The following is a 57,671-nucleotide window of genomic DNA, read 5'->3' as shown; positions in this document are numbered from 1 at the left end:
CTGGTACTAGCGCTCAAGATTGGTAGCGTTTAAGACCGATAGTTTTAGAGCAATGAATAACAGACTATATCTTAGATCCTACGTACATTTTAGATCCCACTTGGATTTCACATTTTTTGAATTGATTAGCACTGGATATATGACCCATGCCAAAAATTACTGTACTACCCCATCATGATGTTTGCCCTGAAGGCGTCGAAGTTGAGCTTGAAGCTGGCGAAAATTTATGTAAAGCACTGTTAGAAAAAGGTATTAAGATTGAGCATGCTTGCGAGATGTCAAAAGCCTGTACCACCTGCCATGTTGTCGTCCGTAAAGGCTTTAACGGCTTAGAAGAAATGGACGATATCGAAGCAGATTTGCTAGATCGCGCTTGGGGTCTAGAACCTGATTCGCGGCTGTCCTGCCAAGTGATGCTCGACGATGAAGATTTAACCATCGAGATACCCAAATATACCTTGAACCACGCCAAAGAAAACCACTAAATAGTAGTAGTGCTGAAGACTACTGCATTTATATGTATCAAAAAGCCAGCTTTCATCATAATAGCTGGCTTTTTTGTGGCTAAATTTAGGCTATATAGACTTGAGTTTTGTGTCACATTTTACTGTTTATCATTGTCCTAGTTCTTATTTTCATTAGAATCGAATACAGCTGCCTGCTTTTCTTGTTCAATACGTTCAAGCGCAAAATTCAAGCGGTCTCTAATCTCTTTATAATCATTTTCCTTCATATCTTTAAAATTTAGATGCAAGTTAAAGCCAGGTAACGTGTGATCAACCCATTTTGAAAAATGCCCTTTATTGGCATCAGGATCCAGCACTTGCCATGCGTCAACCTTCTTTTCGAACCCTTTAAGTTGATAGCCACCCCCATACTCACACTCATAATCATGGCAAATATAATCGTAGGTGCTTTCGCTAATTAGTATCTCACCTTTAGTAGCGGCAGATTCAAGCCTTGCTGCCAAATTGGCTTCTTTGCCAATAAGCGTATAACTAAGACGGCTATTACTGCCAAAATTACCGACATGGCAGTAGCCGGTAGTGATACCGATGCGCAAATGTAACCCTTCAAAGCCCATCAACCGCCATTTTTGCCGTAAGCTGCGCATCTCACGGCGCATATCAATCGCCATGGCCACACAATCTAGTGCATCTTGACGCGCGCCGCGGCTATCAGGTTCGCCAAAAAAACATACCATCCCATCGCCAATGAACTTATCGAGTACCGCGCCATGTTTATTGGCAATTACCGTCATGCAGTGCATATAAGTGTTGAGAATATCAGCTAAATTATCAGCACTCAAGCTATCAGACAGCTCAGTAAAACCTACAATATCTGAGAACATAATCGATAGTTTAGCGCGTTTATTAGAAACGCTAACGGGATTATCTGTTTTTACAATCGGCTGCCAAACTTGTAGCGGTACAAAGCGAGTCAGTTTGTTAATGACTGAAGCCATAATGTTTATCCGCCCTGCTGCTTGCTGCGCGATTTCATCGTAGTTGATATACTTATGGTAAATACCCCAAAACTGCCACAAAAAGGCAGTAATACTTGCCAGCAACACCGTTGATGGTAGCCATCCGCCCTCGCACTCTATACCCGTACCATACAGGATGACACTGACATAATAGAACATTGCGCTAGTGACCACGGATACCGTAATAAGTTTGACACGATTTTCGGGTTCGTTAACAATAATCCGGATACCCAACAATAGTACCAAACTTAACGATAACACACTGCAGAACTGCATTGAGCCAATCACTGTGGACAGTAAAAAGACTACGATATTGGACGTCCAAAAATTGGCAGATCGCCGATAATTGTAAATTAAAATCATTAAGCTTGGTAAACAGACCGCAACGAACAACGCCATTGAGGTTGAATTAAAATCGAACTTTATGGTGATGAGCGTTACAGTAAGCAGCAAAACAAAAACTTCTGGATAGTCGAAACGACGGACTTCCTTATCTTTTGATAAGGCATACAGTCTCAATCTATCTGAAGATGCCATGTTCGATACTCGCTTAAGCAAGAAAAATCAGAAGAAAAAAAGATAAGAAGTAGCAATGAGGAATAAGGCAGTCAATTGTTATTATGGCAGGTTGAATGCCAGAAAATCTGACATCCATATTTATCGTTAAAGCACCTTAAAAACGCGACGGTACTGCTGGTATGAGCTTTTTGCAGCCTCTGTCTGCGTAGGCACAGCAAGCAAGAACAACTTATGCCAGCAGTAGGTTATGTATCGATATTACTTTTCATTGACTATATTATACCGTCTTAACAGTATGGAACCTATGTAACTGACAACCAAAAAGACACCACTTATCGTATATTGCGCTTTGTTTATAACAGCAATAACAAATAAGTGATGTCTGATAATCGAAATGATTGCACAAAAAATTTATACAACTAGTGCCACTGCTAATTCAGAGACTAAAAGCTAAGATAGTAGATCTAACTACATTTGCCAGTCAAATGGCATCTGGTGATGACCTCGTAGCGCCATCATCAAGGTTTGTTGCATTTGCGCCAATATTTCTTGGCTATAAGGTATAGCAGGAATGCCCCACACAGGGTTCGGCCACTGCATATCATTTTGATAACGCACGATATGATGAAAATGTAGCTGGGGAACTTGGTTACCAAGAGCTGCGACGTTCATTTTATCTGCCTGAAACGTTTTGGCAAGCTGACTTGATAACCAGCTCGACTCACGTAAAAACTGGGTCTGATCGGTCTCGGATAACTCATATAACTCTTTAATACCTGATACGCGTGGTACCAGAATTAACCAAGGAAACTGACAGTCATTAATCAAACGACAGGTTGATAGTGGAAAATCACCCACTAAAAAACTATCGGCGGCAAGCTTAGGATGCAGTTGGAACATAATGACGGCTTCTCTTGTTATAAAGTATTAATAAAAGTAAATAAAAAGTACGTAAAAACTTATACTGCCGCTATTTTATCAGGTATCTACAGGATAAAATAGCGGCAGCAGCATTTAGGTTGGGGCGATAACATTCACCCTATGTCGTTGGTCGCTATTAAGCTTCGACTACCATATGTTCACTAAAATAGCGTAGCAGTTCTTGTACTGCATTGACTCGTTGTGGACCAGTCGCAAGTTTATCGGCATCGCTATAGCGAATACCAGACGCGCCATTCATACGATAACGCTGACCATTCGACTGAATCAATTTAATAATCGCCAAAGCATCAACCGGGGTGTCTGGTGCAAACTCTAGCGTCATGCTATTACTATTGGCATCAACTTTGTTAATCTTTAGAGGCTCAGCTTGTATACGCAAGCCATGAACGGCAAATAGCTGCTTGGTTTGATCTGGTAAAATGCCAAAACGGTCAATCATTTCGGTACGGATGTCGGTTAACGCCTCTTTATCATCAGCCTTACCGATACGCTTATAAAATAATAAGCGCTGATGCACATCGTGCACATATTCTTCAGGTACCAGTGCCGAACTGTGCAAGTTGATCTCACTGGTTAGTGATAATGGCGTATTTAGGTCAGGCTCTTTACCCGCTTTGATGGCTTTGGTCGCACGCTCAAGCATATCCATATATAAACTAAAACCAATCGCTTGCATATTACCACTTTGCTGCTTGCCTAATAGTTCACCTGCACCGCGAATCTCTAAATCTTCACTGGCCAACATAAATCCTGCCCCCAGTGTATTAGCACGCTCAATCGCATGTAGCCTACGCTTGGCATCACCTTTAAGTCCCTTGATGGAAGGTACTAGCAGATAACAATACGCTTGATGATGACTACGTCCCACCCGTCCACGCAGCTGATGCAACTGGGCTAAACCAAATTTATCGGCACGTTCAATAATAATGGTATTGGCATTAGGGACATCAATACCCGTTTCAATAATTGTTGAGCAAATTAAGACATTGAATTTTTTATGGTAATACTGCTGCATAATTTGTTCAAGTTGGCGCTCTTGCATTTGTCCATGCGCGACCCCTACCCGGGCTTCGGGCACCAGTTCGCGGATAGTTTCTGCCATACGCTCAATACTGGCAACATCATTATGTAGCAAATACACCTGTCCACCGCGTAGCAGCTCACGTAAAATAGCTTCTTTCATCAGGGCATCAGTCTTTTGCATGACGAAAGTTTTGATGGCCAGACGACGCGCCGGTGGGGTGGCAATGATTGACATATCACGCATGCCTGATAACGCCATATTGAGCGTTCGCGGTATCGGAGTCGCCGTCATCGACATGCTATCAACATCGGTCTGAATCGCTTTGATTCGTTCTTTATGGCGAACGCCAAAGCGATGTTCTTCATCGACGATCATCAAGCCTAGATTGGCAAATTTAACATCTTTTTGTAGCAGCTTATGCGTGCCAATGACGATATCGACTTTGCCTGCAGCTAGGTCTGTGAGAACAGTCTCTTGATGTTTTTTACCGCCAAAACGTGACAAGGTCTCAATACGTACTGGCCAATCAGCAAAACGATCTAAAAAGTTATCTTCATGCTGTCCTGCCAGCAAGGTGGTCGGTACCAATATAGCGACCTGATAGCCAGCACTTACTGCAATGAACGCCGCACGCATCGCTACTTCTGTCTTGCCAAAACCAACATCACCGCAGATGAGACGATCCATCGGCTGATTTTGTTTCATATCTTCCATTACGGCATGGATAGCATTGGCCTGATCTGGGGTCTCTTCAAACTCAAACTGACTGGCAAACAACTCATATTGCGAGTGATCTATTTTGAAATGAATACCAACCTTGGCTTCACGCCGTGCTTGTATATTCAGCAGCTCAGCCGCGACATCATGAATTTGTTCCAAGGCTTTTTGTTTGGCTTTATCCCACTTACCGCTACCAATCTTGTGTAGAGGTGCCAGTGCAGGATCACCGCCGCTATAACGGCTGATCATCTGTAGGTTGGCGACCGGCACATAAATGCTAGCATCATCAGCATACTTAAGATGAATAAACTCTTGCTCACCATCGCCCACATCTAAGGTAATCAAGCCGCTATAACGACCGATACCATGCTCGATATGGACGATTGGGCTACCTTGGGTCATCTCAGTGACACTTTTGACTAAGAACTCTTCTGACACCCCACTTTGCCGACGACGGCGCGTTTGTAGCACTTGTCTACCGAACAGTTGAGTCTCACTAATAATCACTAAGCGTTCAGGAACATACACCCCGCGCTCAATAGGGGCAACAGTCAAACCAACAGAGGGTCGATCGTGGTTGTTATTCACTGCCCCAGTAAGGTCGGCTGCTAAAAAATCTTTAAAACTATCATATGCCTGTAGCTCAATTTTGCCTCTAAATAGCTCAATCAAAATCTCGCGGCGCCCAGCAGTTTCGGCAACGATTAACACAGGCGTCGCTGTTTGCGCTTGTAGATACAAAAATTCTAGCAGCTCAGCTAACGGCTCTGCTTTTTGATGATTGACCGATAACTGCGGTGGTATGAGGGCGCTAAGCGTGACAACACCTTGCTGCTTGTTTGGCGCTGATATGTCATGGTCAATAGCGGCCACATCGGTCATTGTGGCCAGCTCATTACGCGCACTTAATATGACTCTGGGATAGTGATTGAGGTGTTCATTCAAGGTGTTGGATAATAAGTATAATAGCTCAGGAGCCACTACCGGCTTGTCGATATCATGCCGGCGCTCTTCATAGCGGCGCTGAATTTGTGACCAGTAATCTACCTGTCGCTCACTAATCAATTCATCAGTAATAAATAATGCATTACTGGGAAAATAAGCAAATAGACTGCTTTCTTGTTGCCACTCTTTTAGAGTAAAAAATAAAGGCTGATAATATTCAAGACCACTACTAGCAATGCCTGCCATCACATCCTTATGCAGCTCAAATTTACGACTGCTGGCATTAGGGAACATGGCCGCAAAGTTCATGCGAAAGGTTTCTTTGCCTTCTTCTAAAGGAAACTCTTTGGCGGGTAAAATCTGAAACTGTTGAATAGGTTTGGATATATCTGGCAGCTTATGTAGTAGTGACAGGGGCTCTTGGCCCATACTGGTATCATTGCCTGAGGCCATCGCTTTCAGATCATCAGTCGTTAATGTGCGCTGAGTTTGCGGATGGAAAAAGCGAATGGTTTCAATTTCATCATCGAACAAATCTAGGCGCAGCGGAAATGGCTGTCCCATCGCAAAGATATCGATAATGCTACCGCGCACTGCGAATTCACCTGGCTCAAATACATTGTCAACGGCTCGGTAACCAGCCCTTGTCAGTAGTTCACGCTGAGTATTAATATCGAAACGGTCACCAACGCTTAAATCAAAATGCTGACCAATAAGCCAGCTTGGTGGCGCAACGCGATGCATTAAGGCCTGTACCGAGATCAGTAGTACCCCCGATGTTGGCATATCAGTCAATATATTAATGCGCTCACTGACAATATCTTGATGCGGTGACAACTCATCATAGGTCAAAGTCTCCCAATCGGGAAACACATAGGCATCAATACCGCAAAATGCCAACTCGGTTTCTATTTGATTGAGCTGGTTTTGATCGCGCGCCACCACGATCTTTAGTCGCTCTGCCACGTTCCATATAGACGCACTGGCCAAACTAGCCAGCCACAGACTGCTGACAGCACCATGAACAGGTGCCAGCCAGCGCCGCTGCGTGTTTTGGATAGGAAATAGCTGTTGGTTGATAGGAGCAAACGCGTCGGTCAAAGCAGTGATAGGCATAGCAGTACAGGATCAAGGTTAGAAGTCAGAATACCATTATACGAACATTTTGGCCATTGACCAAAATTTATGCCGTAACGGTTTGTCACCCAGTTGGTTACTTAGTCCCCTAACTTTCGTTTATAGCCGTTGTTACAGGTTTACGTGCCCATTTGACAATACCAAGCATTTTGTTAACATGGTGTGCTTTTGTTGATAATCACATTTATGTCTTATTACTGACAACCCACGACTTATCATAAATAAGTCGTGGGTTTAGTCGTTCTCTCTGCCTATTTGGCAGTTTCAGATAATCGCTTAAAATCCTTATCCTGGTTATAACTTTTACCTTGGTTACTACCATGACATTAAGCGCTTTAATTATTTCTGACTGCCTTATATCGTGCATCTTATTATGTGGCAAGCTAAAAATATATGTGGCGTAGCATCAAATGATGTAATGACTATGCATAAAAGTAAGCCCCTTGGCATAAAAGTAAGCCACTTGCCACACTCATTAGGAAATTCATTACCTATGAAAGAGCCAAAAAAAATCCCTCAAGTATTACTTGATAAATTTCAACGCAGGCTTTATAGCACTAAACACAAGGTTGGAGAGGATAATGTCAATATTCTCGGTTTAGAACTCCACAACCCTGTATTTTTTGTCACCGCTCTCGCGGTTATTGCTTTTGTATTATTCGCTCTGCTGCTCCCTGATATTGCTAACTTATGGCTCAATGGTACCAAAAATTGGGTAGTCAACAGTTTCGATTGGCTGTTTATCAGCGTGGCCAACATCATGGTGGTATTCTGCCTACTGCTTATTGTCTCACCCTATGGCAATATTCGCATTGGCGGTATCAATGCCACGCCCGACTTTAAGCGGGGCTCTTGGCTGGCGATGCTATTCGCTGCCGGAATGGGCATTGGCTTGATGTTCTGGAGTGTCGCTGAGCCTTTAGCGTATGCTAGCGGTTGGGCAGGTACACCACTGGGTATCGAAGCCGACAGTCCCGAAGCCTTTAGGGCAGCAATGGGCGCGACCATGTATCATTGGGGACTACACCCATGGGCTATCTATGCAGTAGTAGGCTTGTCGTTGGCAATATTTGCCTATAATTTTCGCTTTCCCTTGACTATGCGTTCGGTATTTTATCCCCTATTAAAAGAAAAAACCTGGGGATGGCCCGGGCATGTGATTGATGTATTGGCCGTATTGGCCACTATCTTTGGTTTAGCGACTTCCCTCGGTCTTGGTGCCCAACAAGCGGCAAGTGGACTAAACTACTTGTTTGGTTGGGACTTTGCAGGTAATACTCTTGAGATAATTATTATCGTATTAGTCACAGGGCTGGCAACTATTTCGGTGGCACGTGGTATTGATGGCGGGGTAAAGTTTTTAAGTAATGTCAATATGCTGGCAGCCGGATTGCTATTATTATTTGTCTTTTTTGCAGGAAATTCTCTAGGTCTTATCGGTAAAATAGCTGAAACAACCGTTGATTATGTCACTTATATTATTCCCTTATCTAATCCGATAGGGCGTACTGATAGTAACTTCTTCCATACTTGGACTGTATTTTATTGGGCGTGGTGGATCAGCTGGTCACCTTTCGTTGGGATGTTTATCGCCCGAATCTCTAAAGGCCGTACCGTACGTGAATTCATCATTTCTGTCATGCTAGCACCAACCCTAGTGACTATTGTGTGGATGACTGTATTTGGACAAACGGGTCTCAGTCAATATGCTAACCAAGTTGGAGAGTTATCAGGTGGTGTTAGTAACGCCTCTCTGACCTTATTTCAGATGCTCGATAACTTGCCATGGGCGATGATTACTTCGTTAATTGCTATTATCTTGGTAATGGTGTTTTTTGTGACGTCATCAGATTCGGGCTCACTAGTCATTGATACGATTACTTCCGGGGGCAAGCTTGAATCTCCTATGTCGCAGCGCGTATTTTGGGCAATTGCCGAAGGCTGTATCGCTATTGCCTTACTCTATGGCGGTGGTACTGAAGCGCTAAGAACCATCCAAGCAGGCTCTGTTAGTACCGGCCTGCCATTCACTATTCTTTTACTGGTGATGTGTGTCAGTTTATGGCTAGGGTTACGACGTATTTATAAGGCGCGTGAGCAGATGCTGTCTGAATTAGAAAAGTACTAATATGTCTGTTTAAAGATTATTGCCTGACAGGCTATACGATAAAAGGTTTTAACCTATTTAAACGTAAAAATCCCAGCCTCTAGTGAGCTGGGATTTTTTTGTAGCGATACGTTTCATATTGGCCAACAAAGATTTTACTCAATTGTTAGTCTTGGTCGGTATTGTTTTCAATGAGCCTTAACCGCAAGCTTCTATAGTCAATGAAAAGTAATGTCGATACATAACCTACTGCTGGCATACGTTTTTCTTGCTTGCTGTGCTTACGCAGACAGAGGCTGCAAAAAGCTTATACCAGCAGTATCGTCGCGTTTTTAAGGTATTGTAACTGTACATATCGACTTCTATTATATAAGCACCTATGTATCAGTTTCTAAAGCCCTTATATGAGAGGCTTCTCGCTAGCAATCATGCCATTGTTGTCGGCATAAATAAACATACCTGAATTTAAGGTCAAATCACCAAAGCTAATCTCAATATCAGTCTGGCCTTCATCACGGCGGGTTGATTTGCGCGGGACGCAGCCGAGTGCCATGACCCCAATCTCCATCTGTGCCATGTCATCGACATCACGGACACAGCCATAGACTACTACCCCAGCCCAACCGTGATCGATTGCCGCTTGTGCGATCATATCGCCCAGCAATGCGCAGCGCATTGAGCCGCCGCCATCAACCACCAATACCTTGCCGTCGCCATTTTTGTCTTTGCCATTACTATTTAGTAGCTCTTTAACACGGCTGTTATCCTCAAAACATTTTACAGTCACAATCTCGCCACAAAACTTATCTTTGGCACCGAAGCTATAAAATGATTTGCTTTCTATATTCGGCAAGCATACTTGCGACTCAGGATTGGCATCCAATAAATCACAGGTTACAAAATTTTCTTTATCCATTGCTGTCGACTCCGACATAGTCACGCTCCTTGTTGATTATTAAGTGTTGATTAGTAGGTATTAATTATTAGGTATTGTACTTTTGAATAGTCACTTTTTTATTTGATCTGAATATTTTTTCTTCAGGCTAATCATTGTTTCAAGCCTTGTGCTGCGATTTATGCCATTGACCAGCCTAACGTTTTACCCGGGTCATTGCCAGCATCTGCTTATTTTCAATAATATCAGTGTTAGTAGGTGCCGTTTCAGTACGATACTTACGGCGCTCATAGATATCATGCGCGGTCATAGCAATGAAACTTGCTACCCGTTTGGCAGAAATAGGATGCAGTGGTAGCGATTCTGAAATTAAAGGCGAAATTAGCTTAAAAGCCTTTTGGCTGATACTTTCAAGTGGGCGACCCTTGTGCTTACCTAACAGTAAAGAAGGGCGGAAAATAACCAGCCTGGTGAAACCTAGCGCTATAATAGACTGCTCAGTCTCTGCTTTTACACGATTATATAAAAATCGGCTGTCGCTATCAGCATTCATTGATGATAACAAAAAAAAGTTTTCAATCTTTTTATCTCGGCATAACTTAGCGAAAGTGACATTATGATCATGATCCACTTTTCGGAACGCTTCATCGCTACCAGCCTGCTTTTTGGTGGTACCAAGACAAGTGAAAGCATCGGTCGTCTGATCTGCGCCAACACTTGCAAACACTTCAGCTAGGTTATCAAAATCATTGATCTGATAAAAGCGCATGCAGGCATTAATATAACGCGGTGGACGCCTCGCAATCACAATTAAGGTGTCATAAATTTCGCTGAGCTGATTGACAAGATGCTGCCCTACTAATCCTGTTGCGCCTATTACAATTGCTTTTCGCTGCATAATTTATCCATCTTTTATATTTATAAAACGATATCTCTATAAAGTCGCACTGGTTAATACATTGTCGGTTCATTGACAGTCATCAGGGCGTGATGAGCATTCGTACTACCTTAGCAGCACTATAGTCGATCCAATTTAAAAAGGACATACTACTACTGGTACGGATTTTTTGTAGCTTCTGTCATACTTACGAACAGCAAGCAAAAAAATCATACCAGCCGCACGTTACTATGGACAACACTCTTTCATTTTGAACTGACGATATCAACAAGACGGGTTTGGAAAGGTTATGGTTATAGATAAAGCTATAAGTTACGTTATAAATCACGCAATTGCCCACATTTATTGTAAGAGATTTTGTCAGGTTATTGGTTGCTAATGAACGAACCAGTCAAAAAGTACAGATTAACACAACTTCTTTGCGCTTTAACCGTCAAATATATTGTTCTAGGCACAATAATTTGTTAAGATAACCGCCTTTACACGTCGAGGCTGTTTAATTATTCCAAATAGCCTCAGCGTATGCGATGACTTACTTATATTTGGCATCGATATTATATTTGACGAGACGGCTACTCATCAAATATGATTGTTAAACATATTATTACAATCAACATTCATATTTTTATCTGTCTTTTATCAAGGAGATACGCGTGGCTAACACTGCACAAGCTCGTAAACGCGCCCGTCAAAATACCAAACGTCGTCAGAATTCTGCATCACAACGTTCAATGGTTCGTACATATTTAAAGCGTATTGATGCGGCAATCGCAGCTAAAGATTATGACGCGGCTACCGAAGCTTACAAAAGAGCGGTACCAGTTATTGATCGCATGGCTGACAAAGGTATTATTCATAAGAATAAAGCGGCTCGTCGTAAGAGCCGCCTGAACAAGACAATCAAAGGCCTACAAGCTTAAGATTTACTCTGTTTAGATCGTATCGCGACTTACCTATTAATACTGCGTCTTGTGATATTAATTCGAATAACGCGATAACTAAAACCTTGCCCTAGTGGCAAGGTTTTTTTATGTGTCTTTAAAAATTATGTATGTACGAAAATATATATGTATGAAAATAGGGGTCTACAGAAATTGGCGCTATAGTCAATGAAAAGTAATATCGATACATAACCTACTGCTGGCATACGTTTTTCTTGCTTGCTGTACCTACGCAGACAGAGGCTGCAAAAAACTTATACCAGCAGTACCGTCGCGTTTTTAAGGTATTTTAACTATAGATAGATGGCAGCAGGTCAAAATGTAAAATGATCTGAAAAGACAACCTTCTAGCTAACTCAAATGATTTTACTTTAGCCAGTGGCTTAGTGTGCCTGTGCAACTCTACAAAGTAAGTGGTCTTGATGGTAAGCGAAAGGAATGTGTTTTTATGGCTATAACAATCACACTAATTTGTGTGGCGTTTATTTATGCTAAGCTTGTTCGCATATAGATACTTAGGAGAGACTCAGTGAAATCAATAGATAAGCGTGCCATTGTGATCGGTGGTTCGTTAGCCGGCTTATTCTCAGGGACCCTATTACGTTCTATAGGCTGGCAGGTAGATATTTATGAGCGCTCGGCTCATGATTTAGACAGTCGAGGCGGTGGTGTTGTTTTGCAAGCTGATGTGGTTACCGCTCTCAAAAAAGCGGGAATTGCGACCGATAAGCTAGGCGTTGATGCCACTGAACGCTACTACTTACAAAAAGATGGCCGTATCGAAAAAATGGCCATGCGTCAGACACTCACCTCTTGGAATATTCTTTATCGCTCAATGCGAAGACACTTTCCAGACGAACATTATCACCAAGGTAAGGTTTTAGAGCAGGTACAGTCAGAAGGCGCCAAGGTCACGGCTATTTTTAACGATGGTTCTTGTGAAACTGGGGATTTATTGATTGGCGCTGACGGGCCAACTTCGACGGTGCGGCAGCAGCTTTTACCTACTTATGTGCCTCAGTATACTGGTTATGTGGCTTATCGAGGCTTAATTGACGAAGTGGACTTGGCGCCAGCAGCGGCCACGATATTTACTGAGCGGTTCGTGTTTTACGACTTCCCAAACTCACATATTTTGGCCTATGTTATCCCTGGTGAAAACGAGTCACTGGTCCCTGGAAGACGTCGGTTTAACTGGGTTTGGTACGTTAATTACGATGAGGAAACAGAGTTACCTCATGTACTCACTGACAAAGATGGTAGACAAAGAGCCAACTCCGTTCCGCCAGGGAGGATGTCCGCTAATGTTGAGCAAGCAATGCGCAGCTACGCAGATCTTGTGCTCGCTACTCCCTTTAAAGCGCTAATAGCCGCGACTAAAGAGCCTTTTGTCCAGTCAATATTGGACTTGGCTGTGCCGCAAATGGCATTCGATAGAATTGCGCTAATGGGAGACGCCGCTTTTATTCCTCGACCTCATACAGCCGCGGGAACAGCAAAAGCGGCGGCAAATGCTATCGCGCTGACAGAGGCACTGGTCGACCATGAGCATGATATTCCTAAAGCCTTACAGGAATGGGAAGCCAACCAGCTGCCACAAGGAATGCATTTATGTGAACACGGTCGCAACTTAGGCAATAACTCTCAGTTTTCTTATGGTAAAGGCCGAACAGCAGGATAGGAGCTTAATAGGCTTGGATAAGGATCGGTAAGCAAACCAGGTCTGTGCTACCCCATAAATTTAGGTCCACGTCACATCTGGCGGTAGCAGTAATTTACTAGGATGAAACCCACTAGCACGGCAACCTTCTAACAGGGCGGTAACTGGGCGAATATAAATTTCACCACGCCAGACAAAATAAGCGTTGGCCTGATCGAAGGGCTGGTCATCAAACCATAAAAACACCCCTTCCATCATTTTTGGCCAATCATTCCAGTCAATTTCAAGTACATCTAGCATCACTGCTAAAAACGCCGATAATAAAGTATCATGACTCACCGCCAACATTAAATGGCCTTGCTGTGGTTGGTGCTGATAGAACAGTGACAAAATATCTAGCCCACCTTGATAAGCATTTTTAGTGCCTTCAAGGTTGCCCTGTAAAAATCGATTGATAAAGTTAAGCACACCAATCTCTTTGAATATCGCATTGGCAATCTCAGGCTCAGTAACTAGGCTACCCGGTTCAACCAATAATGATTGATGGGTAATATTGCGCCGCAGCCCCGCACCCTCTTGCATTAGCTGTGCCGTATCAATACAACGCCCAATCGGGCTTGAGATACTATCAACATCAAGCGAATATGGTAAATGGCCTGCCAACCAACGTCCCCAAGATTTCGCTAACACGCGACCTTTGGGGGTTAATGGCAACTGATAACTGGCAAAGCCATTACCGTCAGAACGCTCACGTAAAGAGTGCCTAGTAAACAATATCAGACGCTTATCATGAGGCAACAAGCTGACTGAGGACATCATGCTGTCAGGCAGATGTGCAGGTGCCGGCATGCTTGAACTAGGAGTCGCAAGCTTATCATTCGCTATTTCAGGCTGGGGGGAATCGGTGAATTTACTCATAGGTGATAGCGTAGCAGATTTTTTGTCTAGAGTGAAAAAAATACAAGTTTCGTAGCAATAAAACAACCCATTGAACTATATGTGATAATTTTAATTTATTAAGCCATACTTTTAGCATACATCCTTGCTTGGGCGTCCTCATATTGTTTTCAATAAGTTGAGACACCGAAGCCGTTCATTGTAAATATTACGATCACAAGTATTGTAATAAATAGGCCTAAGGAATCTGGCAATGTTGGACTACTGTGTGATTAATATAATCACCCAATATCAACCACCTTGTCCCAGGCAAACTCTAATGCTGTACTGCTTACTTCATTCGGATAAGCGCGTGGATTGACGATTACTCGAGTATTATGAATACGGTAATCAAACGCCTCGTGGGTATGTCCATGTATCCATAACGTAGGTGCCCATGACTCATGCATCCACGCAGTAAAATCACTGACAAAGGCGGCGTTACTTGGCAGAGTGTCATACTTTTCAGAGACCGATAACGGGCTGATGCTATGATGGCTCATAACGACTGTTTTTTTGCCCAGCTGTTTGGCCGTTATCAACGCTTGCTTCAACCATTGCCGTTGCTCGGTATGCAGTTGTATTGATAGTTCAGGGGAAAACAGCTCGCTACCAGCATAGATCTGCTTATAGTCGCGCATAAATCGCCTAGCAACCACCATGGTGTCTTCATTGGCTTGGTATTGATAGTCAGTCCACAGCGTACACCCTAAGATGCGTACCTCGCCGATATCGATATGTTGACACTGTAGTACCCGAACACCTTGACCGGACGAGACACTATAGTTATCCCAAGTCGCCAGCTTGTGGTCGAAGTGCAGGACATCCTCACCAAAGTATTCATGATTACCAGAAATAGTAATAATAGGCACTTTTAGATGGGCAGCTTGCTGTTGCAGCCACGGCATACCACTATCACTATTAGCGGTATCGCCAGCGACCAAGACCAAGTCTGCATCAGTCTTTGGAATATGCCCTATCGGATGTGATTGTCTGGCATAGCTGTCAATGTGTAAGTCACTTAAAATCTGTAATTTCATATTGTCCAATATTAATAAAAATGCAAATTAATTAGAACATCTAGTGTAGCACTTATATAAAATACTGCTATTTTTGAATGCTTTGCAGGATCTTTTGTAATTTAGCGGCGGGGTCTACAGCTTGAGTAATTGAACGGCCAATGACCAGATAGTCTGCCCCATCGCTTAATGCTTGCTTGGGTGTACAGATCCGCTTTTGGTCATCTACACTATCTTCTGGTAAACGAATACCTGGCGTTATCAGTTTAAAGTCAGCGCCACAAAGCGCTTTGATTACTTTTGCTTCTTGTGCTGAACATACCACACCATCTAGACCTGCTTGTTTGGTCAGTTGCGCCAATCGGCTGACTTGACCTTCTAAATCATCAGTAACGCCAATTTGAGGCAGCACATCATTACCCATAGAGGTCAGTACAGTCACCGCTATTAATAGAGTTTCATAATGACCATCTAACAGCCGCTGTTTGGCCAGTGACATAGCAGCACTGCCGGTACTGGCATGCACATTGACCATCCACACACCAAGCTCTGCAGCAGCCAATACGGCTTGTGCAGTAGTGTTAGGAATATCATGAAACTTTAGATCTAGAAACACCTCAAATTTTCGCTGATGTAACGCTTCGACGATCGCAGGGCCACAGCGAGTAAAGAGTTCTTTGCCTACTTTTAGACGGCACAAGCTAGGATCTAAATGATCGGCTAATGTTAGAGCAGCGGCCATTGTGAGGTTATCTAGCGCAACAATAACAGGGGAAGTTATTACGTTATTATTCATGTGTAAGCCATTTTATATAAAATATTATGGTAAGACGGTCGAAAATATATGCGTTAAGTATCATCGTTGTTAGCGCTATAGAATTAATCACGCTTACGCTTGGTTAATCACGCTTACGCTTGGTTAATGACGCATGAGCGCTGTCATTAAGATGGGGGTCACCTGTACTATCTTGGACATTAGTTGCAGTTGCACCGTAGACCGCCTCTTCTACAGTAGGCGCGCTTGCTTGTCGGTCAATGACCACATTAGCCTGTGCCAACTGCTCTTGCAAGCTAGTAGTTAGCTTGGTTAAGCGCGATATTTCCCACTTATTTTGTAATACTCGGAATATTAATAGAGCCAATAATAGTCCAATTACGATACCTAATATGAGGCAAAGTATCAGGAGCAGCCCTAAATTCATAGTAGGTGATTGCGAGAACAGCAAATTCACTCCTACTTCGGTGTTGTTCGCTAATACCAAACCAAGCGCATAAGCAAAGCTTAAAAATAGTAACACAAACAGTAAAAAGCGCATCATGCAGTTGTCTCAGTTATGAATAGACGTGACCAATTATGGATAAAGGGTAATAGTGTTAATGATAGTACAAAACCAATCGTAATCGTAAAAAACGGTCTGATGGTCAGTTCAGTAAAAACAACCCAGATAAATAAAAATCTATTAGCAATCCAGCTGTTAGATGCCAAGCTGCTCTTTATGCACCAATATTTATACGTACTTTTATCACGGTTACTTTTATCACGGTTACTTTTATCACAGTTACTTTTATTACAGGTACCTTTATTACGAGCACTTTATTAATTATCCCGACACTTTGTCATTTACAGCTTCGCGTAATGCTTTACCCGGCTTAAAATGCGGAATAGCCTTAGCAGGCACAGGTACACTTTCGCCTGTTTTAGGATTGCGTCCCATGCGTGCACGCCGATGGTGCAAACAAAAGCTGCCAAATCCGCGAACTTCAACTCGGCCATCATTGGCTAGAGTATCCACCATTAAGGTTAATATTTCGCGTACGGCATCATCAACGACCATATCGGTCATAGTGTCACAGTTAGCACTCAAATTATTAATAAATTCAGACTTATTGATCGTTTGCTCCATTATTACGCTTGCCTTATTAATTGGTGGTAATGATACGGCTAGATACTATAGTAAATCTACTCTCGTAGCGATACTTAAGTACTAGTTTATATTTTGTTACTCAACGTTGCAAATGATAGTGGATATTATTATGGCTGAGAATAAAAGTTCAAATATTCTAATAAAAAATCTATATAGTTAAAATACCTTAAAAACGCGACGGTACTGCTGGTATAAGCTTTTTGCAGCCTCTGTCTGCATAGGCACAGCAAGCAAGAAAAGCTGATGCCAGCAGTAGGTTATGTGTCGATATTACTTTTCATTGACTATATGTGTATGTTGTTATTTTTATCTAGGGAAACAACAAAAATTAATCACAAAAAAAGCGACCGAGGTCGCTTTTTTATTATATTACTATTTATTGAAAACAGCTAGTTAGTCAACATACACAACTTACTGCATTTGCTCTTTGATCAAATCACCAATTGTTTTTGGCTGTGCATCAGATGACGATGCTTGCGGAGCAGCAGCACTAGTGCTGTTACTACCCAGTTCTTTAATCGCTTGGCGTTCTTCAGCTTCGTCTTTTGATTTGATTGACAAGCTGATGTTACGAGTTTTGCGATCAACGCTGATGATTTTAGCTTCTACATCATCACCAACAGTCAGATGCTTAGTAGCATCTTCGACACGGTCACGCTGGATTTCAGAGGCACGTAAGTAAGCTTCAACTTCTTCAGCAAGCACAATCGTTGCACCTTTAGCGTCAACTTCTTTTACTTTACCATTAACGATGGCACCACGGTCATTATTGACTAGGTATTCGTTGAATGGATCTGAAGTGAGTTGCTTAACGCCTAAACTAATGCGATTGGCTTCTGAATCTACAGACAATACCATAGCTTCTACAGTGTCGCCTTTGTTGTAGTTACGGATAGCATCTTCACCAGTTTCATTCCAAGAAATGTCTGATAAGTGAACTAAACCATCAATGCCGCCGTCTAGACCGATAAAGATACCAAAGTCAGTGATTGATTTGATCGTACCAGTGATTTTATCACCGCGCTCATGTTTTTTATCAAACTCATCCCATGGATTGGCTAGAGTCTGTTTGATACCTAAGCTAATGCGACGACGTTCTTCATCGATATCAAGAATCATCACTTCAACATCATCACCCACTTGAACAACTTTCGATGGATGAATGTTTTTGTTGGTGTGATCCATTTCAGATACGTGAACTAGACCTTCAATACCTTCAGAGATTTCAGCGAAGCAACCGTAATCAGTCAAGTTGGTTACGCGAGCTTTAACCACACTACCCACTGGGTAAGTGGCGCCAACGTTATCCCAAGGATCAGTACCAAGTTGTTTTAGACCTAGACTAACGCGGTTGCGTTCACGGTCAAATTTCAATACTTTGACTTTTAGGTCTTGACCCACTTCAACGACTTCAGATGGATGCTTGATACGGCGCCATGCCATGTCAGTGATGTGCAATAGACCATCAATACCACCAAGATCAACGAATGCGCCGTAATCAGTTAGGTTCTTAACGATACCTTCGATCTCGATACCTTCTTCAAGCTTATTCAATAGCTCTTCGCGCTCAGCTGAGTTTTCAGCTTCCATAACTGCGCGACGGCTGACCACAACGTTGTTACGTTTTTGATCAAGCTTGATAACTTTGAATTCTAACTCTTTGCCTTCTAGGTGCGTCGTATCGCGGATAGGACGAACGTCTACCAATGAACCTGGTAGGAATGCGCGTACGGTACCAATATCTACCGTGAAGCCACCTTTTACTTTGCTAGAAATAATACCTTTTACAATCTCATTGTTGTCATAGATTTTTTCAAGGATATTCCACGTTTCGACGCGTTTGGCTTTTTCGCGTGACAGTAAGGTGTTACCCATACCGTTATCAACCGCTTCAACCACGACATCAACGCTATCGCCAACTTCTACTTCAAGCTCGCCTTCTTCGCTTAAGAACTCTTCACGAGCAACGATGCCTTCAGATTTCAAACCAGTGTCTACTGTGATCCAATCGCTGTCGATGGCCACAACAGTACCTGTAATAACCGAGCCACGCTCGATGTCCAGACCCTGATTTTCAATACTCGCTTCAAATAGTTCAGCAAATGATTCCATTATGTCTACCTTTGTATAGCCGTAGCCTGTCCAGCACAGTACGGATCAAATTTATGAAGATGTAAAACGAGATACTGGTTTTATATCTTATATCTTCATATAAAAAAACATTTGTTGTTAATAAGCGCATGATTGATAAAGCTCATTAGCAACAACTGTCTTTATTTTACAAAACTATCGTTATATCGATTGTTTACTAACAATTCCCATAGCCTTGCTATCTTATTCTAATTACTGCAATTTTATACTAAAACTGAGGGTTATAGGAAATTTTTTGTCGATTATCTTTTTAGTAAGTCCTCTTGCGCTTTGCTGATTCATAATAATTACCAGCGTATTTTAACACTTGAAAAAACATATTAGAAGCAAATACCCTGTGCTTGGCAATGGGTCTTTATCTGCTGATAAACCGCATCAGCATCAAGGCTTGAGCTGTCTATTAATAACGCATCCTCTGCTGGCTTAGACGGCGCTGCAGCACGATTTTCGTCGCGATAATCACGTGCTTTGATCGTCGTCAGAATCGCTTCAAAATCTGCTGTTTGTCCCGTATTAATAAGCTGAGTCGCACGGCGCTCAGCGCGCGCACTGGCACTAGCGGTCAAAAAAATCTTGACATCGGCATTGGGAAATACCACGGTTCCCATATCACGACCGTCTGCTACTAGTCCCGAACGACTGGCCATAGCTTGTTGCAATTGAAGCAAAGCTTGGCGTACCTGTGGAAATACCGCTACTTGCGACGCATAGCCACCAACAGTCTCATTGCGTACTTGCTCACCTACAGCGACGCCATTAACAACAATATCAACGCGACCTGATTCTTCATTAGGCTTAAAGGCAATCTGCAAACTTTGCGTCAACTCTAACAGCGCTGCAGCATCGATTGGCGATTTAGCATCATCACCAAGCAATCCTGCTGCAAACGCCTTTAGTCCCACAATACGATACAGTGCCCCTGAGTCTAATAATTGATAGCCTAAGGTCTGTGCCAAACGCCAAGCTGCAGTGCCTTTACCAGCACCACTTGGACCATCAATACAAATAACCGGATAGCGTAACACTGGGCTATATTGGTCAGTAGGTTTATTCGGCGACGCTAAGGCAGTCATATTAGAGGCTTATATTTAAATGGCTATATTTAGGTGCTTATGCAGTGATACTAAATTATTTATCGGGCAGCGTATTTTTGCATGGCCAAATAGGGCAACATTATAGCAAATAATCTATGCAATCACTAGCGTTGTGGTTGATATCTTCTTTATCAGTGAATAATAAATATGCTCTGAATAGATTATGTAGGACTGCTTTTATTTTCTTTCGCCAGTTGTCGGCGCTGACGAAAAAAGACTTTGAGCATTTGACTGCTGTGTTCTGCACACAAACCTTGATAAGTCCTAATTTGATGGTTATAAAACGGCTCTGCGGGTAGATTCATCTGGCTACCAACCATACCGGCACGAGGTTCACTGGTAGCATACACTAGCCTATCGACGCGCGCATGAATAAGTGCACCCACACACATAGTGCATGGCTCTAAGGTAACATATAGCGTGGTCTGTAGCGGTAATCGGTAGTTGTTTAAGCGTTGACAAGCGTCTCTTAACGCGACTATCTCGGCATGGGCAGTCGCATCATTACGACCGATTGGCTCATTAAAGCCATTACCGATCATCACCTGATCATGTACTAATACCGCCCCTACCGGCACCTCACCACAGGCAGCTCCTTGCTTTGCCAATGCTAACGCAAAATTCATCCACTGGGCATCTTCAATTGACCAAAAAGTGCTAGCAGTGATTAGCTGATGACCTACTGGTTGGCATGGCTGTAAACTTATAGTCTGCATATAGTTTGTCTACTTTGAAACGAACACAGTGAGCCTGGCTGTGGAAAAATTTTGCAGCCTCTTGAGTTTAGATACCAAATCTGCTTTATTTAGCAGTCACTCTGTTGAGCACTTATTGCGGCAGCTGCCAATCTATGGGAGTTTGACCGTATTGCTTCAAATAATCATTGGTTTTAGAAAACGGCTTTGAACCAAAAAATCCACCGCGATTAGCGGCAAGTGGTGAAGGATGTACAGCGGTTAAAATAAGGTGTTTGTCAGTGTTGATATACTTGCCTTTTTTTTGCGCCTTGCTACCCCACAAAATAAATACAGTATGTTCTGTTTGCTCATTAATAATATCAATAACGGCATCGGTAAACTGCTCCCAACCTTTGTTTTGATGGCTGTTGGGCTCGCCCTCACTCACGGTGAGCGAGCTATTTAATAGCAATACCCCTTGTTGCGCCCAATAAGTCAAATCCCCATGGGCTGAATAGCTGGTACCAATATCATCGGCCATTTCTTTTAGCACGTTATTGAGTGATGGCGGTTTAGGAATGGTCTTGGGTACCGAAAATGATAGCCCCATTGCTTGCCCTGGACGATGGTAAGGGTCTTGACCTAAAATAACCACTTTAACATGTGCTAAAGGGGTTAGGTTAAAGGCGTTGAACATCAAGGGTGCTGGTGGATAAATACTGTCATTTGACTGATAGGCCTGCTTTAAAAAAGCACGAAGACTGTCCATATTATCAGAAGTCAACTCATCAGTTAATGCCAGTTTCCAGTCTTCTGGCAGACGCACATTATTTAAAATAGCTTGTTTTTGCTCAACTGTTTTGGTTGCGGTTTTGCTCTCTAGGTGGTCATCATCAAATAATTGCATGGGTATATCGCCTCTTTGTAGTTATTTTATAGCTGGTTCAATGCTTATTAGGGCATCATATTAATAAGATTCTCATTCGATATAGTGATGGTAGCAAAAAAGGATGTCACGTTTCATTATAAAAGTTAATAATCATAATATCATCAATCAAAAATTAGCGAAAAAAAACGGCTGCCGTAGCAACCGTCTTGTATTTTTACCGCTATCTAGTCCAAAACCAGTCGTCCAACTGATGAGATCACTTCAATTAGCTGGCTAATGATTCAGAGTCTGGACGCGGCTCGTAGGTTTCAACGACCGTCAATATGATTCGACTATCGGCCGAGCCTTTATCGCTTTGTCTATTGCCACCCTGTGCGGTAGCAGCCGTTTTATCGATAGAAATCTGGTTAGAGGTGCTGTCAGATTTGATATCAGAGTCTGACTCTTTCGGCTCCAAGGCAAGATGCACTACCCCACCATTGACTAGGTCACCAAATAAAATCATACCTGCCAACGGCTTTTTAATCTCGTCTTGGATCAAGCGCTGCATCGGACGTGCGCCCATCAGACGGTCATAACCCTTCTCAGCTAAATAGTCACGTACCTCATCATCAATCTCTAAGGTCACTCGCTTGTCATCAAGCTGGACTTGTAGCTCGACCAAGAACTTGTCGACCACTGAAATAACGATTGACGTGTCAAGCGGATTGAATTGAATAATCGCATCCAAACGGTTACGAAATTCAGGACTAAATACCCGTTTGAGTGATTCATTGTTATCACGGCTATGATCTTGTTGGGTGAAGCCCATAGAAGAGCGGCTAATACTATCAGCACCAACGTTGGTGGTCATGATAACGACGACTTGTTTGAAACTAGCCACGCGACCATTATTATCAGTCAAGGTGCCATGGTCCATTACTTGTAATAATAAGTTAAAGACATCTGGATGCGCTTTTTCAATCTCATCAAATAACAATACACAGTGCGGGTGCTGATTGATTTTTTCAGTGAGCAAGCCACCTTGATCAAAACCAACATAGCCTGGAGGCGCGCCAATCAAGCGTGAGGCAGTATGTGCTTCCATATACTCTGACATATCAAAACGTACCAGCTCAACGCCTAATAAGCTGGCTAGCTGACGTGATACCTCTGTTTTACCAACCCCTGTTGGACCGGCAAACATGAAGGAACCAATTGGTTTTTCTGGCTCTTTAAGACCGGCACGTGACAACTTAATGGCATCGGCTAAGGTCGCGATCGCTTGATCTTGACCAAAGACTAGGCGTTTTAAGTCGCGATCTAGGTGCTCAAGAACACTTTTGTCATCACTTGAAATGGACTTGGGTGGAATACGCGCTAGTTTGGCGACGATAGCTTCAATATCTGCTACGCCAATCTTCATTGGTGGCTTTTTCTTTTTGGGCTTTTGTAAATTATCAGCCTTAGACTTATCCTTGGCTTTAGCAGCGGCGGCTTCATCTTGCATTTCGTTATCGATATCCGTGTCATCAATATCCATAGCGGTTTGCTCGTCAAAATCCTGCTCTAAATCAGCGATAAAGCTGTCTTCAGCATTGATATCGTCCGCATCAGGAATCACACCTAAGCGTTTATACGCACCGGCTTCATCGATAACATCAATAGCTTTATCAGGTAAGAAACGCTCATGTATATGCTTAGATGATAACTGTACTGCGCTAATTAATGCCTCATCAGTGTATTCGACATTATGAAACTCTTCATAGCGAGGTTTAAGACCGCGTAAGATATCGATGCTTTCTTCGACACTTGGCTCTTTAACATCAATTTTTTGAAAACGACGTGATAACGCGTGATCTTTTTCAAACACCTGACGATATTCTGTAAATGTGGTTGAACCCACACAGCGTAACTCACCATTGGCAAGGGCTGGCTTGATAAGGTTAGATACGTCCATGTTGCTACTCATGGACGAGCCTGCACCGATAATCATATGAATCTCATCGATAAACAAGATAGCATTGGGTTTATTTTTCAGTGCATCAAGTAACGCCTTCATGCGTTTTTCAAAGTCACCACGATATTTCGTACCTGCAATCAGGGCACCAATATCAAGACTGTATATCACACAGCCATTGAGTGGTTTTGGGGCTTTATTATTAATAATTAACCATGCCAAACCTTCAGCAATTGAAGTTTTACCAACGCCGGGTTCACCAACTAATAGCGGGTTATTTTTGCGGCGGCGGCACAAGACTTGTGCGGCACGCTCAATCTCAGGACCACGGCCAATGAGTGGATCAGTCTTACCTTCGGCTGCCCGCTGGTTGAGGTTACTGGCAAATTCTACTAATGGATCTTTACTGGTCTTTTCAGAGGCACTGCGACGCTCGCCAGTCATAGAAGCACGCGGCTCTGATGGTTCGTTTTTGTCCTGCCCATGGGATAGATATTGGGTTAGCTCAAGACGGCTAATGCCTTGTTTTTTCAGTAGATAAACCGCATAGGTATCATGTTCTGAAAACATGGACACTAGGATATCTGAGCCTTCAACCAAGCGACCGCCGCCGATAGATTGCACATGGAATATTGCCCGTTGCAAGATACGATCAAAACTTTGGGTTGGCTGTGGTGATTGCTCTAACTCTGCATCTACTGTTGGCGTGTGCTTATTAATATAAGCTTCAAGCTCGGTACGCAGATTTGAGACATTAGCATTACAAGCAGTCAAGGTATTAGCAGCATGCGTGTTTTCCAGCAATGCCAGTAATAAGTGCTCAACAGTGAGGTATTCATGTGATTTTTGGCGCGCAAGCGTCATGGCTAGACGCAAGGAAACTTCAAGATGACGACTTAACATAACGAATTCCTACGGTTATACATATCTTTAGGATTTAATAGCTTAGTGAGTAAATCAGGGCGACAAGTGGATTGTTCAAGTCAGATTACTATGCAGTATTACTAATAATTAACCAGTCATTAGGTAACAATAGTTAATAAGCAACGGTTAATACGAGACGGTTATTATAAAATGGTTTACGTCAGCTTTTCTTTATCTCAACATGATAAGCACATATAGTCAATCAATTAACACGTACTAAAATGTATCAAATAATGCAGCGAACAAGAAGATGACAACGCAACAGAAATAACGATATCTTTAACAGCTAATTCGATGGACAGAAAAGCTAATGGTAAAAACAGCAGTAGAAGAATAGCAATAAAGGCGTTTAAAAGTAGCGACGCTAAACGCTGCTTTTCTTTACTGGTAGCGCATTAGGATATGCGATAGCAGTGGCGAGCATTTAATTCTCTATACAATAATAGATAGGGTTACTTGGGTAAAAAATCAAGGTTGATGCAGAGAGAAAGCAGCAGACTTAGGTATTTTTATGCAGTAGGAGTGACACAAAATCGGGTTAGGAGGAGTCATTTATGAGCGCTATTACAACAATCGGATTGTTGGTTTCCCAACTATCTCGTCGAGACCACCCTATCAAAAGACAATTCTAAACGAACAACGAAATGACTGACATTACTTATTCGCCTTGATGGGGCTCGATCTGGGTAAGTAACGGATAGCCCTCACGGTGAGCAAGACTGTTGACTTTTTTTGCTTTAGTCTCAGCAATATCTTTAGGATAAATACCGGCAATACCTTTGCTGCTATTGTGAATCGTTAACATCACTTCAACGGCTGAATCCACAGTATGACGAAATTCTGACTGCAGAATATAAACCACAAACTCCATCGGTGTGTAGTTATCGTTGTACATGACCACCGCGTACATGGGCGGTTTGGCCACTTCTGGTTCCGCCACCATAACGTCGGCTTGTGGTGCCGTTTCACCATCAGGGTCACTATCTTGCGCACGGTGAGCCGGCATATTTGGGAAATGCCAATCAAAAACAACAGGCTTAGCTTGTGATAATATTTTTTTCATCATAACCAAATTATAAAATAAAAGGGAAACTAACAATAAGGGAGAGAGTATCAAGTACAAACATGCTAGGTACAACAGACTGCGAACTGAGTGATAAAATGCAACAGCTACTAGACTAAACGGTTACTAGACTAAATAGTTACTAGCATCAGATAATACTAAGAACTGGACAGTCACTCAGGATCAATAGGGTTTTTGTCTGCTTCTGGTAAATCTAAGAGCGATAATGGCATATTATCAACCATAGCACCAAGCTTCCAATCATACAATTGCTCTACTTCCTGCGCTCCTGACTTCAAGCTGAGCTTGATTTGTAGGGGCTTAAAGCCTGACGGCATGACAAAGCGCCCACGAACACGTTCAATGCCCTGAATATTATAACGCGCTGGCTCTAACGGCACTTCCACCAAGCTATTATCATTAAGTAGCGTTAAAGTGATCTGCAAATTTTTTGCTTGTCCATCGCTACCAAGCATACCGATATCGAAACCGTATTCAAAAGCATTTTCAGGTAGAGGTGCAATCTTAGCGCCAAGTACTTGTAACGGCATGCCACCTTTTTCACCAATCACATTAGCATATAACTCATTAAGCTGAGCCATTTGTTTATTTTCGATTTCTAGTGCTTGCTGAGCCTGGCGCAGATCATCTAAATTTGACAGACTGATCGTTAGCTCTTGCTTGGCGGTAGCCGCTTGATTGGTCAATATTTTATCACTTAAACGCAATTCTGTGAGCTCTTTAGTCGCCTGCTCACTGTTAATAAAAGCTTGTTTGGTTTCGGTTTGCATAGAATAGTAGCCACGCTGGTAACCCAGCTTATGACCAAACATTAGCCCAACAATAGCGGTCACTAGTACCGCCACGACAAATAACGCTAATACCAAGGTCGATGCACCTTGTTGTTTGCCATTTATATAATTATGGGTCGTATTAGTATTTATTATGTTATCGATACTTTGATAAGAAGACTGTAATCTGCGATCAGAATCGTCTAATACGGAAGCTTGGCACGACAAGGAAGCTACCTGCGAGCGCAAGCGGTGGGCATTCTTAACAAGCATCTAGAGTGTATCTCGTAACAGTAAGAGCGCTGTATTATAACGGAATTTAGAATCAATACCTAGCATCGTAAATAGGAATGACCCAACAGTAAAGGTTCAGTAATAAAGGATCAATGTTAAAATATATGAAGTAACATTCATCCAATACTACTGACTAAAAAAGTTAAAAATCAAATAGCTACAAACAGCTTAAAGATATCTTAAGGAACAATCGGTGCAAAATTTAACCCCAACGTCTCATCAAGCCCAAACATCACATTCATGTTTTGCACCGCCTGTCCTGCTGCACCTTTCACTAAATTATCTTGTACTACCAATACCGTTAACTCAGCGCGGTCATTATCTTGATATACTGCAATGCGTAAGCGATTACTGGCACGCACGCTACGAGTATCCGGATAAATACCGCTTGGCATGATGTCAATAAAAGCCTCTGTAGCATAGCCAGTCTCAAACACTTGCTGCCAGTCTATAGCTTTTCCAGCCTCGGTTAACTCCATGTGAATAGAGCTAAACATACCGCGGATCATCGGTACTAAATGTGGCAAAAAGCGGACTCTCTGAGTAAACTGGCTGTCTAATAACTGGGCAATACCTTGTTCGATTTCTGGCAAGTGACGATGGCCGGTTACCCCATACGCCTTAAAGTTATCAGTCGTTTCGGCATAGTTAAGGGCAATACTTGCTTGACGACCGGCGCCTGAGACCCCCGATTTGGCATCAATAACAATACGGGCTTCAATTAAGCGCATGGCTTGTTTATTCTGCGCCTCTATAATAGGCTTTAATCCTAAAATAGCAGTAGTTGGGTAGCAACCAGGATTACCGACCAGCAAAGCATTTGCAAGCTTATCACGATTGATTTCTGGTAGACCATAAACAGCAGTTTTTAACAGTTCTGGACAAGTATGTGGCTGTTGATACCACTGCTCAAACTCAGTTAATGACTGTAAACGAAAGTCAGCGGCCAAATCAATGACTCGAACACCCGCTTGGGTTAGCGCTTGTGCTTGTTTCATCGCCACCCCATGCGGTGTGGCAAAAAACACCACGTCGCAACGTTGTAGTGCGGCAAGCGTATCATCACCTAAGTCACTAAAAACAATGTCGGAAATACCGCGCAAACTTGGAAATATCTCATCAGCACGCGTTCCTGCCTCACTGCGCGAAGTCAATAAATCAATGGACACCTCAGGATGTGCAGATAGCAGACGAATAAGCTCGATACCTGTGTAGCCTGTTCCACCGACGATGGCTGCTGAAATCATAAGAAGTCCTTGTTTGCTAAATAAACGCTAATATATATAGTCAATGAAAAGTAATATCGATACATAACCTACTGCTGGGATAAGTTTTTCTTGCTTGCTGTGCCTACGCAGACAGAGGCTGCAAAAAGCGTATGCCAGCAGTACCGTCGCGTTTTTGTCGCGTTTTTGTCGCGTTTTTAAGGTATGTTAACTATATAACACTAAATATCTAAAGCGGTCCAGAATTTTGTCTTAAACCGCTATTTACTTGAATCAAAAAGCGGTTAATTTTATAGATTGTTAAAGCTTATAGTCATGTACCGCATCGATAAATACTTTAGCATTATCAGGGTTAACCCATTGGGTAATACCATGACCTAAGTTTGCCACATAGCCAGTCTTCTCGCCACAAGCGTAAGCTCTATCGAGCATCAACGTCACTTCCGAACGGATAGTTTCCGGTGAGCCATACAGGGTCGCAGGGTCTAAATTACCTTGAACGGCTTTTTTGCGCTGTAATGGTTTATGCTGTGCAGTCAAGACTTGGCGCGCCCGATCAAGCGGCATGGTCCAATCTAGTCCCAATGCATCGGCTTCACTATCTGCTTGAGTCTCTAACCAGAGGCCACCGCCTTTGGTAAATAAAACCACTGGAATATCAGGGTGACGTACTTTTAACTCAGCAACGATACGCTTGTTATACGCATGTGAAAATTCAATGAACTGACGATGGCCTAATGCACCACCCCAACTGTCAAATATCTGTAAGATTTGCGCACCAGCGACCACTTGTGCATCTAGATAATCAATCACAGAAATTGCAATTTTATCAAGCAGCTGATGCAAAAACTCAGGGTTGCTATACAAAAAGCCTTTGGTATAACGATAGTCTTTTGAGCTGCCCCCTTCAATCATATAAGTAGCTAGGGTCCAAGGACTACCTGAAAAGCCAAATAGTGGCACTTGTCCGTTTAGTGCGGTACGGATACTGGTCACTGCACGCATAACATAATCGAGTGAGTCATTGGCGTCAAGTGTCGGTAGCCGATCAAGATCTGCCTGCGTACGGATAGGATATTTAAACTTAGGACCTTCACCAGTCTCAAAGTACAGACCCAAACCCATGGCATCAGGAATAGTCAGTATGTCACTGAATAAAATCGCTGCATCTAGATCCATACGTCGTAACGGCTGCAATGTCACTTCCGTGGCACGGGCAGTATCTTTGCACAGGCTCATAAAATCGCCTGCTTCCGCGCGGGTGGCTTTATACTCTGGTAAATAACGCCCGGCTTGACGCATCATCCATACTGGCGTGGTATCGACAGTCTCAAAGCGTAGCGCACGCAGCAGTCGGTCATTTTTAAGGGGGGCAAAGTTTTGCTTAGGCAAGTTACTATTGTCTGAGGCGCTCATGTACAAATCTCCAAAATAATGCAATATTCATTATTATCATTGTTAAAAATAAGGATAAATAAGAATAGTAAGTAGGTGAGATAATTTAAAAATTTTTGATTGAGGAGGTAAATGTCATTGTTTGAAGCACATATAGAATTAATGCCATAAAGAATTGTTCTGTTATGGCATTAATAGGCCAGCTATGTATCTGTTAGCCATAGACCACTCTTTTACATAGACAAGGCTAAATTATCACGATGTACCATGACCACGCGCTCTTCATTATTGCCCAAGATTCTATCGAACTGCTCAGTACGTTCACGCGCAACACTGCGCGCATCGGTAGACGAGAAGTTAACTTGGCCAACCGCTAAGCGCTCATTGGTGTCTTGATGAATAATCTCTACTACATCACCTTCATCAAAGTCGCCACGTACTTCTACTACCCCAACTGGTAATAAGCTTCTGTTATGTTTGGTCAGTGCTGTTGCCGCACCAGCATCCACAATCAGGGAACCGGACATCCGTAAATGCGCCGCGATCCACTGTTTACGAGCGATGATTTTGTCCTCATCATTGGTAGTTAGCAATGTACCTACCGCTTCACCTGCCACCACACGAGTGATAACATCTTCGATCGCACCGCTGACAATTACTGTCGGGCAGCCACCCATGGCCGCCAAACGACCAGCACGAATTTTAGTCAACATCCCACCACGGCCTAATTTGCCACCATCACCAGCAATATCGAATAAATAATCAGCCATCGCGCGTTCTTGACGAATCATTCTGGCATCGGGATTATCGCGTGGATTGTCAGTAAATACCCCTTCTTGATCAGTTAATATAATGTATAAGTCAGCATTGACCATCGCCGCTGCCATCGCGCCTAAGGTATCATTGTCGCCAAACTTAATTTCATCAATAGTGATGGTATCGTTTTCATTAATTACCGGCAATACACGCCATTCTAATAGCTGAGTCAACGCACTAGTAGTGTTCAAGTAACGGCTACGATTGGACAAGTCATCATGGGTCAACAACAACTGAGAGCTCTGTATCCCATGTTGGATAAGTGCTGACCACCAGGTGCCAATCAAGCCCATCTGGCCGATAGAGGCACAGGCTTGTAATGCTGCAAGCTTTTTTGGGCGCTCATCAAGGTTCATGCGTACCACACCTTCAGCGACCGCACCTGATGACACCAACAGCACTTCCACACCCTGATTGTGCAATTCAGCAATCTGGGTTGCCCACTCGTAGATGGCAGTTCGATCCAGCCCTCGACCATTATTAGTTAATAATGATGAGCCGATCTTGACAATAACGCGCTGAATATCAAAGTTACGAGTTTGCTTAATAAACCTTGCTTCTTCGGTGGGTTGTTCCATGTCATCTGCCATAAAAACTCCTATATATTGCAGGGATTGGTTTGAAAAACTTTTTTATAAATAAAGGGCTGAAAAATTAGTTAAAAGAAGATGCTAGCCAACTGGCTTACATCCTCTTTAAATGAGTCTTTTCTGATAATGGAGATAAATTAAGGGGCGTACACCACTTCAACACCATCATCGTCATCAAAATCATCGTCATCAAAATCGTCGTCAAAACCTTCACTATCAAAGCTATCGTCTTCGGGTAAGTCGGCACCTTCACGTTGCGCTTTGCGAGCAGCACGGTACGCTTCACGTTGTGCTTCAGTATTACGGCGCACTTCTGCCTCTAAACGCTCGAAACGCGCTTTTTGCGCCTCAGCAAATTCCGGTTCTTCTTCTTCACGCTCACGCTCACGCTCAATCTCATTCATTAGATGATATTTCACGGCGTCAGTACCCTCACCCATTAGGGTTGAAGTACGAAATACCATGCCAGTCCAGCCGAGATCAGCGACGATATGATTGCACAGCTCGTCTAACTCTTCTGGATCAATCACCTGATCAATCTTGTTTAGGATTAGAACTTGCGGCAATTTTGCTAATTCTGGCGAAAAACGCTCAAGCTCATTTAAAATAATACGCGCGTTATTGACTGGATCAGAAGCGTCAATAGGCTGTACATCAACGATATGTAGCAAACGACGTGTACGTGCCACATGTTTTAAAAAGCGTATACCCAGACCAGCGCCTTCTGAGGCGCCTTCAATGAGTCCTGGGATATCAGCCATTACAAATGAGCGATGGCGACCAATATCAACCACACCTAGATTTGGCACGATGGTGGTAAAGGGATAATCGGCGACTTTTGGCTTCGCCGCAGAAACTTGACGAATAAAAGTAGACTTGCCAGCATTCGGTAGGCCAATTAGCCCAACATCGGCCACAACTTTTAGCTCAAACTTTAGTACTTTAAGCTCGCCTTCAAAACCTGAGGTGGCTTTACGTGGTGCTTGGTTGGTCGAGCTTTTAAAATGGGTATTGCCCAAACCACCATCACCACCTTTGGCGATTAGTAATGTCTGGCCGATCTCAATCATATCACCGATAACTTCATCAGTTTCAGTATCGATAATAGTGGTACCGACAGGAACTGGCAAGTAAACAATGTCAGAACCTTTGCCTGCGCAGTTCTTACTATGACCATTTTCACCGCGCATCGCATCATAACGGCGGGTATAACGGTAGTCGACTAAGGTGTTGGTATTGTCATCAGTGATGACATAAACGTCACCACCAGTACCCCCATCACCACCATCAGGACCGCCACGAGGGACGTATTTTTCTCGGCGAAAACTGGCGATACCGTTGCCACCGTCACCCGCTTTTACCGTTACGACAGCTTCATCAATAAATCGCATGTTACGTTCCTTAATTTACAATCTGGTTTACAGCCAGTGACTGTGTTTGTATTCGCTTTATATCCACGTTTGTTTTCGCACGCTTTATGTGGGTGCGTTTACGCTAGCGTAGGGTGATGTCTAAAAATTAATGTTAGCCATTGTTATGGCAACAACACCCGATAACCAATCGGACTATCGGGTGCTGTGTGTAATAGTGATAACTATAATAGCCAGTATAACATTTAAGGACGACATTCGAACCATGCTTATATAGCAATGTCTAACAGTGCCAACTTTTATACTAGAAATCTTATACTAGAGGCTTTATGCTGGAATTTGAGTGTAACTAATACCAGCCATCTGATTCGCTAAGCGCAGTACTTGAGTACTATAGCCCACTTCATTGTCATACCAAATATAGACAATGGCCTGATTGTCAGTGAGGATAGTGGCTTGAGCATCAACCACGCCAACGTGAGTCGTCCCAACAAAGTCAGTCGATACTGCTTCAGTTGAGTCCGTATAAGCAATTTGTGATTGCCACAGATTACTGTTAGATATGTTACGCATAAATTCATTTAGGGCATCAACACTTTGCGGTGCCGTTTTTAGATTCAAGTTTAAAATTGCCAAGCTGACGTTTGGCGTGGGTACACGAATCGCGTTGCCTGTTAATTTGCCACTCAACTCTGGCAGCGCTTTGCCAGCTGCTTTTGCCGCACCCGTACTGGTAATCACCATATTCAATACGGCACTACGACCACGGCGATCCGCTTTGTGATAATTATCAATCAAATTTTGGTCGTTAGTAAATGAATGAATAGTTTCCACATGGCCATTTTTAATACCATACTCATCATTCAATACTTTTAACATGGGCGTAATAGCGTTGGTGGTACAGCTGGCGGCACTAACGATAGGGTCATCACCGATAGTGTCATTATTAACGCCATATACCACGTTCTTAATCTCGCCACCAGCAGGCGCAGTGAGTAGGACCTTATTCACACCTTGAGCTTGCAAATGCTTGCCAAGACCGGCTTCGTCTTTCCAAATACCAGTATTATCAATAATCAAAGCATTATCGATACCATAAGCAGTATAGTCAATTTCGCTTGGGTCATTGGCGTAAATGATTTGTACAAAACGGCCGTTAATAATCATGCCATTGTTGTCATCATCAATACTGATGCCACCTAAAAATCTACCATGAATCGAGTCACGCTCAAGCAATGAGATACGTTTGGCTAAGTCGCCTGCAGCAGCAGGACGTACGACAATCGCTTTTAATTGTAGACCCTTGGCACTTGACGCTTGTGATAACAAGAGACGCGTTACAATACGGCCAATACGACCGAAACCATATAACACCACATCAGTCGCACCGTTAGTAGCCGTTTCATCATTGCTGATAGACTGCAATACGGCCTGTATATCACTGTCATTAGCAATCAGCTGACCCACATCGACTCGCGCTGCTTGAATATTATCGCTAGCCGCCACTGCTTTAACCATCGCTAAAGTATCTGCAATAGCGATCGGCTTAGCACCTTGTTCACGTATTGCCGCTTTTTGATGCAAGGCCAACACTTGACCAACTGAGGTGGTATCAAGCATTTCACCAAACAGGGTGATTTGTACGTCTTGCTCGTTATACAGCTTATTAAGTAGACCAATCAGCTCGATAGCTTGTTGCTCTTGGTTATTATAATTGCTTAAATGCTCTTGATGTAGGTGGCGTAAGGTATCAGCGTTGCTCACGAGAAACATCCTTATGGTCGGTAGAATTTGATATTAATCAAAATAGGGTAGTGAAAACAATAACGTATGCAATAGGATAAAGCTAAGAATAAACGAGTCGTTTATTAAAACGAAGTTATAACTACAAGAAGTTATTGCTATTAGTGCGGTTAAATCGCCTACATTTTAGCTCAGAACGCCCTTTTTTGCCAGTGATAACCATTATTAATAGCAGTTACTCTATTCTGTAGATAACTTTGGCAAAAAATTGTAGATTATTAGATATTTATTTAGAAACTCACAAGGCAAAGGCAGCCTATACAGCTGCCTTTGCCTTGTCGAACAGTTTTTTAGCACACCAACCTCTATAATATAGCGCATTGAGATACACCTTATTGCAAAAATAGCTTAAGGAGCTAGATTAATCGTTTGCTTGGTCTGGGTGGTTAGCTTGAATTTTTTTAGATCATAGCCTTGTTGCTGAGCAATCTCACGGTATTTGGCATAAGTCTGCTGGGTAATATTAGGCGAACGCGCCAATAACCATAGATATTTATTATCCGGCGTGCCCACTAAGGCGGTTTGATAATTAGCATCACGAGCTAGCACCCAATAATCGGCACGACCTACCGGCAACCAACGAATCCATGCAGGCAAAAAGGTAACTTTTAGTTTACTACCAGTATTATCAACCACTTTTGCCAGTCCTTCAGCACTAATGGCTGCGCCATCTTTGCCAATGCACTCATTCAGTACGGTAATGCCTGAACCGTCAGTTTTTCCGGTATAAGTGGCGGTCACATCACGAGCACAGTTGCGCTGAAAGTACATCGGCAAGCGCCCTATCTCATACCAAGTACCCGCATACTGTTCGAGGTCAACACTGTCTACAGTCGTTGGCACCGTTGCAGATTTATGAATGATGGCGCTTGGGGTCACTGCTAATGTCGCAGCCGTAGTGGTCTTATTAGTAGTGGTCTTATTAGTAGTTGCTGTATTCGTTGTGCCAGCTGGGGTTGCTTGCGGTGCGGCATAAGCTGAAAATGCCGCTAACGGTATAATAATCGCTAGTGCAATCGCGGTATGCTTGATCAATCCATTCATAAAGAATCGCTCTGGTATTTCAGTACTAGACATATTAGGGATGACTGTCACTGATGGTGGAATATTGTCGTCTGGCTTAGCATTACTTTGCTTAAAGCTATCCTGCTCTACGCTGTCCTGCTCAGCAAGGTCTCGTTCAAAATCGCTTTGTAGTTTCTCAATGTACGCAGCTGGTAACTGGGTCATAAATGGCGCTACATCAGCAGTTTTATTCATTTTTTTGTAGCCACTAGCAATGCTGGGTTTATCTAGATCGTCGTTTTTTATAGTTGTAATTGTGGTTGTAATTATATTTGTATCTTTAGTCATAATAGACTCTTGTGCCTTTATTAAGCTGTTGTCGAAACACTTATATGCAGAATAGTTATCTTTTGAAGGCCACCCCTCTACATGATAGTGTGAGTCTTCATCGACATCGTTAGCGTCATTACTGGCGCTACCGGTCTGTTTCATTTTATCGCCACTCAGATGACGAGTATTTATGCTAATCTGCTGCGATTGAAAACCAGCTGCCTGCGAGTCAGTCCCTGCTGATTCAGGTAACTTATTGGTTTTCATAGTCGTACCATTGATAGTTGTATAAAAAATTGGATTTGATTGGTTTAATAACAGAGACTCAACTGAATCAACAGGCCATAATTAATTATTAGTAATTTAGTCTCTCCTTAATCTCATATCCTATATTGAGGGTAGTGCTACTATTAAAACAGTGCGGCAGTGTAGGAAAAGGCAACAGTTTGTAAGTAATTCTGTGTCTATTTCATATATTAGTTATATAGTTACTAAACTGTAAAACATGTTGAAAAACAATCATTTGTACTCATGAGTTACATTCTATTATATTCATAGCTCAGCTTCATACTAACCATACAGACCCAAACCCCAGCACTGTATAATTAGTCTTTTATTGCCCTAAGAACTGACGAATACCGGCGACACTTAGCGCACCATGCTGCTCAGCTTGATCAATCATCAGTGGTGACAACCCACCCAAACCAATGACTGGCATATCAGCTAATTCTGCTAGTTCTGACCATGCTTTCCATCCTAGTGGCTCGCTATCAGGATGCGTTTTAGTGGCCAATACTGGTGACAAAAAGATACCGATCACGGGTGACAGTTGATTTTGTAAGCGCGTCGCAGCGAGTTGATTGGCAGCATAAATGCTATCCGCATCATGGCAACTTATTATTAATGGCAAAGCTATTAACGGCAATCTGGATAGCTGACCGTCTAAAGAAGATCGACTGCCTTTGGACTGGTCTTTAGAGAAATCGCCTGCAGGAACACTCTTTTTAGAATCATTATCTTGACAGTCATTGTCTATATAGGCATTGAACCACTGCATCACTTCATGATGGGTCAAGTGGCAAGCCATAACCTGCTTAGTGGTGTCAATATGCTTAGAAATTTTGACGTTTTCATTGTTGGTTGCTAGTTGTGTGATTTCGAGCGAATTAGGCTGCTGCACTATTTGATGAGCATAATCTTGATGAGCATAATCATAAGTTACGATGCTATGAATATCAGGTCGCAAGCGCATTAGCTGAATCGCAAGTTCCGCATCAGTAGTCCGCTTGGCTTTGGTAAGTGTGTTTTCTAGCTCTGCGGCTTTAGTGCGTATGTATACCCAAGCTCCTTTAGAAATGTACTGTTGGTGGTAATCAAACCAAGCATTGCTAACATCAGTATATTCGCTAAATGGTGCTAACGGATGCGTAATCGTTATCTGCGCTGGTAGCTGTAGCCATGCCAAAATAGTCCGATTAGCCGCTGGTAGCGGATAATGGCCTGCCAGTAGTGGGATTTTGTCTACCCAGGTTAATGCTTGACCTTCTAATCCATAGTCGCAGTGTTGATGCTGCTTATACTGCTCTGCTGTCAGCGCCACCTTGTATACCTGCAGACATACTTGCTTATCACCATAATCATGATGCAAACGGCCAAGCTTGACGAGATTGTTGTTCTGAATATCAATACCAGTCTCCTCACCAACCTCACGTACTAAGGCTGCTGACACAGTTTCATGCTTATCTGTCTTACCGCCGACAAACTCATAGCGGTTGCCCTGGTGCTGTGTAGAACTACGAAACCCAAGTAAGTACTGCTGTTGGTAATGTATCACTGCCACAGCGACAGTAACCCTTGCTTGGGTAGCCACCATTCTGCCAGCGACCGCCTTGTCATCAGTACTAATTTGCTGTTTTGTCTTATTTAACATGACTGTTTCCTAGAAGAGTGCCTGTTATGTCATTAACAGTGTTTTAAGTAATTGATTTATGCAGCGAAGGGTAGTCAGTGCCGGTTTTATAAGAAAACAATAAGTATAGTTACATAAGTTTACTCAATACTTAACATTTATTTTACCAATTGCCTTGTAAATTATATTAATATAAATGATAATCATTATCGTTAATTAGATTTATTCAGCGTGTCCTTTTCTTAGCTCAACGCTGTTTATATTGATTATTATTTACTATCCAGCCAGCCACTTACCAAAAAGACAAAAGGAATTCATTATGAGCATGGTTATCTCTCGTTATCTAAATTGCCGTGAAAATCGTCTGCCTACGCTGCAATCACAGCATCTATTTGCGCTAACTAAAGAAGTACGTATTGAGCATGAGGGCGAAGAATATCGCTTGCGGCTAACCCGCAATAATCGCTTAATCCTGACCAAATAGCTTATATGCTAGCAATAATTTAATCGTCGATCGTCTGACAACCATAAAAAAACGCCAATCAGAGGCGTTTTTTTATTGGACAAGGTTTATTGTGTTGATCAAGGACACTAAAAATCAATAGGCTTAACTAAGCTGAACTGAACTGATAATATCAACAGCCAAACCGCCCATTACTCACACTTGCCAGCGCTAAAATTGCCAGCTATAGACCACATCTACCGCATTTTCCGCAGCAGAAGTCGCTTCAACATAGATACGGCGGGTAAGCTGATAACGAACAGATAAGCTGTTTTGCGCGTTGAAGACACCTACCCCATAGCGAATATATAAGTCAGGTGTGACATAGCCAGTGACGTTGACATTGGTGTCTTCACTGGTTCCTGACGCATCAACCGTTAAGCTTTGTAGACCAAAGGCTTGTCCGATCTGGTTGGTTAAGCTGCGCGTGCCACTCAAACCAAAGCTCAATCCAGCCGCAGCCAAATTATTGGTCACCTCAGATTTAAAGCCTTGCTCACTAATCTGAGTCGCACTGGTATTATTGATTCGACCTGTAATCAAGGCATTCATTGCTTGTTGTTGCGTAAGCCCTGCATTATTAAAGACCACAATATTCGGATTTTCAGTATTACCTTTGACCCGTAGACCAACCGTTTTGCCATTGATGATTTTTACCGCCTCAATACTCAGATTCGGCTTCAATACATTACCATTAAAACGCACTTGGCCATAATTGAGCTCTAAACTCTGACCAAAAATATTGATATTAGTACGACGTGAGGCTTGTACTACGCCTTTAGCACGCATGATACCTTGGCCGTTTTGGGTGATGTTGATAGCACCAGCAAGCGGAATAACAGCCCCAAAGCCTCGGAAGTTAATATCATCACCCAAATCAATACCGATGTCTGCGTTGATCGACCATGGTTTTGAGATGGCCAAAACCTCATCAATATTACCAATTAAGCGTCGATCAAGAACTACCGCATCTTCGGTTTGGGTGATAATGTCTTCACTAGCCTCAGGTGGGCGAATGGTCGCTGATGGCACACTGATGGCACCTTCGATTTTGACATAGCGGTCGCCTGGGCGCACGATGATGTCAATATCAGGATTAATTTCAGCCAACAATAACGGTGGCTGGGTCAGTACTAAGCGCTCACCGACAACACTGAGCTTAGCTTGTAGTTTTTGTCGCCAATCGACAGTACCTGTTAAGGTGCCTTTACCAGTGCCACTATTAAATTTTCCATCAATCGTCGCTTGCGTACCACGGATTTTGGCCGCGACATTAACGTTAGTCAAATTAATCGGTAGGTCCAGCATAGCGACGCGACCATCAATCAAGTCAACATCGCCATAAAACTGTGGTTTCTCAAGCGTGCCACCCAGGCCACCTGCCATCGTAATATTGCCCTCAAGTACGCGCATCCCAGGGAAGAAAGGCTTGAAAATCGCTAAGTTAAGCTCATTGAGCACTAGTGCACCTGAAATAGGCTTCGGGGTCTTGTAAGGGTCGACGATTACCTCAGCGTAGCCACGGCTGCCGCGACCAGTATTGATATCGGTTCGCAGTTTTAATCCTTCCGGAACGGATAACGCGATGAGCGACACCCGCTTATAGGGCAAGGTAACAGGTGCAGCATCACCATCTTGAATGAGGCCAATCTTACCGTTGTCAGAATATAAGGTGGTATTAATGGTCGGCGGCTTGCCACGCTGCCAGCCAACGATTGCTCGACCATTAATTTTGCCATGCCAATCGATGTCTTTAGGTAAGAACACGGCAAACAGCGAGGTATCCAACTTTTGTACCGCCAGATTAACTTGTCCCGCTGCTGCTGAAGCAATAAGGTTCTCACGCAGACATAACTTGCCGGTTTGATCTTCTGCTTGCCAACAGTGGGCAGCCAGCTGTACTTTTAGCTCCCCTGTATTACTCTTTTTACCACCTTTACTATTTTGCGGTAAGTTAACAATCAGCTGCGCCGGTTGTAATTGGTTCAAAGTGGCATATTTGGATTTGACGCGACCTTTACCGATCGCCCCCGTCCAACTGAGGTTTTGACGGTTAAAGCCCCCTTTGAGTCGCGCCGATAGTTTAAGCTGCTCATTAGCAACCTCAATATCGACCACGTGCGCTTGCTCAGTACCATTAAAAGAGGCGTTGACACTTTTAAAAGTTTGTCCAGCAGCGTCCAGACCTTCAGCACTGATAATCAACTGGCTTGGGCTGTTGGCTAAATTAACCAGCTTGCCACGAATACGACCTTGACGCAGAATAAATCCAGGTAGTGCGATACGTTCACCAACCAGATCAATATAGATGGTGGGTAACGCTTGCCCAGATGGCTGCGATAAGGTGACGCCACCCGTTACTTTGCCCGCAAGCTTGTTTGACAGCTGATCGAGACTGGTGATGTTAATTTTTGCCTGTAGCTGCTTCGCGTTGCCATTAGCGGTCAGGTAGTTATCCCCCCAACGTATCACTAAATTATCAGCATTTAGGCTCTCTATTAAGGCATTGACTTGCTTATATTGCGCCTCGGCATCTTGCTTTTGCAGACCCTTAAAATAGCTTGCTAAGTCTTCAGGTAAGTGCAGCTTGGCTTTTAAGCTCCCTTTAGCACTTAAGGGCCGACCCTTTAGCACGCCATTCAAGTTGAGCTGATTTAAATTAATGACTTGCTGCATTTTTGTCCAGCGTCCATCACTGTTGAATGAACCGGTAATGACGCTTGGGGTGTCTTTAAGAAAGTAGCCTAAATTAAAGCGATCCATAACGGCGCTGATATCCCAAGCGATACCTTGACGCACATCAACAGTTCCTTTGGCATCAATACTACCTGCCGCGCCTACATGCCGAAAACGTTTGATGCGAATTAGCTTGTCATCACCGCTAGCATTGAGGGTTAATCTACCGGCTGGCAGCTGCTCAGCATCCAGCATGCCTTCGAAATCAACGGCGAATCGCTGCAATTTACCTTTAGCATTAGGGTTGTTTTTGGGCGCCGGCTGCCACTGCCCACTAGTAGTCAAGTCGCCAGTAAGAATCGCGGCGTTGTTCGGTAAGAAATAACCCAAATTGAACTGATCAAAGCGTCCTTTGACGTTCCAGCCAATATTGTTGCGTAAGTCAATCACACCTTTGGCTTTAACCGCACCTGCTTCTCCGCTATAGTTTAATTTACGGAAACTTATTAGCTTGGGCGTACCTGCCGCGTCAATCGATAGGCGACCTTTGGGCACATCTTTAGTATCGATATTGCCGTCAAAGCGTGCGTCGAAGACCGACAGCTTACCGTCGATAATATCTACACTGGCCTTGCCGCCGCCGGTAATACCAATAGCACGACTGTCCTGTGAGGCGTCTAGCTGCGCCTGCAAGTCCGTGTTACTGAAGTTAATAATATGACGCTGGCCTTTGACCTGGTTTTTGCTAATATTAAGCAGACGCCCACGCGCATTTAGGCGGCCAGTAAGACGCTCAAGTGGCAAGTCACTACGATACTTTTTGGGCAACAGGCCAGTAGTCCGTGCATCAATCTGCCACCTTAGCGGGCGATTTTTGGTCGCCAACTGAATTTGACCACTACCAGCTAGGTCACCTACGATACCTTGGTAGTTCAAACGATTGATATCTATGACGTTGCCGGCTTTACGCACGCGCACATCATAGTTGCCTTTAGGCGCGACATTGAGCTCATTAATCACTGCGTTGGCATCAACAGATAAGCGTGAACCACGGACGATGACGCTCGCTTGGCCACTAGGGCTATTAACGTTGCCAATATTTGGTAATTGACGGCGCACCAGATTTTGCCAGGTCGCATCAATATATATAGGTGCTTTTTGCTTGGATTTCGCTAACACTTTGCCACGTATAATTTTGGCATTAACGTGTTCACCATCACGTTGTTTTAAGTCAGCATTGAGCTGTAGATTGCCCGTGGTATTTTTTTGTTGGTAATGTACGAATAGCTTACCATCAAGCTTTTGCGGCGCATATACCTTGTAATCGGTATACTCTTTGGGAATGGCACGGCGAATGTCAAAATCACTACTGGTCGCCACTACTTTGGCATCAAAGCTCTGTTTCCAATCTAAAATACCTTGTAGCATCAAGCGTCCTGCTGGAACATTAGCGCTTAGGCGATCAATACGCAGTTGCTTGTTCTCAATGACTGCACGACCTTGATAATGTCCTGATGGAATATCTTTTGCTGTTAGTTCAGCATTAATCCGTAACCTTATTTCAGAGATAACACCATCGGCGACTAGCGTACCACTTTTTAGATGGATATTTTGCTCATCCGCATACGGTATCAGGATGTCATCCCATTGCAACTTGGCTTGGAACGGTGCCCCTTTATCGAGTCCTTGTACGACGATATCACCACTCACGTCGCCGTCATTGTAGCGGCTACTTACCTTACCTACCGTGCGTTTCAAACTACCGGTTGCAGTGATGTCTAGCGGATCGATATAGACTTTTTCTAAGCCACTAACCTCAGCAATCGCGGTAAAGTCCAGCGGATAATCACCCTGTAAATCAATATTACCCTGTAAAGCACTGATTTTGACTGTGTCGGCATAGCGTAAGTCGCCGCGACCGACAGTGATCTTACTGCCTACCCAGGTCAAATCACGAGCCGTTATATTATGAATAACAAGAGGATTTTTAGTGACTTGGTTGTAGACGATAGTCTTTATTTTTGCTTGATCAAAGCGCAGATTAACCGGTAGCTTAAGGGTTCTATAATCGAACGGCTTGCCAGTTGGTGGCTTTTTATTGATGATTTCAATACGCTCGATATCAGCATCACGTAGATGGACTTCTTTGGCAAAAATAGCGCGCCAGCCAATCTTAATATAAGCCTTATCTACTAATATTTCTAAATCGTCAGTCGCTTCGATATCGATGTCCGTGACCCAAATGCCATCACGTAAGTTACCACGGCCATATTTAAACTCAATTCCCGTCTCCGCACTAATCTTTTCTAATATAAACTTAGTACCTGAGTCCGTGCCTATCATATAAAAAAATACTGCAAACATAATCATCAGCACAATAACAACCAGTGCCAATAGCTTGAGTACAAAGGATAGCGGATACCAACGACGTACGGCACGCGCGTCTCTTTGCGCCGGATCTTCGTCCAATGGCTCAGGGGTGGGCGGGGTATGATTGTTCAATATGACACTCAACTGGGTTAAGATAGGTTCGGCATCAGCTCATCGCTAATACAATAAGATTGATGCCATGCAGGGGTGACGCTTAGTGAGCTTACCACTTACTTATTTGCTTATAAAGGCGAGCCGATAAAGAAATGCAGTCTAATTGGAATACTCTCTTCTGTTACACCAGCGGCAATATCAACCCGCACGACACCTACAGGTGAGGCCCAGCGAATACCAACGCCGACGCCGACCTTGGTATCAGTCTTAAAATCTTTGTCATAAGCATTACCCACATCGCTAAATAACGCCCCACGGAAGCCCGGTTTAAATTCATAATTATATTCAGCACTACCCACGGCTAGTATTTGCCCACCAGCTAAAAAGCCTTTTTCTAGCGGCGAGAGACTCTCAAAATCATAACCGCGCAGACTTTGATCGCCACCGGCAAAAAAGCGTAATTTGTAGGGCACATCATTAAAGTCGTCAGCCCAAATATAGCCGCCAGTAAAGCGGCCAAGCACCTGGTGTCTATTATCCTCACCAAAACTATAAAGACCACTAACCCCAGCATTGACAATCGCCAAATTAGTATCGCTAAGCAGACTGTCTGATCCAGCCTCAATACTGTAGTACTGACGAATACCACGGGTAGGATTGATGGCATTATCCACACTAGTTTTGCTTACACCATAACCAAATAGCAGCGCCTGTTGCTGAGGCTTAGAGGAAATAAAGCGAATCGGCAAATCATCTAAAGCAGCGTCATCGACGCCCGTCTCTAATTCATCTAGTCGATAACGCACAAAGTAGCTACTATCCCAGCCATTTTCACGATGGATATTACGGCCTAATGCAGCCTTTAAAGTTTGGGTCGACAAATCAAAATTACCTTCACCTTGATCGATGATCTCCTCTTTATATGTCAGACGCGCTTCGAGCTTATCATTAAGCGGATGGGTCAACGGGCGAATGCCGTAAACAGTCGCATTTTTACTAATGCGTGATAATTCTACCTCTGCACCTGCTTGGTAGCCCTTACGGTTGATTAAGTTATAATCTATTTTTGCGGTAGCTCGCACGCCGGTATCCGTTCCATAACCTAGGCCCGCTTGCGCATCACGTGGTTTATCAGAAGACACAAACACATATAGGGGTACTTTCTTACTTTCTGCTACTTGCTCAGGGGTCTTACGACCTTCAAGCGTTGGCGGTACAAAGTTTTCATCAGCGATTAAACTTTTTTCATCCGGGAATATCTTTTTAGCGACGTTGCTAATGGAATCACTAATCTTACCTAAAATAGTGTCTGTTTCTTGCGTCTTTTCATCAAGCACACGATCGGTGGGCAAACGGCTTAAACGATCTGCTTTTTGTCTAATGGCAAGTAACTTTTCATAGGTTTCCTCGTCTACTTCAAACTCAATAGGTGCAATGTCATTTTCATTAACCGTGGTACTATTATTGTCATCGGTATTAGCATCGGTATTAGTATTGTCATTAACGTTGGCATCATCATCATTATTAATGGCCACACTACCATTATTAGTGCGGCTGCCAGAACGACCTTGACTGGATCCATTGCTTGTATTTGAGGTATTCAATAGACCGTCACTATTCACATCTCCATCGAGGTCATTATTATCAATACCAATACCCTCCTCGCTATTTGTAGGCGTGTTATCAAAGGCTAAAGAACTGCCTGCGCTGCGCTCATCTGGCGGTAAGATGGTCTCGACGTTGACCGTATTGAAATAACGAGTGGCTGATAGATCGTTACTGAACTTGGTAATATCAGGACGATAAAAGGGGTCGCCGGCCTTAAAATTGTACAATTGACGCAGTAGTGACGTCTCTACAGGCAGTTTATCAGGGTCTTGGGTGAGCGTGCCAGACTCTCTATCGTAAGTAAAAAACACCACGTCATCGAACTCATAACGGTCCCCAGTGTTATACACTAGCGAGACATCTGCGGTATTATCCGGCAAAATGATGTCGACCGATTTGTTTAGCCAATATTGATCAAAATAACCGTAAGTGCCGCTCAAGCCCTCAAGCGCCGCCTTACTATTTTTATAGACACGGTGATTGAATATGTCACCCTCTTTGGGCGGCAACTCTTTCTCAAGCGTTTGGTATTCTGGTAGCTCAATACCTGCACCACGAACATCAACGATGCGGCTGTCAACACGTACTGGCTCACCAAGATTTTCGATGATGACATCGATGGTATCAGAGTTAGGCTGGCGCAATTTTAAGGTAATGTCGTAATAGCCAACAGCGCGGGCAGCATCCAACGCGGTTTGGCGCAGACGCGGTAAAGCAGCAGTGAAATCAACCACCGATTGCACCGTGATATCATCAAGCGCGGCTTTAATGTTGTTGATAGGTTGAATGTCATTGTCAGCTTTTATAAGTTTTGGTGGTGCGTTGACGACACTCACATCGCTGGCAGCAGGAGCTTGCTGTAAATAAACCGTCGTTTCGACGTTTGGCAATGCTGTATAGCCGCTATTGAAAAAGCGATTGTATAAACGCTTAATAAAGTTGCTACTATCGCGAGCGCGTGGTTTGGGCTTGGACGCTTGTGCGATGCTATCACTGACCGCTTGAGTCTCGGTCGCCACTTGATAGTCTGGCAAATAATCATCAGGATCTAGCAGCTTCTCTGACCTATTTTCTGTGCCGTCTACTGTACCCAATACAGTGGGTAACTTGCCAGCACTAATCTGTGCTTGAATATCCGTTGTAGTATTGCCCGCTCCAGTAACCGGCTTACGCGCTTGCTGTGCCAAGGTTTTTGCGGGATCAACTTGTTGATTAATGTATACGCTCGCATCAGCACGTCCACTACTGACAGCATCACTCACGCTAATAGGACGCGCCATAATCTCGGCGGTCTCCGCTCGCTCGGCGGCGGTCTCGTTCCTGCCCAAAGTGTCGAGGTTCGTAGGTGCGAGTAAACTGGCCGCATCTAGACTAACATCTAAGCCAATGGGTGGCGCGCGACCGTCTAGAGTGGCAACGGGTATATCAAAGCCGTTATTGCCATTAATGTCACCACCATTATTTTGGGCATCCATAGCGGCAAGCTCGCGCTCAATCTGCTCAGGCGTCATCATTTGATAACCCTGCTGTTGTACCATTGCGGCTTGTTGTTGCAAACGCTCATTAATCATAGTCTGCTGAGCACTAGTCGAGATGTCTGATTCGTCATCATTATTCGACTGAGCTGCTGGGTTTTTCTGAAGTTCAATATCTAAATTTTGTTCGGTATAATCATAAAGTACCGATCGATCGATAATGCCTTGTTCTACCGCCTTTTTTAGACGTAACGCGTCCAAGGCGTCATCAAGCTGGGCATCTGAGCCAGATACTTCTGAACTATTATTAATATTGCTGTTAGCGCTGTTATTATTACTACCATTAGAATCAGCAGCTATCGCGGGTGCCACACCAAAGCCAACTAAGCTGCTGGCAAGAGCAGTAAAGATCGCTGAGCGAGCAAAAATTTTGCGAGGCAAGTTGCGCGCTATAATTGAAGGCTGATGTCTCATGATTACTTACTTCCTATCGCCTAACACGGCACAAGATTACTGAAGATACTAGTCACCTAGTCTTATGGGTGAATAAACCTGTCGTACGTGGTTGATATTATCTGGCTGATGCCGTAGCGCTAATAACGCTTGACAGTTGTTCTGAAATAACATGATAGTATTGCTGTTAGTGGTTTTTACCAGGCCTTTGACTATTATATAGACCCCTAAAAATCACAAATCATAACTTAGTTAATTATCAAATCATAGCACCGGGCGCATGTATTTCCTGCAAAGCCTTGCTATTATACGACCTAACATTGATAAAACCTATCTTATATTTTGATAAGTTTTTGATACTATTCACAATTACGGATAATAATTTGAATACTAGAAGCGCGTTAGCTTTATATAGTTAGCCTTAATATAGCTCGTCCACTCAACTTACTAGACGCCATCCGCTTGTAGGAGTCTTCATGGCAAATCAGTTTCAGTTATTTAAGCGCCGCCGTTTTAGCGCCATGTTTTTTACCCAGTTTTTAGGTGCTTTTAACGACAATGTTTTTAAGCAAGCGCTAATATTAGTGTTGACCTACACTGCTGCCAGCCAAATGGGCGTAGCAGTTAGTATTCTAAATAACTTGGCGGCAATGCTATTTATTTTGCCCTACTTCTTATTTTCAGCATTGGCAGGGCAAATTGCCGATAAATTTGAAAAATCAAAACTGACGCGATTTATTAAGTTGCTTGAAATAGTCATCATGGTGATCGCGGCAGTAGGCTTCGTATTTGAGTGGTATACGCTATTGTTTGTGGCGTTGTTTTTGATGGGTACTCATTCAACCTTTTTTGGCCCGATTAAATATGCCTATTTGCCCCAAGCGATGCAAGAAGATGAGTTAGTTGGTGCCAATGGTCTGTTTCAAATGGGTACCTCACTCGCCATCTTACTCGGTATGATTATTGCGGGCGTATTAACGCAGCTATCGCAACCGCTATATTGGATTAGTGTAACGGTCTTGGTAATAGCAGTATTAGGCTATATGGCGGCGCGATATATTCCTGTCATGCCAGCAATGCAGCCTAGTTTAGATATCAATTGGAATATTTTTACCACTAGTATGGCGACCGTACGCTATTTATACTCTCTGCCCTTTCTATTCTTTGTCATTTTAGGTAACAGTTGGTTTTGGTTTTACGGCGCAACATTTTTAACCCAAACCCCCGAATTTAGTAAAGTTATCTTACATGGAGATGAGTCAGTGGTGATCTTCCTACTGACTTTGTTCTCTGTTGGGGTATCTATTGGCTCACTACTATGTAAAACCTTCACCAAAAATCAGGTTAGTTTGCGATTATTACCCTTTGGTATTGCGGGCTTAAGTATTTTCGCCATCGATTTATACTTTTCTTTGTCGGGATTGTCCATCGACGTTAATACCGAAGCGCTGTTGGGTATTGGCGCGCTGTCTAATGTGCCTGGTAGCTGGCGGGTATTTGCTGACTTGTTCTTTTTAGGGTTTAGCGGTGGCTTATATATCGTACCTTTATATGCTTCTATGCAAGCTTATGCGCCAAAGAGTCACCGCGCGCGCATTGTTGGTGCTAATAATATCTTTAATGCCATATTCATGGTCAGTTCAGCCATCTTTGCTATCGTCGTATTGAATAGCTTAGGAATGACGCTACCGCAATTGTTCTTAGTCACGGGCATACTTAATATTGCCTTTGGATTATTTTTGTATGTTAAGTTGAATAAACATATTAAACAGGCGGTCATACAAACTCATGACGATATACTCAAGCGCTTAGATTAATTCAGGACCGACAGTCAATGTCGTCCTTAACTGCTGGTTAACAAATCGCGGTCAAAAAGTGACGGCTGAACTTATAATTTCCATGCCGATAATCAGTATTGTTTGCTATAGTAATGTTTATCGGCACTCGTTAAGCCGTTACCCTCACGTTCTAACTATAAATAGCGATATGACCTCGGTCATACCTAAACCAATAAGGTGTTAATTATGGCACTGCGTTCTTTATCTAAAATTGATCACTTACTACTTGGCGTTGACAAGGCGTTGCGGGCTGTCGTACCGCATTCGAATCCTGGTACCCGTCCGCTACCGGTCAGTAGTGATAATATTCCGGAGCTGACCATTACTGAAGCCAGACATGTCGCTGGGCTCATGCGTGTCAATCATACGGGCGAAGTCTGTGCACAGGGGCTTTATCATGGGCAAGCCTTTACCGCAAAAAATGACGGTGTTAGGCAAGCTATGCACGAATCAGCAGTAGAAGAGATCGATCATCTGGTCTGGTGTGAGACCCGTCTGGATGAATTGGGCAGTCATGCCAGTATCTTTACCCCATTGTGGTATGGCATGTCATTCGGACTCGGTGCGGTGGCAGGGGCAATCTCTAATAAGTTTAGTTTAGGGTTTGTCGCGGAGACTGAGGCACAGGTGAGTGAGCATTTACAAGACCATATTGAGCAACTCCCTGCGCAAGACAACCGGTCACGAGAAATACTAGCGCAAATGGATATTGAAGAATTACACCATCGTCAGGTGGCATTAGAGAATGGGGGGGGCGCACTGTCACCGCCTATACGCGTTACCATGCGCTGGATGGCCAATGGTATGAAAACTACCGCCTATCATTTATAACAGCACTTATAGATGAAGTCATAATTAAGCTCACTCAATGTTTTACTTTTAACAATCCTACTACTGATAACATTAGGGTTAATTTGCTAGGGTAATGGAAGTTTGTACTATTTTCTCTATTTTAAAGCTAATGACAATAAACAACTGCTAAATAAACAAGGTAACGACTTCTATGAAAGCCATAAGCCCGCCTAATAATTTTACTAAATCGCCTAAGCTTGCGACCTTAACTGCCCTAGCGGCAGCGTGCACTATGATGCTAGCGGCACCTGCTATTGCTGCCCCTGATACTGCAGCTACTGCTGATATCAGTACTAGTGCGCCTAGCGCTATCGACTCCAGCAAACGGGTTATTCGTCTGGCTCAGCCTAATGCTACTGTAAGTGCTGCAACTCAAACTAGCGCACAGTCAAATACCGTACAGCCCAGCAGTTCACAACAAAGCAGTTCACAACAAAGCAATGTTCAATTTAGTACTGCACCAGCAGCAGTACCGCCACAACAACCCATACAAATACCTGGTGCGTCGGAGCTGACTGGATCGACTCTGGTGTATCAACGTGGGCCTATGACCAGTACCGGTATCGATATTAGCGGCGGTCAGCTCTCTAGTATCCCCACACCACAAGTGCGACTGTCAGATATTAGCTTTGTGCCTACGGTGTTAATCTCGCAGCAGCAAGGCTCAGGTATCGATAAGCTAGATGTCAGCTTGGTTGACGATTTCATCACAGAAGTGTCTCCTAACGCCCGTCACTATCCACCAAACTTTCCTAACCGCACCCAACGTCATAATACCCGTGAAAAAATCAAAGTATTGGCTGAATGGATTGAACCTTATGCCAAAGCGCCTAATGCCTCTTATGATGTGCTACTGCGGGCGGCCAAACTAAACGGTATGGGACGTAACTTAGATTTAGGTACCGCCTTTACGATACGTGGTGGACAGTATGTTGATCGCGCCATTAAAAACAAGCCTGATAGTGGGGAAGCCAACTTTCTGTATGGCATGATGCTAGCAGAAGGCGGTGGCTTTAAAGAAGGCCAAAAGTATCTGGACCGTGCAGTAGCGCTTGGCTATACCGAAGCAGAACAAAGCTTGGCACAGTCAGATCTGTTGAGCGATCGCCGTAGCCAAGCCTTAGATCGTCTGCGTCGCCTTGAGCAACAAGTACCTGACAACAGTATTATTCGTCAACAAATCAAGTTAGTTGAAGACGGTAAGTTTTATATTTGGGATTTGCCGGCTCCTAACGTTAAAATTAAAGGTATGAGCTAACGTTAATGAGGAACTTAGACTTCATTGTTTAGATGCAGCTATCAGTACGCGCTGATCTGTAAGCGTCGACAAACAAGTACTGCTCAGTAAGCGCTGACGTGAAAACATTCTGAGATTGAAACCATGAGCGCGTTCGTTTTGTATTGATTTAATGTCAATACAAAACGAACGCGCTTTTTTGTGGGTGTGCTAATAGCTATTCGTCCACTCACCCATTTATCTAGCCAAACCTCATCCTTAATATATAGTTAAAACACCTTAAAAACGCGACGGTACTGCTGGCATAAGCTTTTTGCAGCCTCTGTCTGCGTAGACACAGCAAGCAAGAAAAACGTATGCCAGCTGTATGTTATGTATCGATATTACTTTTCATTGACTATAGCTTGTAAGTAACAAAGCTCAAATAAAATAGCTCAAATAAAATAGCTCAAATAAAACAGTACCATCACCAAAGTTCAGCTACACTTTTGTATGTGTCAATAACATGCTGATTGCTAATTCTTAACTATTCTTTAATGAGAACCCCGATGACGTTTGCCAGACTTGTCATAGCCCTAGCGGCGCACGCTAATAGAAAACTCACTGCTATCGCCCCCCTGTTCGCTTTAGTAGGAGTAATAGTGCTACTGCCAGCCTGCAGTACAATCTCAGTGGATAGGCAAGCCTCGGCAAAGACTATTTCTGCTCAGCGTGGCAATATCGTTACTGACAATAAACTCAGTAGCGATACCGCCTCAACCTTGTTATCAGCCGGTCTTAATGAACAGGCATGTATGCAGCAATTCGACTTGTGCTTAGCGCAGCTCAGTGACAGCATGCTCAATGAGCATTATCGCCCAGCGCTGGCCATTTTTGCAGAATTACACTATGCCAAAGCACGCGAGTTGGCAAAATCGCAAGATTGCCGTGATGCGCTCTCACGTCCACCAATTGACCCTTATTATGCCAACGCCCCATTAACCCCTACTCAAGCAAACAACCAACAACAAAATACCGATCAGTGTTTGGTTGGCTATCAGGGGCGACTATTTAATGCCGTTAAATACAGTTATACCTATCTATTTTATGACAGTTTAGATCATGATTTTGAAGGAGCAGATTTAGACAGCCGCCGCTCAGCTCAGCAAAATCGCATACCAAGTGATATTGACATCCAAACCCAAGACATCTATAACGCCGCCAGTAACGATGTTATTACCCAACTTTATGACTCAGCTGATAACTCACATAAGCTGCTAGGCGATGGCAAAATCAACTACTTGTCAACCACGGCTGCCCTAGACGAGGATAATAAAGCCGCTATCGCTAATCGCTCCCCGCTTGCTGGCAAGCCCACCGACCAAATTAAGGTTATGGCCATGCAAGTGGATAAGTACAATCTTAATGTTTATCTACCAAACGAAAACAACTATCTGCAGAATGCTAATAAGCAAACTTCTGCGCTAGTAGATTTGGTATCAACTTATGAGTTACGTCTCTCTGGCTTGAACTCGGTTAGCAAACGCCCTGGTTTGGGTGTGAGCTTGGTGGCTTCGTTAGATGACCGCTATACGACAACTATTCGCCAGCTACTAATCTCAACGCTCTCAGGCAGACTCGGTAAAGAGACGACCAATGGCAGCATGGATGACAGCGAAGCCAGCGCACGTATCTATCCTACAGGCCATTTGTTAATGACCGGTCTGATTAAGCCTACCGGCGATAGCGTCCTCGATGTACTCAGTAGTAAGCAGCTCGGCATTCATTTATACAACCCCTACCGCAGCGAGAATGTCAATATATTGGGTAATGACTATCCCCTTGCGGCTAATTTCTCAGCAGGTTATGGCCTGTGGCTGGCGGAAAACCAACTTGACGGCGTGGGCTATTTAAACCTTTTGACCCGCCAGCAACAAGCCAGCTTACCCAAACTATTTATGTTAGAGCCCTATGACCCTGATAAGCGAGTGATTGTCATGTTACATGGTTTGGCATCGAGCCCGGCGACTTGGGTTAATTTGACCAACGATATTTTTAATGATGACAAGCTGCGTGATAACTATCAAGTATGGCAAATTTTCTACCCTACTAACTTGCCTATTTTAGAAAATCGCTATCAGATTCAAGAATTACTTAAAGCTGCTTATCAGCAAACAGACCCTAGCGGGAAGAATCGTGCCAGCAAGAACAGTGTTATTGTTAGCCATAGTATGGGGGCCATTATCGCTCGTATGATGCTATCTGATGATAACTTGACCCAAAATCTCGATGCATTAGACGATCAAAGCATGCTGTCCAGTAATAGGCGTCAAATCGATGCCATGCTAAAACAAGAATTTGGTAAAGCAGATCTAGGCAAACGCTTTGAGCTTAAGACCTTACCACAAGTCGATACCGCTGTATTTTTATCCGCGCCATTCCGAGGTACCGACTATGCTGATCGCTGGTTTACTCGCGCCCTGCGTCGTATTATTTATCTACCAATAAGTTTGGTAAAAACAGTCACTGATAACTTAGCGACTATCGCCACTCAAGGTGATTTGGCACAGAATCCGTTAGGGGCTCTATACTTACAAAATGGCGCTAGCCAGTTGAGTAATAAATCATCATTTATTCAACTAACCAAAGACATCACTATCAACGACCGCATTACTTATCACTCGATCATTGCTAATAACGATGCAGATATCACCAGAGGCTTGGCGCAAATGCAGCCGAATGGGGCGAAAATTGATTTGTCTCAAGCGTTACCAGAAGATAGTAAGATTATAGGCGACAGCGCGACTAATAGCACTGACATGAGCGCGTTACCCAATCAGCCACTGGTGGCGGCAGTAACCGTTAATGAAGACATCAGCCAAGCGTTAACCGCACGGTTATCCGACGGTATCGTGCCTTATACTAGCGCCCATCTCGATGGTGCCGCATCTGAAACCATTATCAATGGGGGTCATAGTATTCAAGCCAATCCACAGACCATTCTAACCTTACGGCGTATTTTGCATCAACAGCTACAAAGCTCGCGTTAAACGAGACGTTAAGGAGCTAGTAACGATAACTTTGACAGCACGCGCCTTATTAACCTCAGCGGATATAAGCGCTGTTTTTGTGATCAATCCTTACACACACTTAAAAATGCAAACATCTCAAAGCAAGGAATAGCAACAATAGATTTACAATATTTGATAAATTCTGGGACTATAATCTTGAACGCAGATATAGCCCCAGACGCCGATAATAAGCTAGAGCTAAATTATAAAACCTGAATTTAAAAACCTAGTGTTAGGTGCTTGAGCATAGTGATTTTTAACAGTGATGATAGGCTCAGCAAATATCGTTATTGATAAATACAGTTAAACAATCCCCTACTTATTAAATGGCTGCAAAGTTTATTTAAATAAGTAATGACTGACGGATTCGTGACTGGTACGTACGAATTGATTATAAGACCTTTGTTGCACGCCCACTTGAGGAAGCGCATAATACACGAACGTTAATTTCACTTAACCTTTAATTAAACAGACGAATGATTTGTAATTTATAAGGACATAGATTATTCACTTTAGCTAAATAATCCTCGGCTAAATACCATTTGCAGACAAACAACAATTGGCTATTGCCCGTAAAACTTTTACTAGCGTTAATACCATATTTAGTAGCGAAACCAGACAACCGAATGTCAGTTATACCTAGACTATCAAGACAGGTGTGACAAACTCGGCAGATACCGCATCGCAAATATAGCGTATTCACTACATCAGTTACGGACAGTTACTTAAGCGTATCATGGAAGCTAGCGCCACACAGCTAACAGATAAAGGTAACCGTTTATGTTCGCTACGTTTATGATCGACCAGCTTGATGCGCTGATGCTTGCGCGTATTCAATTTGCATTCGTTATCTCCTTTCATATTGTCTTCCCCGCATTTTCTATCGGACTTGCCAGCTTTTTGACTGTGATTGAATTTCGCTGGCTTAGAACAGGCGAAGCCATTTATGCTGAAGTCTATAAGCAATGGATAAAAATATTCGCTGTGGTCTTTGGGATGGGTACTGTCTCAGGTGTGGTCATGTCCTACCAGTTTGGGACTAACTGGGCGGTATTCGCTGACAAGGCGGGTAACGTCTTAGGGCCACTATTGGCCTACGAAGTCCTGACTGCATTTTTCTTAGAAGCCTCATTCTTAGGCATCATGCTCTTTGGTTGGGGACGAGTCAGCAAGCGTATGCACTTTGCATCGACTGCGATTGTGGCTATTGGTACCCTCATCTCAGGATTTTGGATCTTATCTGCCAACAGCTTCATGCAAACACCACAAGGCTTTATGATCGGTGCAGATGGTCTATTGTATCCAACCGACTGGCTCAAAATCATCTTTAACCCCTCATTCCCTTATCGTTACGCCCATATGATGACTGCAGCATTCTTGACCACTGCCTTTGTTATCGGTGGTATCGGTGCTTATTATATTCAATCTAAAAAACACATCGAACACCGCAAGCATGGCCGAGTCATGTTAAGTATGGCGATGGTTATGGCCATATTCGTTGCGCCAGTACAAATATTTATCGGTGATATGCATGGGCTTAATACCCTCGAGCATCAGCCGGCAAAAGTAGCGGCAATGGAAGGTCTTTGGGAGAATGAACGCGGGGCGCCACTGGTGTTATTCGGTATTCCAGATCAAAAAGCCGAAAAGAACCATTACGAAGTTAAAATTCCTTACCTATCAGGTTTGATCCTAACGCATTCGTTAGATGGCGAAGTAAAAGGTCTCAAAAGTTTTGCACCAGAAGACCGGCCGTACGTTCCTATTGTGTTCTGGTCATTCCGGGTCATGGTTAGTATTGGCATGTTAATGTTGCTCGTGGGTATATTCAGTGCTTATAAATACTTTAAAAAGCAACAATTCAGTCCTGAAAGCAAATGGTTTCACCGCTTATGGATGATGATGACGCCGCTCGGATTCATCGCTCTACTCGCGGGTTGGTTTGTTACCGAAACCGGCCGTCAGCCTTGGACAGTATATGGCGTAATCCGCACTGCTGAAAGTATGTCACCAATTGCGGCACAGCAAGTTGCAACGACCCTGATTGGCTTTATTGTAATGTACATCTTCGTCTTTGGCGCCGGTACCTTTTATATCCTACGCTTGATTGCTCAAGGACCTAAACCGTACCTAGATCCTACGAAAGATAACTACTATGAAAACTCTGTCACCGAAGGCCAAGGCCTTACCTTAAGTGGTAATAGTGAAGCCAGTGATGACATGAAAAAAGAGTCAACTGAAGATCTTGACCAGCCTGCGAATGACAAAGATGATGGAGGGTTACGCTAATGTTTAACTATGGTGATGTATTAGACTTACCCTTGATTTGGGGTGGCTTAGTTGCTTTGGCTGTTTTTGTTTATGTCCTACTCGATGGCTTTGATTTAGGCTGCGGCATCTTATTCCCGTTTGCAGGCTCTGATAAGAACCGTAGCCGGATGATGAACTCTATCGCACCGTTCTGGGATGGTAATGAGACTTGGTTGGTGCTAGGCGGCGGCGGTTTGTTTGCAGCTTTCCCCGTTGCTTATGGCATCATTATGACGGGGCTATATCTGCCGGTCACTTTAATGTTATTTGGTCTTATCCTACGCGGAGTGGCGTTCGAGTTTCGCTTCAAAGCCACGTCACGGCGCTATGTATGGGACTTTTTCTTCTTTGCAGGCTCAGTCATTGCCGCCTTCTCTCAAGGGGTTATGTTGGGTGCACTAGTACAGGGCTTACAGGCCAGTAATCGTTTATATTCAGGGGGACCCTTTGATTGGGTCACACCGTTCGCTATGGTCTGCGGTGTTGCCCTTGTTATCGGCTATGCGCTACTCGGATCCACATGGCTCATCATCAAAACTGAGCACAAGCTACAAGTTTGGGCACGGAAAATATCAGGCTGGATACTATCAGCGCTGGTATTAGCGATGGTGGTAGTAACGGCATTTATGTACTTTTCAGATATCAAAGCAATCGAAGGTTGGTTCAGTCTGCCAGGCGTGTTGTACATAGCACCTATGCCCATTATTGTGCTGTTACTGTTCTTTGTGATGCGTAAAGACTTAACCACTGAGCGCGAGTATCGTCCTTTTTTATTGACGGTGGCGTTGTTTCTAATGGGTTATATTGGCGTCTGTTATGCTATGTTCCCATATATTGTGCCGTATCAAATGACTATTTATGAAGCCGCTGCGGCTGATACCTCACTATCATTTATGTTGATTGGCGCGGGTATTATGCTACCGATAATTTTAAGCTATACCGCTTTTGCCTATTATACTTTTAAAGGTAAATCGGACCATAAGCCTATGTACTAGGTAGTAGGTAGTAGGTAGTAGGTAGTATAAATATTATTTTGAGCGCTAAGAATTATAGTAGCTGCCGCCAATCATTGCGGCAGCTCAGTTCAACAAGCTACAGTTAATCCTAAATAAACGTAATGCTACCAAGCATAGTTGCTACTGAAAACTTACAAGGGATTAACGATAACTAAGAGGTCATCATGAAAAAGCTCAGTAAAAAACAAACACAATGGGCATGGTTTATCGGCTTATATTTAGTAGGTTTTTTGACTATCTTTATTATTGCCCAACTGATTAAGCTGGCAATGGGTGTTTAGATCTGTATCTAGTTTTGATTGGCTGTAACTGGCTCTAACTGATTTTAATCAATAATAACAAAAATGCAGCGCTGAAAAATTATCAGCGCTGCATTTTTGATTTAATAGCTTTATCTCTGCAAGCTTTGTTTCTTAACTTTGTTTTAAAAAAGGCTAAACACCACGATGGTCGCCTACCCCTTTAGTCTCAATAAAGTGATTGACCTGCGTTAAGCGCTCTTCCGTGCCCACGTCGATCCAGTGGTCTTTGATGACTTCTGCAGTCACTTGAAACCTCATCATCGCTTGCTTCAATAATGGTGCGAGGGCAGCTGGCTGTCCTGGTACTAGGCCATCAAGCAATCGCGGCGACATAACGCTAAGCCCTGCGAAAGTATATTTATCAGCGTCACCAACAGCATGCTCACTTGCCAAGCCATTATTCACCGCGAAGTCGCCGCCATTATTGTGTTCTGGATTGTCAATAAGA

General features: G+C 43.3%; 39 protein-coding genes (2 of these 39 cut by a window edge). 12 read left to right on the top strand and 27 right to left on the bottom strand.

Translation table 11 applies throughout. The annotated features are described in order from the left end of the window. Both hscA and fdx read left to right on the top strand, forming a co-directional pair. Window positions 1-26, top strand: the end of a protein-coding gene (hscA, locus tag RCH20_RS06105) for a Fe-S protein assembly chaperone HscA (RefSeq protein WP_209957988.1). 1,852 nt of this gene lie to the left of the window's left edge; the window shows 26 of its 1,878 coding nt (coding positions 1,853-1,878); the start codon falls outside the window, past its left edge; it ends in the stop codon at window positions 24-26. A gap of 120 nt (window positions 27-146) precedes the next feature. Then, window positions 147-485, top strand: a complete 339-nt coding sequence (gene fdx, locus RCH20_RS06100) for an ISC system 2Fe-2S type ferredoxin (protein ID WP_209957990.1) — start codon at window positions 147-149, stop codon at window positions 483-485. A gap of 137 nt (window positions 486-622) precedes the next feature. Here the strand turns inward: fdx and RCH20_RS06095 are convergent, their stop codons facing one another. From RCH20_RS06095 to mfd, 3 genes are all read right to left on the bottom strand, one after another. Beyond that, on the bottom strand, window positions 623-2,023 hold the full coding sequence (locus RCH20_RS06095) for an adenylate/guanylate cyclase domain-containing protein (protein WP_327192946.1): 1,401 nt from the start codon (window positions 2,021-2,023) through the stop codon (window positions 623-625). 450 nt (window positions 2,024-2,473) lie between these two features. Next, window positions 2,474-2,905, bottom strand: coding sequence for an HIT domain-containing protein (locus tag RCH20_RS06090; RefSeq protein WP_209957994.1), 432 nt, complete (start codon window positions 2,903-2,905; stop codon window positions 2,474-2,476). 157 nt (window positions 2,906-3,062) lie between these two features. Beyond that, complete coding sequence (gene mfd, locus RCH20_RS06085; protein WP_327192945.1) at window positions 3,063-6,752, bottom strand: transcription-repair coupling factor; 3,690 nt, start codon at window positions 6,750-6,752, stop codon at window positions 3,063-3,065. Between the two features lie 514 nt (window positions 6,753-7,266). Between mfd and RCH20_RS06080 the strand changes: the two genes are divergently transcribed. After that, the gene (locus RCH20_RS06080) at window positions 7,267-8,901 is read left to right on the top strand and encodes a BCCT family transporter (protein WP_209957998.1); all 1,635 of its coding nucleotides are present in this window, start codon (window positions 7,267-7,269) and stop codon (window positions 8,899-8,901) included. A gap of 379 nt (window positions 8,902-9,280) precedes the next feature. Here RCH20_RS06080 and rraA read toward each other — a convergent pair whose 3' ends face one another. After that, on the bottom strand, window positions 9,281-9,814 hold the full coding sequence (gene rraA, locus RCH20_RS06075) for a ribonuclease E activity regulator RraA (protein WP_209958000.1): 534 nt from the start codon (window positions 9,812-9,814) through the stop codon (window positions 9,281-9,283). 157 nt (window positions 9,815-9,971) lie between these two features. Continuing rightward, window positions 9,972-10,673 carry an NAD-dependent epimerase/dehydratase family protein gene (locus tag RCH20_RS06070; protein ID WP_327192944.1) on the bottom strand — a complete coding sequence of 234 codons (702 nt, stop codon included), beginning with the start codon at window positions 10,671-10,673 and terminating at the stop codon, window positions 9,972-9,974. A 653-nt stretch (window positions 10,674-11,326) separates the two neighbouring features. On the opposite strand from RCH20_RS06070, the gene rpsT reads away from it, so the two are divergent. Both rpsT and RCH20_RS06060 read left to right on the top strand, forming a co-directional pair. Beyond that, a complete protein-coding gene (gene rpsT / locus RCH20_RS06065) occupies window positions 11,327-11,593 on the top strand; it encodes a 30S ribosomal protein S20 (RefSeq protein ID WP_209958006.1) in 267 nt (88 codons plus the stop codon). Window positions 11,594-12,143: 550 nt separating this feature from the next. Continuing rightward, window positions 12,144-13,295, top strand: a complete 1,152-nt coding sequence (locus RCH20_RS06060; protein WP_327192943.1) for an FAD binding domain-containing protein — start codon at window positions 12,144-12,146, stop codon at window positions 13,293-13,295. Window positions 13,296-13,355: 60 nt separating this feature from the next. Here the strand turns inward: RCH20_RS06060 and RCH20_RS06055 are convergent, their stop codons facing one another. The 19 genes from RCH20_RS06055 to RCH20_RS05965 all read right to left on the bottom strand — a co-directional run bounded on the left by RCH20_RS06055 (window position 13,356) and on the right by RCH20_RS05965 (window position 37,441). Then, window positions 13,356-14,123, bottom strand: coding sequence for a histidine phosphatase family protein (locus tag RCH20_RS06055; RefSeq protein ID WP_442793108.1), 768 nt, complete (start codon window positions 14,121-14,123; stop codon window positions 13,356-13,358). A 329-nt stretch (window positions 14,124-14,452) separates the two neighbouring features. Beyond that, a complete protein-coding gene (locus RCH20_RS06050; protein WP_327192942.1) occupies window positions 14,453-15,250 on the bottom strand; it encodes a metallophosphoesterase in 798 nt (265 codons plus the stop codon). 67 nt (window positions 15,251-15,317) lie between these two features. Then, a complete protein-coding gene (gene pyrF / locus RCH20_RS06045) occupies window positions 15,318-16,025 on the bottom strand; it encodes an orotidine-5'-phosphate decarboxylase (RefSeq protein WP_327192941.1) in 708 nt (235 codons plus the stop codon). Window positions 16,026-16,128: 103 nt separating this feature from the next. Then, the gene (locus tag RCH20_RS06040) at window positions 16,129-16,545 is read right to left on the bottom strand and encodes a lipopolysaccharide assembly protein LapA domain-containing protein (protein WP_209959181.1); all 417 of its coding nucleotides are present in this window, start codon (window positions 16,543-16,545) and stop codon (window positions 16,129-16,131) included. A gap of 285 nt (window positions 16,546-16,830) precedes the next feature. Then, entirely contained in the window at window positions 16,831-17,133 is a 303-nt protein-coding gene (locus tag RCH20_RS06035) for an integration host factor subunit beta (protein ID WP_209958013.1), read from the bottom strand. A gap of 432 nt (window positions 17,134-17,565) precedes the next feature. Beyond that, window positions 17,566-19,269: a 30S ribosomal protein S1 gene (gene rpsA / locus RCH20_RS06030; protein ID WP_209959183.1), complete on the bottom strand. Its 1,704-nt coding sequence runs from the start codon at window positions 19,267-19,269 to the stop codon at window positions 17,566-17,568. A gap of 356 nt (window positions 19,270-19,625) precedes the next feature. Next, window positions 19,626-20,378: a (d)CMP kinase gene (gene cmk / locus RCH20_RS06025; protein WP_209958015.1), complete on the bottom strand. Its 753-nt coding sequence runs from the start codon at window positions 20,376-20,378 to the stop codon at window positions 19,626-19,628. Between the two features lie 182 nt (window positions 20,379-20,560). After that, window positions 20,561-21,115, bottom strand: a complete 555-nt coding sequence (gene tadA / locus RCH20_RS06020; RefSeq protein WP_327192940.1) for a tRNA adenosine(34) deaminase TadA — start codon at window positions 21,113-21,115, stop codon at window positions 20,561-20,563. Window positions 21,116-21,227: 112 nt separating this feature from the next. Beyond that, window positions 21,228-21,983 (bottom strand): uracil-DNA glycosylase, encoded by a 756-nt coding sequence (locus tag RCH20_RS06015; protein ID WP_209958020.1) that lies wholly within the window; start codon window positions 21,981-21,983, stop codon window positions 21,228-21,230. A gap of 247 nt (window positions 21,984-22,230) precedes the next feature. After that, window positions 22,231-24,807: an ATP-dependent Clp protease ATP-binding subunit ClpA gene (gene clpA, locus RCH20_RS06010; protein ID WP_209958022.1), complete on the bottom strand. Its 2,577-nt coding sequence runs from the start codon at window positions 24,805-24,807 to the stop codon at window positions 22,231-22,233. 679 nt (window positions 24,808-25,486) lie between these two features. Further along, complete coding sequence (locus tag RCH20_RS06005; protein ID WP_209958024.1) at window positions 25,487-25,894, bottom strand: ATP-dependent Clp protease adaptor ClpS; 408 nt, start codon at window positions 25,892-25,894, stop codon at window positions 25,487-25,489. 170 nt (window positions 25,895-26,064) lie between these two features. After that, the gene (locus RCH20_RS06000) at window positions 26,065-26,955 is read right to left on the bottom strand and encodes a hypothetical protein (RefSeq protein WP_209958026.1); all 891 of its coding nucleotides are present in this window, start codon (window positions 26,953-26,955) and stop codon (window positions 26,065-26,067) included. Window positions 26,956-27,155: 200 nt separating this feature from the next. Then, window positions 27,156-28,223, bottom strand: coding sequence for an N-acetyl-gamma-glutamyl-phosphate reductase (gene argC, locus RCH20_RS05995; protein WP_327192939.1), 1,068 nt, complete (start codon window positions 28,221-28,223; stop codon window positions 27,156-27,158). A 279-nt stretch (window positions 28,224-28,502) separates the two neighbouring features. Next, entirely contained in the window at window positions 28,503-29,618 is a 1,116-nt protein-coding gene (gene hemE, locus RCH20_RS05990) for a uroporphyrinogen decarboxylase (RefSeq protein WP_327192938.1), read from the bottom strand. 212 nt (window positions 29,619-29,830) lie between these two features. Beyond that, window positions 29,831-31,003 carry a glutamate 5-kinase gene (gene proB, locus RCH20_RS05985; protein ID WP_209958033.1) on the bottom strand — a complete coding sequence of 391 codons (1,173 nt, stop codon included), beginning with the start codon at window positions 31,001-31,003 and terminating at the stop codon, window positions 29,831-29,833. A gap of 137 nt (window positions 31,004-31,140) precedes the next feature. Further along, window positions 31,141-32,394 carry an Obg family GTPase CgtA gene (gene cgtA / locus RCH20_RS05980; protein ID WP_209958035.1) on the bottom strand — a complete coding sequence of 418 codons (1,254 nt, stop codon included), beginning with the start codon at window positions 32,392-32,394 and terminating at the stop codon, window positions 31,141-31,143. Window positions 32,395-32,700: 306 nt separating this feature from the next. Continuing rightward, window positions 32,701-34,146, bottom strand: coding sequence for a glyceraldehyde-3-phosphate dehydrogenase (locus RCH20_RS05975; protein ID WP_209958038.1), 1,446 nt, complete (start codon window positions 34,144-34,146; stop codon window positions 32,701-32,703). Between the two features lie 378 nt (window positions 34,147-34,524). Next, window positions 34,525-35,778, bottom strand: coding sequence for a lipocalin family protein (locus tag RCH20_RS05970; protein ID WP_209958040.1), 1,254 nt, complete (start codon window positions 35,776-35,778; stop codon window positions 34,525-34,527). Window positions 35,779-36,124: 346 nt separating this feature from the next. Next, a complete protein-coding gene (locus RCH20_RS05965; RefSeq protein WP_327192937.1) occupies window positions 36,125-37,441 on the bottom strand; it encodes an NUDIX domain-containing protein in 1,317 nt (438 codons plus the stop codon). A gap of 304 nt (window positions 37,442-37,745) precedes the next feature. Here RCH20_RS05965 and hemP point away from each other — a divergent pair, with 304 nt between their 5' ends. Next, window positions 37,746-37,904 (top strand): hemin uptake protein HemP, encoded by a 159-nt coding sequence (gene hemP / locus RCH20_RS05960; protein ID WP_227672156.1) that lies wholly within the window; start codon window positions 37,746-37,748, stop codon window positions 37,902-37,904. 189 nt (window positions 37,905-38,093) lie between these two features. Here the strand turns inward: hemP and RCH20_RS05955 are convergent, their stop codons facing one another. Together RCH20_RS05955 and RCH20_RS05950 are read right to left on the bottom strand one after the other, a co-directional pair. Beyond that, window positions 38,094-43,103 (bottom strand): translocation/assembly module TamB domain-containing protein, encoded by a 5,010-nt coding sequence (locus RCH20_RS05955; protein ID WP_442793107.1) that lies wholly within the window; start codon window positions 43,101-43,103, stop codon window positions 38,094-38,096. Window positions 43,104-43,210: 107 nt separating this feature from the next. Next, window positions 43,211-46,639, bottom strand: coding sequence for an autotransporter assembly complex protein TamA (locus RCH20_RS05950; RefSeq protein ID WP_327192935.1), 3,429 nt, complete (start codon window positions 46,637-46,639; stop codon window positions 43,211-43,213). Window positions 46,640-47,094: 455 nt separating this feature from the next. On the opposite strand from RCH20_RS05950, the gene RCH20_RS05945 reads away from it, so the two are divergent. The 6 genes from RCH20_RS05945 to cydB all read left to right on the top strand — a co-directional run bounded on the left by RCH20_RS05945 (window position 47,095) and on the right by cydB (window position 56,900). After that, window positions 47,095-48,435, top strand: coding sequence for an MFS transporter (locus RCH20_RS05945; protein ID WP_327192934.1), 1,341 nt, complete (start codon window positions 47,095-47,097; stop codon window positions 48,433-48,435). A gap of 213 nt (window positions 48,436-48,648) precedes the next feature. Further along, the gene (gene coq7, locus RCH20_RS05940; protein ID WP_327193014.1) at window positions 48,649-49,287 is read left to right on the top strand and encodes a 2-polyprenyl-3-methyl-6-methoxy-1,4-benzoquinone monooxygenase; all 639 of its coding nucleotides are present in this window, start codon (window positions 48,649-48,651) and stop codon (window positions 49,285-49,287) included. A gap of 172 nt (window positions 49,288-49,459) precedes the next feature. After that, complete coding sequence (locus tag RCH20_RS05935) at window positions 49,460-50,566, top strand: tetratricopeptide repeat protein (RefSeq protein ID WP_327192933.1); 1,107 nt, start codon at window positions 49,460-49,462, stop codon at window positions 50,564-50,566. 527 nt (window positions 50,567-51,093) lie between these two features. Further along, entirely contained in the window at window positions 51,094-53,574 is a 2,481-nt protein-coding gene (locus RCH20_RS05930; RefSeq protein WP_327192932.1) for an esterase/lipase family protein, read from the top strand. Between the two features lie 801 nt (window positions 53,575-54,375). Then, entirely contained in the window at window positions 54,376-55,884 is a 1,509-nt protein-coding gene (locus RCH20_RS05925) for a cytochrome ubiquinol oxidase subunit I (RefSeq protein WP_442793103.1), read from the top strand. Further along, on the top strand, window positions 55,884-56,900 hold the full coding sequence (gene cydB, locus RCH20_RS05920) for a cytochrome d ubiquinol oxidase subunit II (RefSeq protein WP_209958055.1): 1,017 nt from the start codon (window positions 55,884-55,886) through the stop codon (window positions 56,898-56,900). Before RCH20_RS05925 ends, cydB begins: the two co-directional genes overlap by 1 nt. A gap of 455 nt (window positions 56,901-57,355) precedes the next feature. On the opposite strand, the gene murU is transcribed toward cydB, so the two are convergent. Then, window positions 57,356-57,671 carry the final stretch of an N-acetylmuramate alpha-1-phosphate uridylyltransferase MurU gene (murU, locus tag RCH20_RS05915; protein WP_327192931.1) on the bottom strand. The gene runs 413 nt beyond the window's last position, so 316 of the gene's 729 nt are visible here — the last part of the coding sequence; the start codon falls outside the window, past its right edge — the gene reads right to left on this strand; it ends in the stop codon at window positions 57,356-57,358.

This window comes from Psychrobacter sp. PL15, from assembly GCF_035984995.1.
Lineage (GTDB): Bacteria > Pseudomonadota > Gammaproteobacteria > Pseudomonadales > Moraxellaceae > Psychrobacter.
This window is presented reverse-complemented; position numbering and strand designations above follow the sequence as displayed.

Excerpts from the sequence above, each read along its gene's own strand:
- RCH20_RS05975 (WP_209958038.1), bottom strand. The coding sequence starts at position 34,146 with ATGTTTCTCGTGAGCAACGCTGATACCTTACGCCACCTACATCAAGAG.
- RCH20_RS05945 (WP_327192934.1), top strand. The coding sequence starts at position 47,095 with ATGGCAAATCAGTTTCAGTTATTTAAGCGCCGCCGTTTTAGCGCCATG.
- RCH20_RS06095 (WP_327192946.1), bottom strand. The coding sequence starts at position 2,023 with ATGGCATCTTCAGATAGATTGAGACTGTATGCCTTATCAAAAGATAAG.
- hemE (WP_327192938.1), bottom strand. The coding sequence starts at position 29,618 with ATGAGCGCCTCAGACAATAGTAACTTGCCTAAGCAAAACTTTGCCCCC.
- rraA (WP_209958000.1), bottom strand. The coding sequence starts at position 9,814 with ATGTCGGAGTCGACAGCAATGGATAAAGAAAATTTTGTAACCTGTGAT.
- RCH20_RS05935 (WP_327192933.1), top strand. The coding sequence starts at position 49,460 with ATGAAAGCCATAAGCCCGCCTAATAATTTTACTAAATCGCCTAAGCTT.
- cmk (WP_209958015.1), bottom strand. The coding sequence starts at position 20,378 with ATGACTGCCTTAGCGTCGCCGAATAAACCTACTGACCAATATAGCCCA.
- clpA (WP_209958022.1), bottom strand. The coding sequence starts at position 24,807 with ATGTTAAGTCGTCATCTTGAAGTTTCCTTGCGTCTAGCCATGACGCTT.
- RCH20_RS06070 (WP_327192944.1), bottom strand. The coding sequence starts at position 10,673 with ATGCAGCGAAAAGCAATTGTAATAGGCGCAACAGGATTAGTAGGGCAG.
- RCH20_RS06090 (WP_209957994.1), bottom strand. The coding sequence starts at position 2,905 with ATGTTCCAACTGCATCCTAAGCTTGCCGCCGATAGTTTTTTAGTGGGT.
- RCH20_RS06040 (WP_209959181.1), bottom strand. The coding sequence starts at position 16,545 with ATGCGCTTTTTACTGTTTGTGTTACTATTTTTAAGCTTTGCTTATGCG.
- hemP (WP_227672156.1), top strand. The coding sequence starts at position 37,746 with ATGGTTATCTCTCGTTATCTAAATTGCCGTGAAAATCGTCTGCCTACG.
- RCH20_RS06000 (WP_209958026.1), bottom strand. The coding sequence starts at position 26,955 with ATGCTTGTTAAGAATGCCCACCGCTTGCGCTCGCAGGTAGCTTCCTTG.
- proB (WP_209958033.1), bottom strand. The coding sequence starts at position 31,003 with ATGGCAGATGACATGGAACAACCCACCGAAGAAGCAAGGTTTATTAAG.
- cydB (WP_209958055.1), top strand. The coding sequence starts at position 55,884 with ATGTTTAACTATGGTGATGTATTAGACTTACCCTTGATTTGGGGTGGC.
- argC (WP_327192939.1), bottom strand. The coding sequence starts at position 28,223 with ATGATTTCAGCAGCCATCGTCGGTGGAACAGGCTACACAGGTATCGAG.
- tadA (WP_327192940.1), bottom strand. The coding sequence starts at position 21,115 with ATGCAGACTATAAGTTTACAGCCATGCCAACCAGTAGGTCATCAGCTA.
- RCH20_RS06050 (WP_327192942.1), bottom strand. The coding sequence starts at position 15,250 with ATGAAATTACAGATTTTAAGTGACTTACACATTGACAGCTATGCCAGA.
- RCH20_RS06005 (WP_209958024.1), bottom strand. The coding sequence starts at position 25,894 with ATGATGAAAAAAATATTATCACAAGCTAAGCCTGTTGTTTTTGATTGG.
- RCH20_RS05930 (WP_327192932.1), top strand. The coding sequence starts at position 51,094 with ATGACGTTTGCCAGACTTGTCATAGCCCTAGCGGCGCACGCTAATAGA.
- pyrF (WP_327192941.1), bottom strand. The coding sequence starts at position 16,025 with ATGAATAATAACGTAATAACTTCCCCTGTTATTGTTGCGCTAGATAAC.
- cgtA (WP_209958035.1), bottom strand. The coding sequence starts at position 32,394 with ATGCGATTTATTGATGAAGCTGTCGTAACGGTAAAAGCGGGTGACGGT.
- RCH20_RS05950 (WP_327192935.1), bottom strand. The coding sequence starts at position 46,639 with ATGAGACATCAGCCTTCAATTATAGCGCGCAACTTGCCTCGCAAAATT.
- RCH20_RS06055 (WP_442793108.1), bottom strand. The coding sequence starts at position 14,123 with ATGCCGGCACCTGCACATCTGCCTGACAGCATGATGTCCTCAGTCAGC.
- RCH20_RS05970 (WP_209958040.1), bottom strand. The coding sequence starts at position 35,778 with ATGAAAACCAATAAGTTACCTGAATCAGCAGGGACTGACTCGCAGGCA.
- RCH20_RS06035 (WP_209958013.1), bottom strand. The coding sequence starts at position 17,133 with ATGGAGCAAACGATCAATAAGTCTGAATTTATTAATAATTTGAGTGCT.
- mfd (WP_327192945.1), bottom strand. The coding sequence starts at position 6,752 with ATGCCTATCACTGCTTTGACCGACGCGTTTGCTCCTATCAACCAACAG.
- RCH20_RS05965 (WP_327192937.1), bottom strand. The coding sequence starts at position 37,441 with ATGTTAAATAAGACAAAACAGCAAATTAGTACTGATGACAAGGCGGTC.
- RCH20_RS06080 (WP_209957998.1), top strand. The coding sequence starts at position 7,267 with ATGAAAGAGCCAAAAAAAATCCCTCAAGTATTACTTGATAAATTTCAA.
- RCH20_RS06015 (WP_209958020.1), bottom strand. The coding sequence starts at position 21,983 with ATGCAATTATTTGATGATGACCACCTAGAGAGCAAAACCGCAACCAAA.
- RCH20_RS05925 (WP_442793103.1), top strand. The coding sequence starts at position 54,376 with ATGTTCGCTACGTTTATGATCGACCAGCTTGATGCGCTGATGCTTGCG.
- fdx (WP_209957990.1), top strand. The coding sequence starts at position 147 with ATGCCAAAAATTACTGTACTACCCCATCATGATGTTTGCCCTGAAGGC.